Source organism: Corallococcus exercitus (genome assembly GCF_003611585.1).
Taxonomy (GTDB): domain Bacteria; phylum Myxococcota; class Myxococcia; order Myxococcales; family Myxococcaceae; genus Corallococcus; species Corallococcus exercitus.
This window is the reverse complement of record NZ_RAVW01000013.1, coordinates 1-51008: the sequence shown is the minus strand read 5'-3', so window position 1 is coordinate 51008 and position 51008 is coordinate 1. Positions and strand designations below refer to the sequence as shown.

Here is a 51008-nt window from a genome sequence, read left to right as displayed (position 1 = left end):
TCCCTGGCCCGGCCCCCCACCCGAACCCACAGGGTTTCCCATTACCCACCCGGGAAACCGCGAAAAACGTGCTGACATGGGCCCCTAATCACAGCTATCACGGAAGAATACCGTAGCGCTGTTTGGTGCGAGGGGCCCAATGGCGGAGGGAATGAGCGAGGCGGAGGCCACGCGGCGCGTGTTGGAGGCGTTGCCGGAGGGCCTTCGGGTGCGCTGGGTCCAGGAGGGCCGGGGGGCCTGGGTCCTGGGCTGTCAGGACTCGAAGCCGAACCTGCACGCGCCCCGGGGCGAGGACGTGCTCATCCAGGGCGAGCTGTGGCTCTTGGGCGCCCGCTACGTGGAGGGCGCGGTGCCGCGCGGTGCCCTGCGGGTGTGGCTGCTGGAGGGCCCCGTGCGGCACGTGCTGGCCGCGCGCGTGGCGGTGGGCTGCGGGGACCTGACGCTGGGCCTGGGGCCTCCTGGCGCGCGGGTGCCGTCGGCGCGGGTGGTGTGCCAGCGCGTGGAGTGGCGGCCGTACTCGGTCGCGAACGCGGCGCCGCTCGCGGCGGCCTTCGTGGACCTGTGGCGCGGCCTGGGCCGGGGCTCGCGGCTGGAGCGGCTGGGCCTGGAGGTGGAGGGCGCGGTGGAGGGCCGCGCGCGCGTGTCCCCCTTCGTGGAGGTGGAGGCGGACCGCAAGAGCAGCCGCCGCTCCGCGACGCGCCACCCGCTGCCCCCCTTCGAGGCGCCCTCGGCGGACGTGCTGCGTGACTGCCGCCTGTGGCTGCGCGCGACGGCGCACGCGCTGACCCGCGAGCCGCCCTTCCTGCGCGAGGTGTACCTGCCGTCCCCTGTATCCGGAGACGCCGTGCCCCTGGCGCTGGAGGCCACCGCCGCGAACGAGTCCCTGAGCGCGCTGCTGGAGCGGCGGCTGCGCTGGGCGGAAGGATGGCTGTGTCCCTCCGCGCTGCTGGAGCTGGAGGTGTCGCGCACGCTGCCCGAGGGCGTGAACGCCGGGACGTGCTGGCTCACCGCGCGCTTCGAACAGGCGCAGACGGGCGGGACGGCCACCACCGTCACGCTGCTCGACACGCCGGGCTTCTCCACGGAGGTGCTCGCGCTCCTGCGCGGCTGGGCCCAGGCCACGGCGCCGGGGCGCGGCGCGGTGGTGCGCGGCCTGTTGTCCGTGGAGTGACGCGACGTCACCCTCGCGGGCCTCGTCCGCGGGGGCGGGGCGCTCGGCCAGACGGCCCTGGCAACGGGCGTTCGCGGACCCACCTTGCTCCCGTCAATCTTTATCCGCGGAGGCGGGGGAGGCGTAAGACCATGGGCAAGACGAACTGGAAGACGCGTGCGGTGACTGCGGCGGTCATGACGGGGCTGATGGGCTTCGCGGCCCATGCCGACGACAGCAAGTCCAAGCAGGAAAAGCAGTCCATGGAGCACGGCAAGGCCGTGGGCGAGGCCGCCGGCAAGCGCGTGCAGTACGTGGGCAAGCTGGCCGTCTTCAACAACCGGCAGATCAAGCTGGCGCGGCTCGCGGAGCAGCAGGCGACGGACCCGCAGGTGAAGCAGTTCGCCACCAAGCTGCGCGAGGACCACGAGAAGAGCCAGGAGTCGCTGCGCTCCTGGGCCCAGCAGAAGAAGATGGAGATCGGCGCGCTCAGCGACAGCAACATCACCTCCGAGGACCAGACGGGCACGGGCGGCTCCGGCGTGCAGGAGGGCTACAACAAGAAGATGGAGGGCACCGGCGAGAAGCTGGGCAAGGCCATCGACCAGACGAACGAGGAGATGACCAAGCTCCAGGCGAAGCAGGGCCCCGAGTTCGACAAGGCCTTCCTGACGCGCATCACGGCGGACCAGAAGAAGGGCAAGGAGATCCTCAAGGAGGGCCGCAAGGAGTACAAGAACGACGCCAGCTTCCTGGCGCTCCTGAGCGACACCGAGCGCGTCGTCAGCGGCAACGAGACGCAGGCGAAGGAGCTCGAGAAGCAGATGAAGAAGTAGTGCCCGCGTGTGTAGGGCGGTGGGCGTCGGGCCGACGGGCCGGTTGACTCGGCCGGGTCCGGCGCCTAATCCCTCGCGGATGCGCACGGCACTGGCGGCGGTGGGGGTGGCACTGGGGGCGCTGCTGGGCGCGTGTCAGGCGTCCATGCCGGTGGTCCCCGCGGTCCCGCCCGTGGGCGCGACGCCCATGGGCCCCTTCGTCGACGACGCAAGCTCCCTCTTCGAGGGCTGCGTCCCCGTCCCGGACAGCGCCACGTCGCGCACGTACCGCTGCGGCGCGCTCTCCGTGTGGCTGCACGAACAGCCCGGCTTGAGCGAGGCGCAGGCGGTGGAGTCGGGGCGGGCCCGCGTCCATGCGCGCCTGGGCCCGGCGCTCACGGAGGTCCGGGGAGAGCTGCCGCTCGCGGGACATCCGCACCCGTCCCTGCGGTTCGAGCAGTGCTCCGGTGCGGACGGCGGCAGGACCTGTCCCGTGGGCGGCTACGTCACGGCGGTGACGCCCACCGCGGGCCACGTGCGCCAGCTGGGCTGCGTGGTGCGCGAGCCCGTCCGCGCGGGGCTGGGCCGGTGCCTGGAGCTGTTCGCTTACCTGGCCACGGAGGGCAACCCGGAAGGCGACGTGCTGGCGCCGTCGTCGCTCATCACGCCGCCGCGCCTGCCATGGCGGTTGCTGTACCTGCCGGAGGGCTGCGAACTCGCGGACTCGACGACGCGCGCGGGGAGGATCCGCTGTGCCGCGTCCACCTTCTCCTGGAGCGCCTTCTTTCCGGCACACCCGAGCGCGGCCCAGGTGGAGCGCTGGCGCGACCGGAGCGTGGAGGAGCTGCGCGACGCGCTCCCGGGAGCCAGCCCGGTGGAGGTGCGCGACTGCTACGTGGAGGGCCAGTCCACTCGCTGCCTCCACTTCACCGCGCCCGCTCCGGACGGCGACGTCCAGGTCTGGGCCGGCGGCGTGAACCGGAGCGGCTGGGGCCTGTTCGCGGCGTGCAGCCTTCCCGCGAGCGATTCCTTTCCCCTGCCGACCGCCTGCAACGGCGTGTTCGCTCCGCGCTGAAGGGACGTGGCGTCCGTGTTCCTCCTGGAAGGGGTGTCCAAGCGCTTTGGTGCCGCGCAGGCCCTGCACCCGCTGACCCTGGCCCTGCCGAAGGGCGCCACCACGGTGCTCATCGGCCCCAGTGGCTGCGGCAAGTCCACGCTGCTGCGGCTGCTCAACGGCCTGCTCCGTCCCGACACGGGGCGTGTGCTCTTCGACGGCCTGCTCCTGCCGGAGGACGCGGACGCGCTGCTCGCCGTGCGCCGCCGCGTGGGCTACGCGCTCCAGGGCGGAGGCCTGTTCCCGCACCTCACCGGAGCGGGGAACGTCACGCTGATGGCGCGGCACCTGCGCTGGCCGGAGGCGCGGATCCGCGAGCGGCTGGGTCAGTTGATGGACCTGACGCGCCTTCCGGCGGAGGCGCTGGAGCGCCTGCCTGGCGAGCTCTCCGGAGGCCAGCGGCAGCGCGTGGCGCTGATGCGCGCGCTGATGCTGGATCCGGACGTGTTGCTGTTGGACGAACCCCTGGGCGCGTTGGATCCGCTGGTGCGCCACGACCTCCAGACGGACCTGCGCGGCATCTTCGAGCGGCTGGGCAAGACGGTGGTGCTCGTCACCCACGACCTGGCGGAAGCCGCCTACCTGGGCGACGGCATCGTGCTGATGCGCGAGGGCCAGGTGGTGCAGCAGGGCACGCTGGATGATCTGGAAGCGCGGCCCGCGGAGCCGTTCGTCACGCGGTTCATCCAGGCGCAGCGCCCGCTGCCCCTGCGGAGGTCCGGATGATGCGCGCGCTGGCGCTGGCGTTGCTGCTGTTCGGCGTCGCGTGCGAGAGCACCGACGGCGCGGGGCCCGAGGTGCGCGTGGGCTCCAAGAAGTTCACCGAGTCCGTCATCCTCGGGGAGATGGTGACGCAGGTGGCGGAGGACGCCGGTGCACGGGTCTCGCACCGGCGCGAGCTGGGCGGCACCACGGTGCTGTGGGAGGCGCTGCGCCGGGGCGAGCTGGACGTGTATCCCGAGTACACCGGCACGCTGCGCCAGGAACTGCTCGTGGGGCGCGCGCTGCCGGACGACGCGGCGCTGCGCAAGGCGCTCGCGGATGAGGGCCTGCGGATGAGCGCGTCGCTGGGCTTCAACAACACCTACGCGCTGGGCATGAAGGAAGCGGAGGCCCAGCGGCTGGGCATCCGCCGCATCTCCGACCTGAAGGCCCACCCGGAGCTGCGCGTGGGCTTCAGCAACGAGTTCATGCAGCGGGGCGACGGCTGGCCCGCGCTGCGAGACGCGTACGGCCTGCCCCAGCGCGACGTGCGCGGCCTGGACCACGACCTGGCCTACCGGGGCATGGAGAGCGGGGCCATCCAGCTCACGGACCTGTACTCCACGGACGCGGAGATCGCCGCGTACGGGCTGCGCGTGCTGGAGGACGACCGCCACCACTTCCCCGCGTACGACGCCGTGCTCCTCTACCGCGCGGACCTGGAGACGCGTGCACCTCGCGTCGTCGCCGCGTTGCGCCGGCTGGAGGGCTCGCTGACGGAAGCGGAGATGGTGAAGCTCAACGCCCGCGCGCGGCTGGAGCACGTGCCGGAAGCCCGGGTGGCGTCGGACTTCCTCCAGGCGTCGCTGGGCCTGACGACGGAGGTGCGCACGGACGGGCGGGGCGTGCGCGTCTGGCAGCGCACGCGCGAACACCTGTTCCTCGTGGGCCTGTCGCTGGTGGCGGCCATCGCGCTGGCCATCCCGCTGGGCGTGGTGGCCGCGCGCCGTCCGCGCCTGGGGCAGGGGGTGCTGGGGCTCTCCAGCGTCATCCAGACGGTGCCGTCGCTGGCGCTGCTGGTGTTCATGATTCCGCTGCTGGGCATCGGCTCGAAGCCGGCCATCGCGGCGCTGTTCCTCTACAGCCTGCTGCCCATCGTGCGGAACACGGCGGCGGGGCTGCAGGGCATCCCGTGGGAGGTGCGCGAGTCCGCGGAGGCGCTGGGCCTGCCATCCGGCGCCAGGCTGTGGCGCATCGAGCTGCCCATGGCGGCGGCGTCCATCCTCGCGGGCATCCAGACGGCGGCGGTCATCAACGTGGGCACCGCGACGCTGGGAGCGCTGGTGGGGGCGGGCGGCTACGGCCAGCCCATCCTCACCGGCATCCGCCTGGACGACGTGGGGCTCATCCTGGAGGGTGCGGTGCCGGCGGCGGTGCTCGCGCTGGGCGTCAGCGGCCTCTTCGAGGCGGTGGCGCGCGTGCTGGTGCCCCGGGGCCTGCGCGGCTGAGCGCTACACCGGCTCCACGCGGGGCGCAGGCTCGGCCGCGGGCTCCAGGCGCGGCGCGTCCTCCGCGAGCCCCGCCGCGCACAGCCGCACCACGCACATCCACACGCAGTCCGCGAGCAGCAGGTGCACCAGCTGCATTGTCACGGGCGCCAGCAGCACCAGGTTGACGACGCCCGCGCACAGCTGCGCGACGTACACGCCGGTGAGCCACGCGGACGCCCGCCGCACCTCCGGCGAGGGCCGCAGCCGCGCCACCCAGCGGCCGCCGAACACCAGCAGCGCGCCCATGCCCACCGCGATGATGGGGTGGAACACGCGCAGGCGCAGCAGCACGTGCGCCGCTTCCGATAGGTCCTGCTCGAAGCCGTGCGCGAGGCTCGTCGCAGGGAACAGCGTGTCGCCCAGCGCGGCCACCGCGCCGCTGATGCCCAGCACCAGCATCCCGGCCACGCTCAAGCCCAGCACCGCGCCCACCGTGCCCTGGCCTCGCAGCGCCATGCGCGCGCGGCCCTTGGCGGCCCAGACCACCAGCGTCTGCGCGCCCACCAGGAGGAAGGTGTTGGTCAGGTGCACGCCCATCCACACCGCGCGGCCCAGGCGCGCGTCCTGCGCCACGTACTTGAGCAGCACGATGCCCGCGCCCACCAGGCCTTCGGTGAGCATGAACACCAGCGCCCAGAACGCCGCGCGGCGGCCCGGGTGGCCCTTGGGGAACTCGCGCCGGCCCCACATGTAGAGGGCGACGGCGAGCACCGTGGCCAGGCCGCTGGTGAGCCGGTGCGTGTACTCGATGAGGGTCTGGAGGGAGGGCGCGCGGGGCAGCACCTCGCCGTTGCAGACGGGCCAGTGGTCGCCGCAGCCCGCGCCGGAGCCGGTGGCGCGCACGAACGCGCCCCAGAGGATGACGCCCAGGCTGTAGAGGAGCACGCCCTGGCTGAACCACTGGAAGCGGCGGGTGGCGGCGGTGGGAAGGGTCATCGTGCCCTCCCACTACCGCATCCCTTCCCAGGGGACCACCGCGCGCCCCAGTCCGCCTGCCCGCCGCGCGCCAATGGCTCAACACCTGGGCTTATGGGGCCGCCCACGGCAGTCCCCAAGGCTGGGAGAAGTTGTTAGCGTCACCTCGTGCCCCGAGACCGCGAAGCGCCCCCTGCCTCCCTCCCTGCTCACGATGCGGCCGAGCGGCTGCGGCGACTGGAGGCGGCCATCGAGGAGGGGCGGGCGCGCAAGGACGCGGCCCTGGAGGCGTGGGTGCGCCGGATGGGCCGCCTGCCCACCGAGAAGGAGCGCGACCGCTGGGAGCGGGAGTGGGAGCGCGGCGCGGAGCGGGAGCGCCAGCGGTGGGAGAAGCAGTGGGAGCGTGAGTCGAAGGACGCCCTGCGCCGCGCGGAGCGGCAGGCCAAGCGCGACGCGTACATCGCCCAGCAGCAGGCGCACCGCGACGCGAAGCGGGCGGAGCGGGCGGCGCGGGAGGAGGCCTCGCGCAACCCGCTGGTGGGCGTGGGGCAGCTCATCGTCGCGCTGGCGTGCATCGCCACGGTGGTGCGGCTGCCGCAGCACTACTGGTGGCTCGTGTTCGTGGCGCTCGGGTTCTTCAAGGGCGCCGCGAAGCACCTGCGCCCGGCCAACAACCCATTGCTGACGCGCGTGGAGGATCCGCCCGCGCCAGTGCTGCCGCGGGAGAAGGTGCCGGAGGCGCCCGCGGATCCGCGCCTGAAGCGCGTGGATGCCGTCTGCGAGAAGCTGCTGGCGGAGCTGCGCGCGGGGAAGGGCGTGTTGCAGGAGATGGTGCGCTCGCCGGAGCGCACCGTGCAGGACCTGAAGAAGAGCTGCCATGAGCTCATCCGCCGCGAGCGCGAGCTGCGCACGGTGGCGCCGCCGGAGGACGTGCAGCGGCTGGCGGACGAGCGCAAGACGCTGGAGACGCGCTGGGCCGCGGAGGAGGACGTGGTGGTGCGCGACCGGCTGCGCGCGGCGCTCCAGGTGCTGGACGAACAGGTGCGCCAGCGCGCGGAGCTGACCAAGGCCGCGGACCGGCTGGAGGCCGAGTACACGCGGCTGGCGTACACGCTGGAGAACCTCTACGCGCAGGTGCTGCGGGTGCGCTCGGCGGACGCTGCTGACGCGGACGTGGCGGGCGCGGGCCTGCGCCACAGCGTGGAGCAGCTGGGCGCGGAGGTGGACGCCGTGACGTCCGCGCTGGAGGAGGTGCACGGCGCGCCCATGGATGGCCGGGTGCGCACGCGCTGACGGAGGCTATTCGCCCGCGTGCTTCGACGGGGGCGGTGCTCCGGACGCGCCGGTGATGCGGACGGTCTTCGCGTTGACGAACTCGCGGATGCCCAGGTCGGCCAACTCGCGGCCGTGGCCGGAGTGCTTCACGCCGCCGAAGGGCAGGCGCGCGTCGGAGGCGACGAGCGCGTTGACGAACACCATGCCGGCCTCGATGCCGTCGATGAGCCGGCGCTGCTCGTTCGCGTCCTGGGTCCACACGCTCGCGCCCAGGCCGAAGGGCGTCGCGTTGGCCAGCTCGATGGCGTGCTCCAGGTCGCGGGCGCGCAGGAGCGTGGCCACGGGGCCGAAGAGTTCGTCATGGAAGGCGGGGGCCTTGGGCGGCGGATCCGCCAGGACGGTGGGCGGGTAGAAGTTGCCGGGGCCGCCTTGGGGCTTGCCGCCCAGCAGCAGCCGGGTGCCGGCCTTCACGCTCTCCTGCACCTGGGCGTGCAGCCCTTCGAGGATGCCGGGCGTGGCGAGGGGACCCACGTCCGTCTTCGGGTCCATGGGGTCGCCGACCACCATGGACTTCATGCGCTCCACGAAGCGGCGTTCGAACTCCTGCGCGATGGGTTCGGCGACGATGAAGCGCTTGGCGGCGATGCAGGACTGGCCGTTGTTGATGAGGCGGGCGGACACGGCGGTGTGCACGGCCTTGTCCAGGTCCGCGCTGGGCATGACGATGAACGGGTCGCTGCCGCCCAGCTCCAGGACGACCTTCTTGATGGCCCGGCCCGCGGCGGCGCCGACAGCGCGGCCGGCGCCCTCGCTGCCGGTGAGGGTGACGGCCTTCACGCGAGGGTCCTCGATGACGCGGTTCACCTCCGACGTCTCGATGAACAGGGATTGGAAGGCGCCTTCGGGGAAGCCGGCGGTGCGGAAGATTTCTTCCAGCGCGATAGCGCACTGGGGCACGTTGCTGGCGTGTTTGAGGAGGCCCACGTTGCCGGCCATGAGGGCGGGGGCGGCGAAGCGCACGACCTGCCAGAAGGGGAAGTTCCACGGCATGATGGCGAGGACGGGGCCCAGGGGCTGGTAGCGCACGAAGGCGGTGTCGCCGTCCACGTCGATGGGCGTGTCGCGCAGGAGCTTCTCCGCGCGGGTGACGTAGTAGCGGCACGCGGTGGCGCTCTTGATGGACTCCGCCTTGGCGGCCTCCAGGGGCTTGCCCATCTCCTCCGTCATCATGCGGCCGAAGCGGTCGGCCTCGACTTCGAGGATTTCAGCGGCGCGGCGCATCCAGCGGGCGCGGTCGGCGAAGGACGTCTCGCGGTAGGAGCGGAACGTGTCCGCGGCCCGTTGCAGCTTGCGCTCCAGCTCCTCGGACGAGAGCACGTCGAAGGTGCGCAGCGTCTTTCCGGTGGTGGGGCTGATGGTGGCGATGGCCATGTGCGGGTGCCTCCCGGGTGCGAACGTCTCCGGGTGATAACAGGCCACGCACCCCTGACAATGCCTCCTGAGGCAGAGCGTCCAGGGGCGTACGCCGCGCGGCCGTGACTCAGGACTCCAGGACAGTGGGCGACAGCGCATCCGACCGGAGTGCCGAGATGAACGTGCCCAGGTCCTCCGCCAGCAAGTGGACGCTGCGGGCGTGCGCGTCCCAGTAGAACACCTGTCCTGTGTCAGCACCGCTCACGGCAAGGCAGAGCTTGTCGGCACCTTCCGTCGTCGCGATGGGGAGCAGTCCCGGCGGAAGGCGATCCCGGAAGACATCCAGGTTCCAGTCGAGGTTGCAGGACTCGACGGGATCGTTGAGGCCGAAGAAGAAGTGGATCCGGCCGAAGGGATTTCCCGGCACGCCCTGGAGCTTGAAGAGGTCACGCTCAGGGCGGCCACCGTTGGTGGTCAGCAGGAACTCGCGAAGCGGGAGTGGGAGCGCAAGTCTATATCGCTGCTCGAACGCGGCAAGGTCCGCCTCGCTCAGCAAGGGGCCCATCTCGGTCGTCCGCACGAACCGCGCCATCATGGGCCTCCTGAGAAACCGCCGGTGTGTCCTGTCCGGGCGTGAATGGCGGTGGGAACCAGTTGCAAGGTGGCCCGGTCCTGATGGTGATGCCAGGTCATTCCCTTGGGTGTTTCCCTCAAGCCCGCTGCCTTGTTCGCGGAGGCGAAGTCTCCGGCACGCGAACCAGTATAGGGAATCCTCACCTCGGCCTTCACGACTCCGGCCGCCTTGAAGTCAGGGTAGCCCTCCGCGTCGAAGGGGACGCCGGTCACTGGATGTGTCTTCCCGGCCAGATGCGCGTTCCGGATGGGAGTGTCGGCGGAGAAGCCTCCCGTGGACGCGCTTGAGGTTGTACGTGGCCGTTCGCGCTCGGCCTCCGCCAACATGGCCTGGGCCTTCGCCGCGTTGCCCCGGGTCTCATGCAAGGCCAGGACTCCTGCCTCTCCCCACTCGGCGGCGACGTAGGCATTCTCCCGGCGGGCCTGGAGGTACCGGAGCACGTCACGGGCCGCGTTGACTCCCAGTTGCTCCTCCAGCCGGGCCACCACTGCTTTCAATCCCTCCAGGTTGAGGACAGGACCGGAAGATTCTCGGAGGGCCCGTGCTCCCTTTCCGCCTGCATACAGCGCGACCATGAGTGCTGCCGGTGCCAGTTCACGCGATGCCTGCTCGTACCTGCCCTCAGCCAGCGACGACGCCCCCTGCGCGGTTCCCGCCAACAGGTGGAAGAAGCCCAACGGTACGCCAAAGGTCAGGTGGTCAAAGCTTCCCAGCGCCACGTTGCCCGCCGCGAAATGCTGCTCCATGAGGGCCCGCTCCACCTCGTCGAGTGCCTGGCGGTAGGGCGTAGGCAGTTGCTCGCGTTTGGAAGACAGGTCCAGGTAGCTGGCCCCCGCGCTCACCTCGCTGCTAGCGAGTGCTTCCCGTCCGGCCCGGCCCAGGCCCCGAAGAACGTCACCGCTGCGTTCAGGACGCTCGGCGTGTGTCTGAATCATCAGACCGCGCTCATGCAGTTGTTGCCGGACCGTGGTCATCGTGCCCAGCGTCTGGCCAAGCTGCTTGTCTTGGGCCAGCAGTTGGAGCATGGCGCGCAATTCGTCATCGCATGCGGAGTGGAGGATGAAGAGTGCGAACACTTCGGCTCGGGCCGAGCCGTACCGCTCCGAGGTGCTGACGAGAAAGGCCGCGCGCTTCCGGCCCAGGACTTCGGACGCCTCCGCGTCCATGGGGCCCAGGGAGCCCAACCGGACGGCATCCCAATCGTTCAGGGACTCCACCAGCCGGGCCATGTCCACTCCGCGCTGCATGGCCACGAAGGCCGCGGGAGATGAACACGTCAGGAAGGGGGCAAGCACGTCCTCGCGGGAGTTCAAGGAATCGAGCTCGAATGGCGCGGACGCACAGCCGGTGGCCAGCAAGGCCATGCAGGCCAGCGTCAACAACCCATGCCATCTCATACGGGCCTCCCGAGGATGTATTGAGGGAAGAAGACCACCCTCAAGCGTGACCGAACCATGACCGAATCACTGAGTACCCAAGGCCAACGGCTCCCTGGGCCCGTGGTCCCATGGCTTCCGATTCACATGGAGGTCGTGCATGGGAATGGCCGTGGGAGGCAGGGGCGGAGTGAAGGCGGACATCAACGTCACGCCGCTGGTGGACGTGGTGCTGGTGCTGCTGATCATCTTCATGGTCGTGACGCCGATGTCCCAGCAGGGCAAGGACGTCACCCTGCCCACCGCCGCTGAAGGAGAACATCGCGACAAGCCCGAGCCGCTCGTGTTCTCCCTCACCGCGGACAAGGCGCTGTTCGTCGACAAGGACGCCTTCCCGGACGCGGCCTCCTTCCAGGAGCGCGTCCAGCAGGAGCTGCGCGCCCAGCCCGAACGCAAGCTGCTCCTCAAGGCGGATGAGGCGCTGACCTGCGGCGACGTGCTCGGCGTCCTTCAACAGTCGCGCGACGCCGGCGCGCGGAAGGTGTCCCTGGGTGTCTCCATGAAGAAGAACTGAAGGAGGACCGCCATGCGCTCCAGACGCCCCATCGTGAAGCCCCAGTCCGGACTCCAGTCGGACATCAACGTCACGCCGCTGGTGGACGTGGTCCTCGTGCTGTTGATCATCTTCATGGTCGTGACCCCGCTCATGCGCGGCGAGTTCGCCCTCCAGCTCCCCTCCCAGGAGCCCGCGACGGCCGAAGCCCCACCGTCGAAGGAGCTGGCCCCCGGCCTGGTGCGCCTCACCGCGGACGGCACGCTCCTGCTGGAAGGCCAGCCCGTGAGCGAAGCGGAGTACGTGGCGCGCCTGCGGGCCTTCCTGGAGGCCCGTCCCCAGGGACAGCGCGGCCTGTTCTTCCAGCCGGACGCCCGCGCTCCTTACGCACGGCTCATCACGGCCCTCGACGGCGCGAAGGCCGCGGGCGCCGAAGCCCTGGGCCTGTCCGTCGAACACCCCTGAGCACCTGGAGCCTGTCCGACACTCGCCGCAGAAAGCCCGTGGCCAGCCCGCACCCGCCGACTTAAGTCACGGCCATGTCACGAGGGCCTTGGCGGTGGGTGTCGGGTTGGGACGTGATGGTGACGCGGCCCCTGGGGCTGCTGTTGCTCGTGGTCGCGTGCGTCCTGGGGTTCGTCGCCCTGTCGGACGAGGTGCACGAAGGCGACACGCAGGACATCGACGAGCGCATCGTCCGCTCCCTGCGCCGTCCGGAGGATCCCGCGATGCCCCGGGGGCCCTGGTGGCTCGCGGAGACCGCTCGCGACGTGACGTCGCTGGGCGGCTTCCCCGTGCTGTCGCTGCTCACCGTGGCCGTGTGCGGCTTCCTGCTGGTGGCGCGCCGCTACCGCACCAGCCTCTTCGTCCTGGCCGCCATCGTCGGTGGGTGGCTCCTCAACGCGCTGCTCAAGAACCTGTTCCACCGCCCGCGCCCCTCGGTGGTGCCCCACCTCACCGAGACCCTGTCCACCAGCTTCCCCAGCGGACACGCGATGCTGTCCGCCATCACCTACCTCACGCTGGGCGCGCTGCTGGCCCAGTTCGCGGAACACCGCCGCGTGAAGGTCTACCTCCTCACCGTGGCCCTGGTCCTGTCCGTGCTCGTGGGCTGCACTCGCGTGTACCTGGGCGTGCACTACCCCACGGACGTGCTCGGCGGCTGGGTGGCCGGGCTCGCGTGGGCCCTCTTCGTCACCGTCGCCGCCCGCACCGTGCGCCGCCGCAGCCCCGCCCTGCGCGAGGAGGCCCACCGCCCCGTGGAATGAGCCTTGCGCCCACGGCCCCCACGCAGGATGAAGGGGCCTCCACCCGCCCATGTCCACCGTCCCCGTGAACATCCTCCGCCCCCTGCCGCCCGCGAGGCGCGGATGATCCAGGCGTGGCTGTGGCGGCTGGGCTTGGGACGCGGCCGGGTGCACGTCTTCTACGACGAGTCCTACCGCCTGCCCCTCTCCGGCATCGAGTCCTCCGTGGGCATCGAGCCGCGCGGCACCGACTTCACCACCTGGTACCTGCTGGAGTCCGGCGTGGTGCGCGCCGCGGACGTCCGCCACCCGGTGCCCGTCTCCTACGCCCAGCTCGCGCGCGTGCACGACGCGCGCTATCTGGAGTCCCTCTCCGAGCCCGCGACGCTCGCGCGCATCTACGCCACCGACCCATCCGAAGTCCCCGTGGACGCGCTGCTGGACAGCGTGCGGCTCGTGTGTGGCGGGACGCTGGGCGCGGCCCGGCTGGCGCTCGCGCGGCAGGGGCCCGTGGTCAACATGGCCGGCGGCTTCCACCACGCGCGCCCGGACAAGGGCGGCGGCTTCTGCACCGTCAACGACATCGCCGTGGCCGTGGCGGACCTGCGCGCCTCCGGCTTCGACGGCTCCGTGGCCGTGCTGGACCTGGACGCGCACCCGCCGGACGGCACCGCCGCGTGCCTCGCCGGCCAGCCGAAGACGTGGATCGGCTCTGTGTCCGGCAGCGACTGGGGCCTGCTGCCTCCCGGCGTGGACGAGACGCGCGTGCCCGACGGCTGCGACGACGTCACCTACGTGCAGAAGGTGAAGGACCTGCTCTCGCGCATGCCCGCCTCGGACATCACCTTCATCATCGCGGGCGGGGACGTGCTGTCCGGGGACCGCTTCGGGCGCGTGGGCATCACGCTTCAGGGCGCACGCAGACGCGACGTGGCCATCGCCGCCGCGCTGCGGGGACGGGCCAGCGTGTGGCTGCCCGGCGGCGGCTACCACCCGGAGTCCTGGAAGCTGTTCGCGGGCACCGTGCTGGTGCTCGCCGGCCTGGGCCACCAGCGCATCACCGCGCGCTACGACCCGTTGAGCGCGCGCTTCCAGCGCATCGCGCACCTGTTGGATCCGGAGAAGAAGGCGGACACCGCCGGGAACGCGCCGGACTGGGAGCCCTTCTCGCTGGAGGACCTGGAGGGCCCGCTGCGGCTGGGGCCGGAGGTGCAGCCGCGCGTGCTGGGGCACTACACCGCGCAGGGCATCGAGTACGCCCTCTTCCGCTACGGCATGCTGTCGTACGTGGAGCGCCTGGGCTACAGCCGCCTGCGTGTGCAGGTGGCCTCCACCGGCGGCACCGGCGACCGCATCATGGTGCTGGGCCACGCGGGCGGCCGCGAGCACCTGCTGTCGGACTCCGTGCTGGAGAAGAAGGTCCTCCAGGGGGAGGCCTTCCTCTTCGCCAACTGGCTGTCCCTGCGCCACCCGCGTGCGCGCTTCAGTGACACGCGCCCGCAGCTGCCCGGCCAGCAGGTGCCCGGCCTGGGCCTGTCGCGCGAGACGACGGAGCTGCTGCTCACCATGGCCCAGCGCCTGGGCCTGGCCGGCGTGGCCTTCCGGCCCATGTGGTACCACCTGGCCGTCGTCGCGCGCGGCCGCTTCCACTTCTCCACCCCGGAGCGCCAGGGCCGCTTCGAGGCGCTGATGCGCGACCTGTCCGCGCTGTCGCTCGTGGAGGCCACGCACGCCGTCGCCGAAGGGCGCGTGCGCCTGGACGGCCAGCCGTACCCGTGGGAGCCGGACGACATGCTCTGCCGCCTGACGCCCGTGCCCCTGGACGCGGAGGCGGTGGCGACGGAGCGCGAGCGCTGCCACTTCACGGTGCAGCCCGCCGCGGCGCTGGAGCCCGCCGCGGCGGCGTCCGTGAAGCCAGTGCCCCTGTGACGCCGGCGTGGCCCGCCTCCGGCTGAAGCCGCGCCCGTGGTAGTCATCGCGGCGTGGACCTGGAAGCGCAACGCCGTGAACAGCACAAGCTGCGGCTGTCGTGGATGCCGTGGCTCTACTTCAGCCTCAAGCCGCGCCACCGCGAGTGGGCGGAGGCCTGGCAGCGCGAGGTGCAGGACCGCCTGCGCGCGCTGGAGACGGTTGAAATCGCCGAAGGATGTTTCATTGCCCCGGAGGCGCGCATCTTCGCGGAGCCCGGCCGCACGGTGCGCATCGGGCCGGGGTGCAGCATCGGCGCGGACGCGTTCGTACACGGGCCGGTGGTGCTGGGGCCGCGCGTCAGCCTCAACGCGCGCGTCAGCCTGGACGGCGGCGCGTGCGGCATCCGCATCGGCGAGGGCAGCCGCATCGCCACCGGCGCCACGCTCTACGCCTTCGACCACGGGCTCGCGCCGGACCGCCCCGTGCGCGAACAGCCCGTCACGTCGAGGGGAATCGTGATCGGCCAGGACGTCTGGGTGGGCGCCAACGCGGGCATCACCGACGGCGTCACCGTGGGCGACCACGCGGTGGTGGGCATGGGCGCCGTCGTCACCCGCGACGTGCCCCCGTGGGCCATCGTCGGTGGGGTGCCTGCCCGCTTGCTCGGGGACCGCCGTCAACGCCCGCGTTCCGGAATCCCCGGGGGTTGGGAGCCTCCAGACTCCGAGGGAAACCCCTGAGTCCCGGGCGGGTCCATTGACTTTGAAACATTCGAGCGCCTTATGCTTCGGGGCGCGGTGAAACGCAGAGAGGGCTCGGGCCGTACGCACCGGGTGGGTCGTCCCTTGTGTTCATGGCTGAGTCCGTTTCATTCGCGATGAAGGAGGCCGCGGTGTCGCAGGAGCAACGCGAGACGGGGAGCGCCGCTCTTCCGGGGCAGTCATCCGTGGCGAGCGACCTCGTGGACCCCCGACGCTTCCAGCGGGCCGGCTCCCTCCTTCGCGAGGTGCTCTTCGAGTTGGACATCGCGGGCCGGCTCATCCTGGCGAGCCCCGCCTGGGAGCGCCTGGTCGGCGCGCCCGTGCACGCATGGACGGGCCGCGCGCTCGTGGAGCTGTTCCACCCGGAGGACCGCGACCATGCGCGCGCGCTCCTGCGCACGGCGAGCTCGCGCACGGACGTGCCCACGCGGCTGGAGCTGCGGATGTCCTCCGGTGGCGTCCAGCCGCGCTGGGTGGAGCTGTCCGCGACGGGAGACCCGGAGCACCTGGGCGGCGTGCTGGGCACGCTGGTGGACGTCACCCCGCGAAGGCTGGCGGAGGAGGCCGCCGCCACGCGCGAGCGCTACCTGGGCGCGATGGTGGAGGTGCAGCGGCGGCTGCTCGCGCCGGAGGCCGCTTCGGACCTTTACAACTCCATCCTGGAGCCGCTGGGCCGCGTCGCGGGCGCCAGCCGCGCCTACGTCTTCGAGTTCCACCGCGACGCCTCCGGGCGGATGCTCCAGTCCCAGCGCGCGGAGTGGTGCGCGCCCGGCATCTCGCGCGAATTGGACAACCCGGACACGCAGGCGTGGCCGGTGGATCAGGCCTTCGAGCTGCACCAGCTGGAGCAGCTGCACCGGGGCGAGGCCGTGCAGGGCAAGCCGGAGGACTTCGGCGCGGACAACGCGCGGGTACTGCTGGCGCAGGGCATCCGCTCGCTGCTGGTGCTGCCCCTGGTGGTGCACGGCGAGCCGTTCGGCTTCATCGGCTTCGACAACTGCGATGACGCGCGGCCCTGGTCGCACGTGGAGGTGAAGCTGCTCTCCGGTGCCGCCGGCGCGCTGTCGCTGGCGCTGGAGCAGCACACCACGGACGCGCTGCGCATGCGCACGGAGACCGCGCTGCGCCGCACGGAGGCGGGCTTCCACCTGCTCATCGAAGGGTTCCCGGACCCGGTGGTGGTGCACACGACGGACGGCATGCTCCTGTCGGTGAACCCGGCCATGGCCAACTACCTGGGCTACCAGGATCCGGCGGAGCTGTTGGGCCGGCACCTGCTGGGCCTGGTGCGGCGCGAGGACCAGGAGGTGGCGCGCCGCCACCTGGAGGAGGCGCAGGACGGGGCGCTGGCGGCCCGCTCGCACGAGGTGCCGCTGGTGCGCCGCGACGGGCGGGTGGTGAGCGCGGACCTGGTGACGCTGGGCGTGCTCTTCGACGGGGTGCCCGCGCGCGTGACGGTGGCGCGCGACTTCACCGAGCGCAAGCACATGCAGGCGCAGCTCATGCTGGGGGACCGGCTGGCCTCCATGGGCATGCTGGCCGCGGGCATCGCGCACGAATTGAACAACCCGCTGTCCTACGTGCTCTCCAACCTGGAGTTCCTGCACCGCGCGCTGGGCCCCATGCCCCGGCCCCTGGGCGCCGAGGAGCTGCTGGAGTACCAGCAGGTGCTGGAGGACGCGCGCGAGGGCTCCGAGCGGATGCGGCAGATCGTCCGCCAGCTCAAGGTCTTCTCCCGCGTGGACGACGCGCACGAGGAGGCGGTGGACGTGCACCGCGTGCTGGACTCCGTCGCGCAGATGGCGGCCAGTGAGATCCGCCCGCGCGCCCGGCTGGTGAAGCAGTACGGCTCCGTGCCGACGGTGCGCGCCAACGAGGGCAAGCTGTTCCAGGTGTTCCTCAACCTGGTCATCAACGCCGCGCACGCGATTCCGGAGGGCTTCACGGACGCGCATGAGATCCGCCTCATCACCCGCGTGGACGACGACGGCCGGGTGGTGGTGGACGTGCGCGACACGGGCCGGGGCATCGCGCCGGAGCTCCTGCGCCGCATCTTCGACCCCTTCTTCACCACCAAGGCGCCGGGCCAGGGCACCGGCCTGGGCCTGTCCATCTGCGACACCATCGTGCGCGCGCTGGGCGGCAGCATCGCCGCGGAGTCCACGCCGGGCCACGGCGCCACCTTCCGCGTCACCCTGCACGCCGCCGCGCGGGCCGCACGCGTGGCCTGAGCCACCCCGTCTTCCACGTCCGTGCGGGGAAGCGCGCCGCCCGTCCGCTGCCGCGAAATGGACTGAATCCGCCGCGCCCCCGTGTTCGAGTGTGGAGCGCCGGACGGCCTGCCCCGGGATGTGCTGCCCTCGCGCAAGCGATGGCGCCACGCTGGGGTTGCCCTGCCGCCGGGCCCCTTTCTTCCGGAGGCCATGGAGGACGCCATGCGAAAGCTGACCGCTCGCCTCGCCCCCGTGCTCGGGCTGCTGCTGGGCAGCGCGCTGGCGCTGGGGCCGGGCGCTTCCCCGGGTGTGTCCACGGCGGGCGCGACCGAAGCTCCAGCCGAAGCTCCGGCCGAGACCGCGGGCAACGCGTGCGCGGGCTCCGCGAACTTCCTCATCGGCGCGGCGCGCTCGGACATCACCGGCCCCGCGGCGGAGGTGGGGATGATGGGCTACGGGCAGGTGGGCCAGAAGACGGAGGGCATCCACCTGCGCCTGTACTCGCGGGCGTTCGTCATCGCCTCGCCGTGCAACGGCCGGCGCGTGGCCTTCGTCAGCGCGGACCTGGGCATGGTGTTCCAGGCGGTGAAGCAGCAGGTGGTGGAGCGGCTGCGCGCGAAGCTGGGGGACACGTTCTCCGACGACAACGTGCTGCTCAGCGCCACGCACACGCACTCCGGGCCGGGCGGCTTCAGCCACTACACGCTCTACAACCTGACCACCTTCGGCTTCGTGCCCCAGAACTTCGAGGCCATCGTCTCCGGCATCACGGACTCCATCGTGCGCGCGAACGCACGGCTGGCCGAGGGCTCGCTGCGGCTCGCCTCGGGGGACCTGCGCGGCGCCAGCGCCAACCGCTCACCGGAGGCCTACCTGCGCAACCCGGAGGCCGAGCGCGCCCGCTACCCGGACAACGTGGACACCCGCATGACGCTGCTGCGGATGACGGGCGCGGACGGGCGAGAGCTGGGGCTCGTCAACTGGTTCGCGGTGCACGCCACGTCCTTCGGCAACACGAACCACTACATCAGCGGCGACAACAAGGGGCTCGCGGCGCACGCGTTCGAGGTGGGGCAGGGCGGGCTGACGCCCGGAGGCCCGGACACCTTCGTCGCGGCGTTCGCCAACTCGAACGAAGGGGACGTCACGCCCAACATCCTGGGCGGCACGAACGGCGGCGGCGCGAACGACTTCGAGGACGCGGCCCTGTCCGCGAAGAAGCAGTACGACTTCGCCGCGCACCTGTGGGCCACCGCCGCGATGCCCGTGATGGGCGGCGTGGACTACCGGCACGCCTATGTGAAGATGGACGCGGTGGACGTCGCGCCCGCGTACGCGGACGGCAGCGCGCACCGCACCTGCCCCGCGGCCATCGGCCTGTCCATGATCGCGGGCGCGGAGGACGGGCCCGGCTTCGGCTCGGAAGGGGCCACCTGCGAGTCCGTGCACGACGTGTGGAGCCAGTTCACCTGCGCCGCCGTCACCACGCCCTGCCAGGGGGAGAAGCCCATCGTCCTGGAGATGGGCACCATGAAGCCCTACCCGTGGTCCCCGGAGGTGCTGCCCCTGCAGGTGGTGACCGTGGGGCCGCTGGCGCTGGTGGCGGTGCCCTTCGAGGTGACCACCATGGCGGGCCGGCGGCTGCGCGACACGGTGCGCGCGCAGCTGCAGGGCACGGGCGTGACGGACGTGGTCATCGCGGGGCTGGCCAATGACTACTCGGGCTACGTGGCCACGCGCGAGGAGTACGCGCGCCAGGACTACGAGGGCGCGTCCACGCACTTCGGTCCGTGGACGCTGGCGGCGCTGCAGCAGTCCTTCGCGGGGCTCGCGGCCAGCTTGCGCGACGGGACGTCCGTGCCGCCCGGGCCCACGCCGCGCGACCTGCGCAAGGCGGTGGTGGGCTTGCAGCCCGGCGTGGTGTTCGACGACAAGCTGCTCTGGGTGGACTTCGGTGCCGTCGCGGAGGAGGCGAAGGCGTCGTACGCGCGGGGCGAAACGGCGAGCGTCACCTTCTGGGGAGGCCATCCGCGCAACGACCTGAAGCTGGGGGGCACCTACCTGCGCGTCCAGCGGCGGCAGGCGGACGGCGTGTGGCGGGACGTGGCGCACGACGGTGAGGGCGGCCCGCTGTACCACTGGCAGCGCGAGTACTGCGTGCCCACGCTCGCGTGCTCGCACGTGCGCATCGACTGGCCCATCCCGCTGGACACGCCGCCGGGCACCTACCGGCTGGTGCACGAGGGCAACTGGAAGTCCGGCTGGGACGGACGCGTGCACCCGTACTCGGGAAGCTCGCGCCCGTTCACCGTGCGGTAGCGCGCGCCCTCAGTCGCAGGTGCCGTCCGGGTTGCACTTCTTGTCGCACTTCTTGCAAGCCACGCCGCCCTTGCCGCACTGGTTCTTGTCGGGGGCCTGGATGCAGCTGTTGCCCGCGCAGCAGCCGCCGCACGTGCTGGGGTCGCAGCGGCAGAGGCCATTGATGCAAGCCAGGCCCGGGCCGCACGCGTTGCCGCTGCCGCAGACGCACTTGCCCCCGAGGCAGCGGTCCGCGTTGTTGCCGCTACAGGCCGGTCCGATGCCGCAGCCGCAGGTGCCCCGGGCGGTGCAGGTGTCGGTGCGCTGCACGTCGCAGCTCTCGCAGGCGATGCCGCCCACGCCGCAGGTGCGGAACGTGCGCGCCGTGCAGATGCCCTCGCGGCAGCAGCCGTCCGCGCAGTCCAGGCAGAAGGTGTTCGTGCCGCCATCCGTGCCGCCGTCCGGGGCGGGGCCGGAGGTCAGCCGCACGGTGACCTCCACCTCGTAGCCGTCGCGCACGCTGGCGGTGGCCTCTCCTGATGCGACCACGGTGGCGTCGTCGCGCAGGCCCTCCACATGGACGGTGGCCTGGGTGCCGTCGGCGGCGCCATCCAGGAGGACGCGGAAGGTCTCGCCGCTCTGGAGCTCGCGGCTGGAGTCCTCCGGCAGCAGCGTGGTGGGCACGGCGTGGCCGTCCGCCACGGCGCCGGAGACGCGCAGCCGGGTGAGGTTCAGCGAGGGCTCGAACTCGGTGGTGACGAAGAGGGCGGTGCCGGAGGCGGCGGCGGGGTCGCGGCAGGCGGCCAGGGTCACCAGGGTCAGCAGGCCACTGCACAGGAGGAGCCTGACGAGCGCGCGGCGGGGGGATGCTCCCACGGAAGTCATGATGGGAACGAAGGTAGCGGTTCCTCCGTCGCGACGTGGACGGCATGGTGGGCACGGGCGCGAGGGCGTTGGACAGCGGACGCTCACCCTCCGGTATCCCGGGATGTTCGGTGTGTCACCGGACATGCTGCTCGCGTGGCGCCGGGCGCGGGAAGGCCTCAGCATGAGGGGACGCGCGAGTCCCTGGGAGGCGGCAACGGCATGGTGGTCATCGTCATGGGCGTTTCAGGCACCGGGAAGTCCACGGTGGGCCGGGCGCTCGCGGACCGGCTGGGGTGGACGTTCGTGGACGCGGACGACCTGCACTCGGTGGAGAACCGCCGGAAGATGGCCGCGGGCACGGCGCTGACGGACGTGGACCGACAGCCCTGGTTGGAGCTCTTGCGCGCGCGGATGGAGAAGGCGCTGGATCAGCGCGAGGACCTGGTGCTGGCGTTCTCCGGCCTCAAGCAGCTCTACCGCGCCAGGCTCACCGTGGACCCCGAGCGCGAGCGCTGGGTGTACCTGCACGCGCCCGCGTCCGTCATCCGCGAGCGGCTCCAGAAGCGCCTGGGGCACTTCATGCCGGCGTCGCTGTTGCAGAGCCAGCTGGAGACCCTGGAGTTGCCCGAGGACGCGTTCACCGTGGACGTGACGGAACCGCCGGACGCCGTGGTGGAGCGCATCCTGGACGGGCTGGACCTGCGGCCCCGGTAGGGGCCTTCAGCGAACGGGCTCGACGGTGGCGCCCAGGCGCTCCAGCAGCTCTCGGTACCAGGTGAAGGCGCGCTCGGCGTGGCCCTTCAATTCCTTCGTGCCCCACAGCAGCGTGAGGGTGCGGCGCGTGGTGGCGTCCGTCTTGGTGCGCTGGGCGTCCTTCACCGCGTTGGCGCACGGGCCCTGCGCGTCGAAGAGGCACAGCAGGCCCTCCAGGTCGATGGTCTGCCCGGAGGCGTTGAAGACGTAGCGGTCGCCCTGGATGGCGGTGGAGACGCGGAACGGCGCCTGGGCGCGGTCCAGGTCCACGACGCTGATGGGCAGGCCGCTGTGCAGCGACACGGCATTGCACGCGTCCACCGCGGCGTTGATGGTGCCCAGGGTGCCGTCGCCGGAGGCCCGCACCAGGTACTCGGACGCGGGCTTGCCCCGGCCCGTGGGCTTGTAGCCGCCGTGGCGGAGCAGGTCGCGCACGGCGCCCCGCACGGCGTCGTCGCTCTGGACGGGCGCGGTGGCGCCGGGCTTCAGCAGGGCCTGCAGCCAGTCGGGCGCGGGCAGGTCCCCCAGGGGAGCAGGGAAGGAGGAGGTGAAGGCGACGAGGTCGAGGAGGGGATGGTTGTCGACGGTCAGCACGGCGGCACTCTACGCCACGCGCTGGTAGGGTAGGGATGGCCGCTGCTTCCCCTTCGTGGTCCCTGCACCTGGAGCCTTCCGCATGCCCACGCTCATCCCGAAGCCCAACCGTGTGACGGCGGTGGGCAACAAGCCGAAGCTCATCGACGAGTACGTCGGCCGGGTGACCTCCAAGACGTCCAACATCAGCGTGGCGCACATGCGCAGCCCGGGCGGGTGGGAGGAGCCGGGCCAGACGCCCGAGTTCCGTGAAATCACCCTGGTGCTCGCGGGGACGCTGCGCGTGGAGCACAAGGGCGGGGTGATGGACGTGCACGCCGGCCAGACGGTGGTGTGCGAGCCCGGCGAGTGGGTCCGCTACAGCACCCCCGAGGAGGAGGGCGCGGAGTACGTGGCCATCTGCACCCCGGCGTTCTCCCCGGGCACGGTGCACCGGGACGCCTGAGGGGGCCCGAGCCTCGGGTTCCACGCTGGGCGGAATCCCGGGCGGGGGCCTGCCTGCCTGCGTGCGTGGATGGACCTGGGGCTGTCGGGGGTTCGGAAGCATCCCTCCGGCGGGCGGCTCGTGGCATAAGGGCCGCCGCCTGATTCCCCGGGCCTTTTCGGTACGCACATGATCCGTCTCGACAACATCGGCAAGCAACACGGTCAGCAGATCCTCTTCATCGAGGCGTCGGCCGCGCTCCACAAGGGCGAAAAGGTGGGCCTGGTGGGCCCGAACGGCGCGGGCAAGACGACGCTGTTCCGGATGATGACCGGCCAGGAGTACCCGGACGAGGGACAGGTCTCCATCGACCGCGGCGTCACCATTGGCTACTTCAGCCAGGACGTCGGTGAGATGGACGGCCGCAGCGCGGTGTCCGAAGTGATGGACGGCGCGGGCCCGGTGAGCACCGTCGCGGCGGAGATGAAGGAGCTGGAGGCCGCCATGGGGGACCCGGACCAGGCGGACAACATGGAGAAGCTCGTCGAGCGCTACGGCGTCGCGCAGGGCCGCTTCGAGGAGCTGGGCGGGTACGCGCTGGAGGGCCGCGCGCGGGAGATCCTCGCGGGCCTGGGCTTCAGCGAGGAGATGATGGACGGCGACGTGGGCAAGCTGTCCGGCGGCTGGAAGATGCGCGTGGCCCTGGCCCGCATCCTCCTGATGCGGCCGGACGCGATGTTCCTGGACGAGCCTTCCAACCACCTGGACCTGGAGTCGCTCATCTGGCTGGAGGGCTTCCTCAAGGGGTACGAGGGCGCGCTGCTGATGACGTCGCACGATCGCGAGTTCATGAACCGCATCGTGACGAAGGTGGTGGAGATCGACGGCGGTTCGCTGACGACGTACTCGGGCAACTACGACTTCTACGAGGGCCAGCGCGCGCAGAACGAGGCGCAGCAGCAGGCGCAGTACGAGCGTCAGCAGGCGATGCTCGCCAAGGAGATCAAGTTCATCGAGCGGTTCAAGGCCCGCGCGTCGCATGCCGCGCAGGTGCAGAGCCGGGTGAAGAAGCTGGAGAAGATTGAAAAGGTGGAGCCGCCCAAGCGCCGCTCCACGGTGCTCTTCGAGTTCCAGCCGCCGCCGCGTTCCGGTGACGACGTGGTGAACCTGAAGAACGTGTGCAAGGGCTACGGCAAGCGGACCATCTACGACGGCCTGGACTTCCTGGTGCGCCGTTCGGAGCGCTGGTGCGTGATGGGCGTGAACGGCGCGGGCAAGTCCACGTTGCTGAAGCTGGTGACGGGCACGACGCAGCCGGATGAGGGCACGGTGGCCCTGGGTGGCAGCGTGAAGATGGGCTACTTCGCGCAGCACGCGATGGACCTGTTGGACGGAGAGAAGACGGTCTTCGAGCAGCTGTCGGACGCGTTCCCCCGCGCGGGGCAGGGCTCGTTGAGGGCGCTGGCGGGCTGCTTCGGGTTCAGCGGCGACGAGGTGGAGAAGAAGTGCCGGGTGCTGTCGGGTGGAGAGAAGGCGCGTCTGGTGATGGCGCAGATGCTCTACGACCCGCCGAACTTCCTGGTGCTGGACGAGCCCACGAACCACCTGGACATGGGCACGAAGGAGATGCTGATCAAGGCGCTGTCGCGCTACGAGGGCACGATGCTGTTCGTGTCCCACGACCGGCACTTCCTGGGAGCGCTGTCCAACCGCGTGCTGGAGCTGACGCCGGACGGCATCCACAAGTACGGCGGCGGCTACACGGAGTATGTCGCGCGCACGGGCCACGAAGCCCCGGGTCTGCGCAGTTGACGTGGCTGGCGCCACCGGGATGGTGAAGGTGGCGTTCTGGGACGAGGACACCCAGAGCGTTGAGACGCTCTGGGCGACGCCGCTGGGACAGGAGCGGTACCGCCTGGAGAACAGCCCGTTCTTCACGTACCGCGTGTCCTGGCTGGACGTGGTGGAAGCCCGGCCGGACGCGCAGGGACAGCTGACGTTCCAGCGCGTTGTGGAGAAGTCAGGGCACAGGACGGTGCGGGTCATCCTGCAAGACGTCACGTCTCCGGCAGCGACCCCCTTCCTGGATGGGTTGAAGCAGCGCGGGTGCAGCTACGAAGGCTTCCAGCCCAAGCTGCTGTCCATCGACGTGCCCCCGGAGGTCCGGCTCGACGAGGTGACGCGCTATCTCAATGAGCAGCGTGTCCAGTGGGAGGCCGCGGATCCGACCTACGAGGACCTGCATCCGGACGCGAAGTAGGCTGGCAGCGACAGATTCCCCGAGTCTTGTCCGCGTACGCGGGCGTGATGTAGCGCATCCGCTCCGTGATGCTGAGCGCGAGCAGTACGCGCTCCCGGGGAGTCATCGCGGCCAGTCGCTCGAACATGGTTGGCTTCAATGGAACCCGTTTCGGATGTCGAACTTCTCATGGGGAGAGAAGGTCTTGACCGCCATCAGGACCATCCAGCCGGTTCCTCCATTCACCGGGCTGGCTTGTCTGCAGCAGATGCGAATCGCTGAGTCACTGAGGGTCCAGTCTTCGCACTGCTTTCCTTCCACCAGACGGTTGGTGGAGGTGGGGGCGCCAAGAACGGAAACGGCCTCATCGTGGAGGGCCTTGAACGCCGTTGCGCAGTGCGCTTCCCGGCGAAAGACCGAGATCCCGAAGTTCTCAAGCTGTTCATCGGAGGAAAACCCGTAGGTCACCTTCCCAGGGTATCCGCCCAGTGTGGCGCCTTGTCCGAGCGCTTCCGCTTCAGCGCGTGTCATGCCATGGCGGAGTCGAGTAATCAGAGAAATAGATTGCGTAGGCGGCGCCTGTGGGGGAGTGCTGAGTGATGCATCGGGTAGCGATGCTCCCAGCGCGACTTGACTCATCGAGTTCATCCGATGCGCAGTCAAAAAACCTCCTGTGGCTCCAACCAGGAGAAGCCAGGACGTCCTATGGGTCAGCATTGAAACCTCGTCCGGGAAGGCCACTGTCATGGCCTGGGCATCCTGCTCATGCTCAAGGAAGTCGAGCTCCATCAGAGCTTGGTGGTCGTCGAACGCGCAGGTCAACGAGGGGTGGGGGATGGCTTGTTTGTCCGTATGGAATTGTTCGAACAGGTGCCCGCCAGTCGCAGATGCTGTCGCCCTACGAGGGCACGATGCTGTCCGTGTTCCACGACCGGCACTTCCTGGGAGCGCTGTCCAACCGCGTGCTGGAGCTGACGCTGGACGGCATCCACAAGTACGGCGGCTACACGGAGTACGTCGCGCGCACGGGCCACGAAGCCCCGGGTCTGCGCAGTTGACGTGGCTGGCGGCCAGAGCGTGGAGACGCTCTGGGCGACGCCACCGTTAGGCTCACGGTTCGACTTGCGTCCAGTCGTCGGGACCTACTGAAAACTCAGTCTTCGCCTGACGCATGGCCTCATCGAGGCTTTGGTGCCATGTGTCACCGAGTGGTTGTTCATTGGCGCCCAGACGGAATAGGTAGAACGCGCCGTCTGCGCTCGTAATTTCAAGCGAAACTGCGATTTGACCCATTGATTTCATTGCCAGTGACTTGATGGTTGCAGTGAGCCTCATGAGGCAGCCCCTGGGCCAGGACGGGTGGAGGGTGAGCCAGCCTCGAACTGTCGGAGTGCCTCGAGTTCTGCCGCCTTGGCCGCAAGAAGAGCGTCGAAGTCGTTCGGCTTCGGCAGGTTCCTCTGTAGCAACTCCACGAACGCCTTCGCTCGCCAGTCCTCGAGCCCCGCGATCACCGCCGCGAAGCTGACGGCAAACCGCCGGTAGAATGTCTGGTCACGCACGGCTTCGATCAGATACGCGAAGTCCTCCGCGGCGATGACGTACTCGGCGGAGGCGAGAGCCGCCTTCAAGCGGACTCGGAGCACACCGAATCGCTGCGTGGGGCTCAGGGATGCGTCCGCGAGCAACTCGTCACAGAATCCCAGTGCTCGACGAGCCCTACGTGCCTTCACGAGGGGGTGGGCGAGGTTGAGCTTGATGGAGTAGGAGCCGGGATACAGCTGGCCCAGCTCAAGCCGGAACTGGAGCGCCTCGCACTCCTCCGCGATGCCAAGGTTCGCAAGAGCCGCGCCAGACGGCTCCTGCTGCCGCATGGCCACGCGGTAGTCCTCCCGAGCGCCGGCGCACTCGTTGTCGGTCAGCTTTCGATCTGCCTCGTCTAGGACGCTCATGGCTTGCCGCTGAAGCCTGGATGTTGTGGGTGTGGTGTATCAGGTGCATGGCTACTTCAGGACTTCCCTCTGGATCCTGTCCACAAGGGAGAGATGCTCCTTCTCCGGGTACTCGATTCCGGCACGCTCGAATCTGGGGCCGGCAAGTCGAACGGCTTCTCGTATCGCGTCCAGTAGCCAATGCACATCAGGTGAATGGACTTGTTCTTCCGGAACGGCGATCTGAAGCATGAGCTTTCGCTCTTTGCGGGAGAACTTCGCCGTGCGGACTCCTGTGAACTCCGGCTTGAGAAGAGAGCCTGGCACATGGAAGACAATATCCAATGCGCCGGATTCACCCTTTTGCACCGGGCCTCGTGCCTTGCCGAACATGCGGATGGCCTTGTCAATGGGAGCGCCGGCAAGCTCAGGGCCGCCATAGACGGCGCCAATGCCCATCACGGTATTCCCTTTCCTGCCCAGGGCTCATGGTTGAGAGGTCCAGGATCGAGTTCCACCATGTCACGTTCGATGTCGAGCATCAGCCGGCGCGGTCCCTGGTCTTCAATTAAGAGAATTTTGTCGTCCATGAACTTTGATGGATAGCGCCCTCCAGGATTCTGGCTGACGCCCCACTTCAAGTGTTCTCCCGTGTCTCTATCCTCAAGTCGATAGAGAAACGTCGTGCGCGGGCTGCTGGCAGAGTTGCCATGTGGCTTGATTGCTACATGGCACATGCCTCCATCCAGCCCTCCGTCCCCGAAATGCTTCCAGAGGAACGCCTGGATGGGAGCCTCCAGGAAGTTCTCATTGAGCCAGGTGCCAGCGAGCCATCCGCCTGAAAAGGCCAGTCCCGCTCCCGTGACCCAGTTGAGGGAGGCCCCCGCCGCGACCGTCACGACGGGCGTGGGACCCGCGAAACGACCGCTCGGGTCGATCAGGTTGACCGGGTCATTGCCCACGTAGGCATAGAGGTTCGAGTCTCCGCCCGCGAATCGGATGGGGTCCTTGGCCGTCCACCGCCCCGTTTCGGCGTCGTAGTCCCGCGCCCCGAAGCGGGTCAGCTTCGTGTCCCGGTCATAGAGGCCTCCCGCGAAGCCGAAGGGCTGGAAGCCCGGGTTCGAGTCCGCGACGACGTTGCCCCAGACGTCGTACTCCATGCGCTGCGCCACCGTCCCGTTCCGGGTGTCGACGACGAGACGCGGGCTGCCCAGCGGATCCGTGAGGATGCGGTAGGTGATGCCTCCCTTGACCATGAAGTCGGGCGCATGCCCCCGCGTGGCATGGACGAAGCGGCTGACGATGCTCCCCGCGCCATCGAGCTCCGCGATGACCCGCCGTCCCTCGTAGAGAAAGCCCTGGAGGAGCGTGCCATCCACCTTCTTGCCGACGCGCCTCGACGCCGCGTCGAGCACGTATTCGAGTTGCCGGCCATCGGGGAGTGCGACGTGCACCAGGGCGCCAAGCGCGTCATACGCATACTGCGTGGTGCGAACTCCCTCCGTGCGCGTCTGGAGGTCCCCGCCAGGGCCGTAGCCATAGGTCTTGTTCCCGAAGGACAGGAGCCGGTCCTGGGCGTCATGGGTGGCCGTGCGCAGCTCGCCCCGGAGGACGGAGGTGCGGTTGCCATTGGCGTCGTAGGTGTTCTCCTCCAGCAGGACTCCGTCGCGGACGACGGACGCCAGCCGCCCGGCCTCGTCATGGGTGAAGACGTCCGTATGGACGGTGGTCCCCTCTGCTTCGGTCCGCCGCACGATGCGGCCCAGCACGTCGCGCTCCAGTTCGTAGGACAGCAGCGGGACGCTGCCGGCCATGGCGGACCAGGTCTTCAGCTCGCCGTAGGCGTTGGGCGTTTCGACGGTGGAGACCGAGCCGAGCCGTGTCCCCGCCAGCAGGCCGTTGTCCGCGCGCCGGGACAGCGTCAGCGCCCCCGCCGAGACGAGCAATCCATCCGGGTCGTAGGCATACGCCACGGGCAGCTCACCATTGACGGCGGACGTCGCGACCCGGAAGTCCGCGTCGTGGCTGTATTGGATTGAACCCTGCACGGCTCCCGTCCAGGAGACGCCGGTCACCAACGGGCCGTCGTGGCGGAACTCGAGCCCCACCCCGGAGGTGCTCGCGAGCGAGTCCAGACGTCCCGCTCCGTCATAGCCAGCCGTCACCCGCGTGCCAGGAATGTCGAGGGTGGAGAGCCTCCCCGCGGCGTCGTAGGCGAAGGACACGGTGCTGACCGGCTGCCGGAACTCGATGAGGGCGTCGTCCAGGTCGTAGGTGTAGCCCGACGCGAAGGCGCTCCCTCCTGGAGGCGCATAGGACGACAGTGCCTTCGTGGCCGTGTACTGGAGTTGGTGTGTGGGCCGCCCTGGGGGCGTCAGCGAGGAGGGTAGCCCCCCGGCTTCGTAGGTGAAGCCCGTGACGCGGTTGCCCGGGAGCGTGGTGGAGGTGATGTGGCCTGCTTCATCCCGCGCGAGGGTGGTGACGCGGTCCATGGCATCCGTCACCGTGCGCAGGGCGCCATCCGCTCCGTACGCGAAGGTCCTGCGCCGGCTCCCCTGGATGACCGAACCCGGGCGGCCTTCCGCGTCGTAGGAGAACTCCACCGGAAGCAGGCCCGGCGCTTCGGCCTTGTGGATGCGGCCCTGTCCGTCCAGCGTGAGGACCGACACCCTGCCCGTGGGGCTGGTGGAGAGGAGCCGCCGGCCGGAGGCTTCATAGCGGAGGGTGGTGGCCCGGCCATTCACCGTCACCGTGTCCGTCTGCGTCCCCACGTCCAGCAGCGTGCCCTGGGGCAGGAGGGTCACCTCCCGCTGGTGGGTGGACGAGGAGGTCAACCCGCTCGGCAACTTCACGGTGCGAGACGCCACGAGCGGCGACTGCATGCCCAGGCGAGGCTCCGGCACCTCCACCACCGTGGTCACCGTGCCATCCGGCGCGGTGTGGACCGTGGTGCCATTGGGCGAGCGCAAGGTCGTCCAGGCCGTCCCATCCGTCGCGGTGGTGACGCGCCGCTGGACGCCTGACTCCAGGTCCTCCACCTGGTACTTCCGGGTGCGCCCCAACGCGGTGGTGAGCACCACGGAGTAGCCCGTGTCCGCCCGAGCCCGCTCGAGTGCCTTGAATCCTCCCGCGGGGTTGGAGTCCTTCGTCAGCCAGCCCTCCGGGCTGTATTCGAACCCATGCATCCCGCCGCGTTCGTCCCGCAGGGATGAGAGCAGTCCGCCTTCCTGGTACGTGAAGGCGACGCTCTCCCCGCCAGGTTCGATGAGGGAGGCGAGCCATCCGTCCGCGCCTGTCTTCAAGCCGGTGCGCTGGCCGTGGGGCGCGAGGATGGCGGTGGGGGCCCCTGTCGCGTCCCGTTCAATCCGGGTGATGAGGCCGGACCCATCCGTGATGGACACCAGCCGTGCGGACTCGTCGTAGGAGAAGCGATGGCGGACCGCGAGCGTCCAGGCCTCCAGGGTGCAGAGATGACGCCCCTGCCAGCCAAAGCCATACAGCTCACTGCCGTCGGGAGAGGGCACGAGGTCATCGACCCGGCCACACGGAGTCTCCAGCGTGCCAACCGGGTACTGGGGCGGCGCCGGAGCGGTGACCGCCGGTGCTTTCGGTCCCCCTCCGGCGAAGACAAAGAGACTTCCGTCCATCGCGACCCGGCGGACGACGGACTGGGACGCGTCCGCCACGAGGAGGCTGCCATCGGATGCCACGGCGAGCCCCCGGGGCGCGGTGAAGCTCGCGGAGGGGCCTTCTTCCGAAGAATCGCCTCCGCATCCGCCCAGGTTGATGGCCCCCTGGCTTCCGTCCGGGAAGAGGCGGTGGAGGAGGCACCGGTGCCAGGATGACGTGTAGAGGCTCCCGTCAGGACCGAGGGCAAGCCCCCAGAGCGCTCCTCGCGGAGCCTCCTCGTACAGCTTCTGCCCATGAATCCTGCTGCCGACGCGCAGCTCCTCCTCGTCGGGTGAGGAGAGCAGCGTGAAGAGTCTGCCCTCCGTGTCCACCCGCCTCAGACGGCGGTTGCCTGAGTCCACGAAGGAGAGGGAGCCTTCGGGCCCCACGACCAGTGCACGAGGCCTGTCCAGGCTCGCCGCGACCGCGAGCCCGCCCTCTCCCGCATCGCCACGGACACCCGTGCCCGCCACCGTGGAGATGAGTCCGTCCGGCGTGACGCGGCGGATGCGGTGGTTGTCCGTGTCCGCGAGGTAGACGCTGCCGTCCGGCCCCACCGCGACGCCCGCGGGAGCATTCAGGTTCGCGAGGGTCGCGGGCCCCCCGTCTCCGCCGTCCGCGGCGAGCCCCGTGCCCGCCACCGTGGAGATGAGCCCATCCGGCGTGACGCGGCGGACGCGGTGGCTGCCCGTGTCGGCGATGTACAGGGTTCCCTCCGGGCCCACGGCCACCGCCTCGGGAGAGTCCAGGCTGGCGACGAGCGCCCTGCCGCCATCTCCCGCCGCGCCCTTCACTCCGTTGCCCGCCACTGTGGAGATGACGCCGTTGGGCTTCACCTGCCGGATGCGATGGTTGCCCGTGTCCGCGATGTAGACCGTTCCGTCCGCCGCCACGGCGACGCCTCGGGGCGCGGCGAGACGCGCCTGCTTCGCCGGACCGTGGTCTCCGCTGAAGGTCGGCGTCGCGGTGGTCAGCACCCTGGGCGTCCGGCCCAGGGACTCCCGCCCGGGAAGGGTTCCTCCGTGGCCCAGGTAGAGGGTGCTCCGCCACGGGTCGTAGGCATGATGCGCGTCCAGGCTCCAGCCTCCCAGTTGGCTGAAGTCCGGCAGGGACACCACGGTGGCGGTGTGGAGCTGCCACAGCGTCAGGTCCCGGCCGTCAGGGCCCTCGAACCGCGTGCTTCGGTCGCCGTACCGGGCCCAGGCCTGGGATTGATCATCCGGGCTCGCGTAGTAGCTCAAGCCGTAGACGTAGCCGATGCGGATGCGGGCAGTCTGTTCCCCCCACACCTGCCGGCCAAAAGCATCCAGGCCATCCCATACGAAGCGGTGGCTCTGATTCGGGCGTGCAGGGAAGGTCCGCGCGAAGGTCTGTCCCGCGACGTTCACGATGAGGACGATGTTCTTCAAGCTCGCGGGGACGTGGCTTCCGCTCAGCGGAATGCGGAGGGCCCGGTTGGCGGTGCGTGCGGCGGCCCGGTCGCTGCGGTAGTTCAGGTGGAAGGGCGTCCCGACGAGGGGCAGGACCTCTCCCAGCGTCTGGTTCTGGCACTCGATGATGCTTCCGCTTTCGCACTCGGGCCGTGCCTCGGGTGTTTCAGCCCGTGGCTCGGGTTGCTCGGGCTCTTTCGCATCCGGTGGAGGCCCGAAGGGCCAGTTGTAGTCATACGGCGTGAAGTGCGTGATGGGCACCCGCCACAGGCTCTTGCCCACGGCATACAAGGCGGCCAGGTGCGCGCGCTCTGCATCGGTGAAGCCCAGCGCGGTCAGTTGCGCGCGGTCGTCCGGCGCTCCGTCTCCGTCCGCATCCACCTCTGCGAATCCCTCGCGTGCGCCCACGAGCGTGATGACCCGCCCGTTGTCCGAGGCGCGCCAGATGCCCCGTTGCCGGTCGTAGTAGCCAGACGGCACGACGAGCCCCGCGGGAAGGGCCAGGAAGTTGTCCACGTAGCCATGGACAGGCGGGCTGAAGCGCACCTCGGTGGCACCTGCTTGCAGGGCCTCGTCCACACTCAGCTCCACCGCGTAGGTGTAGCCGCTGGTGGACGGCAGCGTGCCCGGCATGGCCGCGGGGCCCTCGGTGCCCACGGTGTACTCGGTCGCGCGCACATGGAGCGGGCCCGTCAGCGGCACACGGGTGCCGTCGCGCAGGAACATCTCCGCCTGGGTTCCAGGTGCGAACAGCAGGGTGGCCTGGCGGCTGCCGGCGCTGTCCTCCACGACGCTGCCGCGAGCGACCTGAACCTCCGCTGCGCCCGGCGTGATGGCCGTGACGTTGGAATCCAAGGCGGTCAACACCACATCCGGAAGCGGGACGAATTCGCGCCAGGGGACATGCACCTGGCGCTGTACGGGCAGGAACCCTGGCTTCTCCACTTCGAGCGTGAGTACCCCACCGCCATTCACGGCGAGCGCGTACTCACCTTGAGCATTGGTGAGCGTGTGGCCCTGTTCGGAGTGACCCAGAACACCGATGCGGGCCTCCGCGATGGGCTGTCCATTCCTTCCCAATACCTTGCCGCGAACGACGGAGACCCGGCGTGCGTCCAGGGCACCCTCCGCCACGCCGATCTGCGATGGGTTCGGGCCCTTGTAGAGAAACTCGATGGAGGCTCCGAAATCCGTTGGGACGGTGGGATCGACGGCCGAGGAGGTCTGTTCCCTGCCTCCGTCCGTGCCGGCATCCCATGGCTGCCCGCCATCCGCTCCGCTGCATGGGGTGGGAAGGCAGACATCGTCAGGGTGAGAGGGGTTGTCCTGGCTGGGGCAGCCCCAGAGCAGTCCTCCCAGCAGCAGCAGGAGGCAATGCCACGCCAATAGGCCTTGCCTGGATTGAGTCTGCTTCTGCATTCATCCCCCCGGAAAGACAAAGTCGGTCCACAGCCTGTCGGGCGTCAGGCTGGCGGGTCAACGGGGAGGGACGAACAGGCTGTTGTCTGTATTGAGCTGATCGAACAGCTTGCTCTCAAGCCGCACCAGACGCTGGGGCTCGCCGCGATGCGGCGGGAAGAAGGGGTTCGCGAGCGGCTCTGAAGTCGCTTCTGTTACCTGTTTGAATGGCGTACCCGCGAGTTGTGCGAGCTTCGCGGTGGACCAGAATGGGGAACTGGTCATTCATATCGTGAGGAATTGGAACGCGTGGGTGGATTCCGAGAATCCTTCCCGAGCGCTGTCTGTCCAACCGCGTGCTGAGGCTGACGCCGGACGGCATCCACAAGTACGGCGGCGGCTACACGGAGTACGTCGCGCGCACGGGCCACGGCCCCTCAGAAGTCGCGCGGGTCACTCCACTCGAAGTCGTCCGGGGTCAGGCGCTCAGCAGTGCCCAGGGCCTCACCCATGCGCCCGATGGCGTCCTCGAGCGCCTCCAGCTCTGTTCGCCCGAGCCCCGCGGTCCAGTCCGGTTCCCCGGTCCGCGTCTTCACGCACAGGTTCGGCACCGCGAGAAAGTCGCCGATGTCCCGCTCCAGGACCTTGATCTTGTACCGGGTGCTTGGGACGCGGCGGTCCTGCACTTCGTAGATGTTGGCGACCCTTGAGATTCTTGCGGCACCGCGCAGGTTGATGGCGCTCCAGCTCATGTTCGAGGCGGCTACTCGAACAACTTGCTCGCGAGCCACGCCAGGAATCCGGCCACGCGCTCAGCAACCTGGAGTGTGCGCTCCTGGCGGTTGGCACTCGGTATCTCGCTCACTTGGATGTACCGGGCTCGTGCGCACGCGCAGGCGTGATGTAGCGCATCCGCTCCTTGAGGCTGAGCGCGAGCAACACGCGCTCCCGGGGCGTCATCGCGGCCAATCGCTCGAACTGGAGTCTCCGCGCCGCATCCGCGCTCTTGCTAGGGCGCTGCCCATAGAGGCCACGGGGCGGCGGTGCGTTGTCGGAGTTCATCGTGCCTCCCAGCCTACTCGAACAGCTTGCTCGCGAGCCGCGCCAGGCGCTGGGCCTTGCCCCGGTAGGGCGGGAAGAAGAGGTTCGTGAAGGCCGTGCGGCCCTGCCTCACCACCGCGCGCTCGTGGCTGAAGGCCTTGAAGCCCGCCTCGCCGTGATACGCGCCCAGGCCGCTCTGGCCCACGCCTCCGAACGGCAGGTGCGGGTTCACGTTGTGCAACACCACGTTGTTCACCACCGTCCCGCCCGCGCTCGTCTGCTTCAGCAGGCGCTCCACCGTGGCCTCTTCGTGGCTGAAGACATACATGGCCAGCGGCTTGCCGCCCGCGCGCACGTGCGTCACCACTTCATCCAGTGACTCGAAGCGCAGCACCGGCAACAGTGGCCCGAAGATCTCCTCGTCCATCACCGCCGACTCCGGCGTCACGTCCGCCAGCACCGTGGGCGCGATGTAGCGCGTTTCCGCGTGCACGCCGCCTCCCGCCACCACTCGCGCGCCCTGGGCCACGGACTCGTCCAGCAGACCGCATACGCGCTTGAACGCGCCGTCATCCACCATCCGGCAGAAGTCCAGCGACGCCCGCCGCGCCTCCTCCGTCTTTCCGTAGAAGCGCTCCAGCGCGGCCTTCATCCCCGCAAGCAGCGCCTCCTCCTTCGACGCGTGCACCCAGACGTGGTCCGGCGCGATGCACGTCTGCCCTGCGTTGAGGAACTTCCCCCAGACGATCCGCTCCGCCGCCGCGTCCACGTCCGCGGACGCATCCACGATGACCGGCGACTTCCCACCCAGCTCCAGCGTCACCCCCGCCAGGTGCCGCGCCGCCGCCTCCATCACTCGCCGACCCACGCGCGGTCCGCCCGTGAAGAAGAAGTGGTCGAAAGGCAGCCGCAACAGCGCCTCGCCCACCTCCGGCCCGCCCTCCACCAGCGCCACCTCGTCCTGCGGAAACACATCCCGCAGCAGCTGCGCCAGGAAGCGCGCCGTGCCCGGCGTCTTCTCACTCGGCTTGCACAGGACCGCGTTGCCCGCCGCCACCGCCGCCACCAGCGGCGACACCAGCAGGTGGAACGGGTAGTTCCATGGGGCCAGGATGAGCACCACGCCCCGGGGCTCCGGGTGCACCTCGCTCTTCGTGCCCGCGAGCAGCAGCGGCGCCCCCACCTTGCGCGGCTTCATCCACGCCTTCAGGTGCTTCTGCACGTGCGCCAATTCCAGCAGCACGGGGAGGATCTCCGTCGCCTCCACCTCCGCCGCCGGCTTGTGGAAGTCCTCGTGCAGGGCGTCCGCCAGCTCCTCGCGCCGCTCCAAGAGCAGCGACTTGAGCTTCTCCAGCCGCGCGAGGCGCTCCTTCGGCCCCGTCTTCGCCAGCTCCCAGCGGCGCGCCTGGAGGCGGTCGAACACCGCCTGCAGGTCTCCGGGGACCAGGGCCTCCTCCACTGACACCACGCGCATGCCGGCTCCTCTTTCCCTCGCCCGTGCCTACTCCAGCATCCGGGTCGCGCGGGAGGCCCATTCCTGGGCCTTTCCCCGATACGGCGGGAAGAACACGGCAGCCAGCGACTTCATCCACTGGACCATCACCGCCCGCTCGTGGCTGAACGTCTTGAAGCCGTAGTGCCCGTGGTAGTTCCCCAACCCGCTCATCCCCACCCCGCCGAACGGCAGGTTCGGGTTCGCCACGTGGATGAGCACGTTGTTCACCACCACCCCGCCCGACGTCGTGTGCTGGAGCACCTCCTCCACCACCTTCGAGTCCTGGGAGAACACGTACAGCGCCAGCGGCTTCCCGCCTTCGTTGATGTGCGCGTACACCTCCTCGAGCCGCTCGTACGTCAGCACCGGCAACACCGGCCCGAAGATTTCACCCTCCATGATGGGCATCTTCGTCGTCACTCCGGACAACACCGTGGGCGACACGTATCGCGACGGCCCGTCCGCCGTGCCCCCCGCCTCCACCTTCGCCCCCGCGGCGACCGTGCGGTCGAGCACCTCCTTGAGCCGCCTCCACGCCGCCGGGTCCACCACGCGCGCGAAGTCCGGGCTCGCCTGACGCTCGGCCTCCGTCTCACCGTAGAAGCGCGTCAGCACCGCCTTGAAGGCCTCCAGGAAGGCCTGCTGCTTCGACGCGGGCACGTAGATGTAGTCCGGCGCCACGCACGTCTGGCCCGCGTTGACGAACTTGCCCCACGCCAGCGCCTCCGCCGCCGCCTTCAGGTTCGCGGACGCGTCGATGATGACCGGCGACTTGCCGCCCAATTCCAGCGTCACGCTGGAGAGGAACTTCGTCGCCGCCGCCATCACCTTGCGGCCGATGTTCGGGTTGCCCGTGAAGAAGAAGTGGTCGAACGGGTGCTGGAGCAGCGCCTCCGCCACCTCCGCGCCGCCCTCGAACACCGCCACCTCGTTCTCCGGGAACACGTCCCGCACCAGCTTCGCCAGGAAGCGCGACGTGTGCGGCGTCTTCTCACTGGGCTTGAGCATCACCGCGTTGCCCGCGGCGATGGCCGCGATGAGCGGCGCCACCAGCAGCTGGAACGGGTAGTTCCACGGCGACAGGATGAGCACCACCCCCTTCGCCTCGTAGCGCACGTGGCTGGACGCGCCCTTGAGCGTCAGCGGCGTCGCCACCCGCTTGGGCTTCATCCACGACTTCAGGTGCTTCACCGTGTGGTTCAGCTCCTCCAGCGTGGGGTGCACCTCCGTCAGCTCCACCTCCACCGCCGGCTTGCGGAAGTCCTGGTGGATGGCCTCCGCCAGCGCTTCGCGCCGCGCGATGATGGCCTCGCGCAGCTTGCGCAGCCGCGCGATGCGCTCCGCGGGAGTGCTGCGAGACAGGTTCCAGCGGTTCGCGCGCTGCGCTTCGAACACCGCGCGGATGCGGTCCACTTCGGCCGAGGCCTGGGGGAGGAGGGACGCGACGGCTTCCAGCATGACAAAGCTCCGTTTCTAGAAACTGTGAAAGGTGTTTCAGCGGGCCTCGAGCCCGCGAAGAAGGGTGGTGATGGCCGCCGTCAGCTCGGCGGTGAAGTCCACGCGCAGGGGCGCCATGTGCGGCAGCGTCAGCACCTCGCGCGCCACGGGCGCGATGTCCGCCATCTGCCGCAGGCCCGTCATCAGCGCGTGCACGTGGCGGATGACCTGGCCCGCTGTCTCCGGCGTGAGGAAGGGCAGCCGCTCCTGGAGCAGCGCCGCCGTCGTCCCCATGGCCCCGAGCACCCGCTCCTTGAACGCCTGCGTCTGCGCCACGGTCACGTTCTGCTCCAGCACCGTCTGCATCAGCGCCAGGAGCCGCGTGAAGGTCTCCTCGCCCTCCAGCGACACGGCCACCGCGCGCGCCAGCTGGTGGCCCGTCCACGTGCCGCCCTGGGCCAGGCGCTCGTTCAGCTTCGCGAACCACGCGGTGAGCAGGTCGTCCAGGAGCGCCAGGAACAGCGCCTCCTTCGTCGGGAAGTAGAGGAACACCGTCCCCTTCGCCAGGCCCGTGCGCGCCGCGACGTCCGCCATCTTCACCTGGGCGAACGACGTGGCCTCGAACAGCGCGCGCGCCGCGTCCAGCAGCTCCCGCCGCCGCGCTTCCTTGTCCTCGTCCCGCCGCGCCCGGAGCGGGACGACCCGCTTCGCGGCCAGTGCTCCCGCCATGACTCGCAGTTAAATGACCCCGGGTCATTGGTCAAGCCGCGCGCCGGCCTCCTTCCACCGGCGGACAGCCAGGAGGGGAGGGGATGGCGCCGTGTAATCCCATGTGCGACGCTGGGTCACATGATGAGGCCCATCGACGCGGAGCTGCTGTCGGGGAGCGCGCTGTACCGGGAGGTCGTGCTGCGCAAGCTGGCCCACGCGCGCGAGTCGGTGTGGATGGCCACGGCCAACGTGAAGGCCATGTACGTGGAGCGCTCGAAGGGGGCGTTCGTGCCGCTCCTGGAGGTGCTGGACGGGCTGGCCGCCCGGGGCGTGGCGCTGCGGCTGTTGCACGCGGAACTGCCCAGCCGGCCGTTCCGGGCCGCGTTCGACGCCCGCTCCCGGCTGGTGAAGGGCGGGCTGGAACTGAAGGTGTGCCCGCGCGTGCACTTCAAGGCGGTGGTGGTGGATGGCGCCTGGGTCTACCTGGGAAGCGCCAACCTCACCGGCGCGGGACTGGGCGCCAAGGGCGATGACGTCCGCAACTTCGAGATGGGTTTCGTGACCGAGGACTTCGACACCATCGACCGGACGACCGCCCTCTTTGACGCGGTGTGGAGCGGCGCCGAGTGCCGCGGATGTCGGCTCCGCGCGGTGTGTCCGGACCCCATCTTGCCCTCCGGCGTCGGACAGGCGAAGAAACGGGGACGGGACGCGGTGCGGTTGGGGAAGTCCCGGCGATTGAGCCGTCCACGGGAGGAGTCGCCATGAAGCTGTACTTCGCGCCTCGCACGCGTTCCACGCGTCCGCGCTGGCTGCTGGAGGAGCTGGGGGTGCCGTACGAGCTGGTCCGCGTGGACCTGGCGAATGGCGCTCACAAGCACCCGGACTACCTCCAGCACGTCCACCCGCTCGGCGTCGTGCCCGCGCTGGAGGACGGCGGACAGCCCGTCATGGAGTCCACCGCGCACCTGCTTCACCTGGCGGACCGCTTCCCGGAGAAGGGGTTGGCCCCGGCGCCCGGCTCGCCCGAGCGCGCCGAGTACTACCAGTGGATCTCCTTCGCCGTCACGACGCTGGAGCCGCGGGTGGAGGCCTACTTCGAGCACACCCAGGGCCTGCCGGAAGGCCAGCGCGTCCCCGCCCTGGCGGACCGCGCGGTGCAGCGCTTCACGGACGCCGCGCGCGTGCTGGAAGCGCGGCTGGGAGGGCGTGAGTTCCTGGTGGGCTCGCGCTTCAGCGCCGCGGACGTGCTCATGGCGTCGCTGCTGGCGTGGGCCGGCATGCTGGGCCTGACGAAGGACTTCGCCGGACTCCAGGCGTACACGAAGCACCACCTCGCCCGTCCCGCCGCGAAGCGCGCGCGGGCGGACTCGCCGGAGTGACGCTCCCGGCCGCCAGAGCGTGGGACTCCGCGGACGCGGATGTCCGGGCCCGTCAGCGGGTCCGGCGGCGCACGTATTGGCTGTGCGCGCTGCTCATCACGCTGGGCTCGCTGGCGCACCCGCTGATGCTGGGCGGCTTCCGCGCCGACTTCCTGGCGGTGCACCTGGTGTGGGCCGGGACGTTCTTCGTGCTGGGCGCGGTCGTGGGCGCCGGGTGGCTGCGCCCGCCCTTCAGCGGCATCGCGTCCGGCATCGTCAGCCTGACCGCGCTCACCGTGTGCATCCTGCTCACCGGTGGCCTGGCGAGCCCGCTGTTCCCCGCCTTCTACACGGTGCCCCTCTTCGTCACCGTCTTCGTCCCGGGCCAGCGGCTGCCGGTGTGGACCGCCATCGGCGGCACGCTGGTGGCGGTGGTGCTGATGACGTGGCTGTCGCACGTGCCCTGGACGGTGTTCGGCAGCCAGTGCATCAGCCTCGTCTTCGTGTTCGCGGTGTCCGCGCACGGCGCGGAGACCTTCCGCAAGCTGCGCACCGCGGAGCGCACCGCGCACCTGGAGCGCGTGGAGGCCCTGCGGCGGCTGGCGGAGAGCGAGTCGCGCCGCGCGCGCGTGGAGCGCCAGCGCGCGGAGGTGGAGCGGCTGGTGGTGGTGGGGCAATTGGCCGCGGGCGTGGCTCACGAGGTGAACAACCCGCTGGCGTACGTGAAGTCGAACCTGCACTACCTCCAGGAGGAATGGGCGCACGGCGTGCCCGAGGACCTGGAGGACGTGCGGCGCGTGCTGGATGAAACGCAGCAGGGCGTGATGCGCATCCAGCAGATTGTCACCGACCTGCGCCTGTTCTCCCGCGAGGCCCCCGACGGCGCGGAGTCCTGCGACGTCGCGGAGACGCTGGCCGAGGCGCAGCGGCTGGCCTCGGTGCGGCTGCGAAGCCTGGGCGTGGTGGAGCGCGACGTGGCGCCGGGGCTGGCCCCCGCGCGCGTCACGGCCCGCCACCTGGTGCAGGTGCTGGTGAACCTGCTGCTCAACGCCGCGGACGCGCTGGAGGCCGCCCGCTCCAGCAAGCCCGCGCACGTGATGCTGCGCGCGCGCATGGACGACGGCCGCGTGCGGGTGGAGGTGGAGGACAACGGGCCGGGCATCCCGGAGGCCGCGCTGCCGCGCCTCTTCGAGCCCTTCTTCACCACCAAGCCGCCCGGCAAGGGCACCGGCCTGGGCCTGGCGCTCTGCCGCGACTACGTGGCGCGCGCGGGCGGCACCCTGGAGGCGGAGAACCGCGCGGAAGGCGGTGCGCGCTTCATCCTCCGGCTGCCCGTCGCCGGGACTTCATCCCCCCCTGTCCACCGCGAAACCTCCGCTCCCGTGGATGCGAACGCGGAGCCCGCGGCGGAGTAGCGCTCCAGCGCTCCCCCTGTCGCGAGCGCGGCCCCCTGCTGCTCTCAGCGCCTTCCGCGCTTCATCGCTCCAGTGCGTGCGCGACCTGTCCCAGGAGGCGCAGGCGCGGGGAGTCCAGCTTGCGCACGGTGCGCATGAGGCGGCGCACCTCGGGACGCTCGCGGTACTCCGGCGGGTCTTCCGCCAGCTGCGGCGCGCCGTCCTCCGTCACCGCCGCCGTCGCGCTCAGCCCGAGCAGCACATCCGACGAGCAGCTGAGCACCAGGCACAGCTTCCGCAACGTCCGCACGCTGGGCAGCATGTGCCCGCGCTCCAGCCGCCCGTACACCTCGGTGGCGATGCCAACGCGCTCGGCGACATCGGCCTGCGTCAGCTCCAGCCGCTGCCGGGCCACTCGCACCGCGTTTCCAATGAGGGTTGCCAGTCGTTGTTCCATGGCGTGGAAAACCTGTCGAAAGAGGAGCTTCTCCCCCCGCTTTTCAGACGGAGAGGTACCGGGGAGAAGTCGCTGCTGTGCGTGACCTCGTGAGACACAGATTACGAGTGGGGTCTGACATCTCCGGGCGTTCGGACAGGGCCCGCAAACCCGCGACAATCCGCCGTTTCCGCCGTTCTCGCGCACGCGTTTCGCAAGGCTTCCCGGGTGATTTTTTCGCGGGTGCCGCGCGCGTCGAACCGGGGTGGTAGGCGGGCGCGCCTCCGCCCCTCCCATGACGTCACGGGAAGGCCGTGCGAGGTCGCCCGACGTGCCAGGTTGCTTCGTGGGCTGGGAGACGATTTCGAGGGTCCGGGGAGACCACTCGCTTCCGGCGGGACGCGGCCGGAAGCGGGGCCTTCAAACCCGGAGCCGCTTCAGCGCTGCTTCAGGATTCGGACGGCAGCGCGGCGCGCGCTTCGGAGTACTCGCGCACCATGCGCTCGACGACGGTAGCGGCGGGCAGCACGTCCTTCACGAAGGCCACGCCCTGGCCCGCGCTCCAGGTGTCCTTCCACGCCTTGCCCTGGCCCGCGCGGAAGCGCTCCAGCGCGCTCTTGATGAAGTTGCCGTGCACGCCCGTCACTTCCTTCGTGTACTCGAGGTCCTCCGGGTTCGAGTCCACCAGCGCCTGCTTGTAGTCGGGCGCGGCGCCGGCTTCTTCCGTGGCGAGGAAGCGCGTGCCCACGTACGCGCCATCCATTCCCAGCGCGAGCGTCGCGGCCAGGTGGCGCCCGGTGGACAGCGCGCCCGCGAGCACCACCGGCACGCCCAGCTCCGCCTTGAGCCACGGGCCCAGCACCATGGGGCTCAGGTTGCCCGCGTGGCCGCCCGCGCCGCTGCCCACCGCGACCAACGCGTCCACGCCCGCCTTCGCGGCCTTCTCCGCGTGGCGCAGCGAAATCACGTCGCTCCACACCTTGCCGCCGTACGCGTGCACGCGCTCCACGATGGGCGTGGGGTCGCCCAGGCTGGTGATGACCAGCGGCACCTTGCGCTCCACCGTCGCGGCCACGTCCTCCTCCAGGCGCTCGGCCCACTTGAGGATGAGGTTCACGCCGAAGGGCACGTCCTTCGGGAACGTGGCGAGGAAGTCCCGGTACGCCTGCGCGGTGCGGTAGTTGAGCGACGGCACCGCGCCGATGGCGCCCGCGCGTCCGGCGGCCTCCAGCAGCGCGGCGTTGGACACCAGGAACATGGGCGCGGCGATGATGGGATAGCGGATGCCCAACATCCGGGTGACGGCGGTGTCGATGCGCGAAGGGGCCATGACGCGCATTGGACCATGCGTGCACGCGGGCGCGAGGCCGAAAAATCGGCCTGGGCGGCGTTGTCAATCATGGCGTGTCCCGGCGGGGGAAAACCCCTGGTGTTTCCGTGGTTTACGTAGCACGTAGGGCTGACATAAGGTGCCCGCCCCGGCGATGAGCCGGGAAGCCGGGGAGTCCCTTCGGTGTCGCGAACCGGGGAGCGCCGCCGAGCGCCTTCGCGGGGAGGCCAGAGCCAGTCGTGAGTGACGAGCGTCCGGACGCGCTGCTCAAGAGCGCACTCGAAAAGATCGTCTACTTCGAGGCCCGTGCGCAGCAGTTGCATGGCGAGCTGGCGTCCGCGCGCGACGAGCTTTCGCACCTCAAGGAAGACCTGGCGCAGGCGCACCAGCGCGAGCTGGACCTGCGCCGCGAGCTGGCCGAGCTGGAGGTCAAGAGCGGCCGTGCGCAGGCGGAGCGCGAGGAGCTGAACCGGGTCAACCACGCGCTGCGGCTGGAGCGCGACCAGCTGATGGCGAAGCTGCTGGACGCGAGCCGGATCCACTCCTCGGGGCAGGCGCGCGCGGTGGCGGACGACGATGCCGACGAGCTGGGGTTCGACCTGGCGTCGTTCATCTCGCAGCTGCGCAGCGAGGTGATCCTCCGCGGGGACGTGCCCGCGGTGCGCACGCCGTACAGCGGGCCCGCGGTGCCGCTGAAGTCCCCGGAGCCGATCGTCCCGTGGACGGAGCGTCCCGCGCAGCCCATCCCGCCCCGGGCGCCGTCGGCTTCGTCGAGCGCGGCGGACTCGGGGCTGTCGCCGGTGGCGCGCGAGGCGCAGCGGCTGCAGAGCGAGGGCCGCCTGCGGGTGAGCCCGGAGCAGATGGCGGAGCTGTCGGGGCACACGGGCAGCACCACGGACGAGACGCTGTTCGGGTTCTCCGTGCGGGAGCTGTCGGCGGCGGACGCGGCGGCGCGGGTGCGGGCGGCGGAGCGGCTGAAGGCGCTGGCGCATCCGGCGGCGGCGCCCGCGCTGGCGGCGGCGCTGCACGCGGAGACGGACGCGACGGCGCAGGTGGCGCTGGTGCAGGCGTTCGCGGGGCTGTGCCGGGAGGAGGGCGCGTCGGTGGTGTCGCCGCTCCTGTCTTCGCCGGTGCCGGAGGTGCGCATCGCGGCGTTGAAGGCGCTGCTGGTGCTGGCGCCGAAGGACGCGGCGCCGCACCTGGCGCAGGCGATGAAGGACTCGGACCGGTCGGTGCGCCGGCGCGCGTCGCTGCTGGCCCTGGGGTTGGAGGGGGAGACGGCGCGGCGGCTGGGCGAGGACGCGATCCACGACACGGATCCGGAGGTCCGCGCGCTGGCGGCGTTGGCGCTGGGCGCGGGCCGGGGTGAGAACGCAAGGACGCTGCTCTTGAGCGCGCTGGATGACGGCGAGGCGCGCGTACGCAAGGCGGCGGCGCAGAGCCTGTCGCGCATCCTGGGGCACGACGTGTCCGCGGTGGTCGCGCTGGATGATGCGCATCGGCGCCGGGAGATCCGCCGGCTGGCGACGCTGCCCGTGAAGCCCGTGCGCGCGACGCTGGATGTGAAGCCCGTGGAGCCCGTGCGCGCGGCGCTCGTGGATGTGGCGCAGGCGGTGGGGCAGGGCGCGCAACCCGTGGCGGTGAATGCCGTGCAGCCGATGGCTCAGGCTGCCCAGCCCGTGGCGGTGCAGAGCGCTCCGCAGGTCGTGCAGCAGGCGGCGGCGGTGAATGGCGCGCAGCCGGTGTTCGCGCAGGCGCCGCAGGTGGCCGCGCATGAGGTTCAGCCGCAGCAGGTGAGCGCTCCGGTCACGGCGCAGCAGCAGCCCATCCCCTCGATTCCCGCGCACGCCGTGCCGATGTCGCTCGCGGACGAGGCCGCGAACACCTCTCAGTGGACCGCCGCCCCCGCGCTCGCGGTCGCCACCGTGGGCGTGGCGCGCTCCGCGCCGGCCATGATGCACGGTGCGGCTCCCGCTCCCGCCCGGGTCGCGAACGGTGGGCCCGTGTCGTTCGCATCCGGCCCTTCCGCGCCTCCGCCGTCGCGTCCGGTGGCCTCCGTTCCTCCCGTGCCCGCGGCGCCGTCGTCGCGCCCGATGGCCTCCGTTCCTCCCTCCGCGCCCGCGCAGCCCGCCGCGCGGCGGACGCCCGTGCAGGCCGCGCTGGTCGCCATGGGCGCGCCTCCTCCGGCCCGGGCTCCCGCGCCTTCCGCCACGCCGCCGGTTCCTCCCAAGCGCGGCCCCTCTCCCGTGGAAGCGCTGTGTGGGGCGATGTTGCAGGAGGTGCGGGTCGCCGTCCGGGGACGCTCGCTCGCCGAGCTGACGTCCGGGCTGTCCGCTCCGGCGGAGCTGGCCCAGGAGGCTGTTGCCCTGCTGGTGGCCCGAGGGGCCATCGTGCGAAGGGGGCACAAATACTTCGCCGCTTGAGGCAAGGTGCAGCGAGCCGGGCCTCACACGTCATCCGAAGGGTCGTTCATGGAAGCGCCGACGTACAGCTCGAAGCAGGTGGCCGAGATGCTCGGCGTGACTCCGAAGTCCATTCCCTCGGAGCTGCGCAAGGACGCCTACGGCCCGGAAGACGTGTGGGAGCTGCGCACGACGCTCAACCGCTTCCCGCCCACCGCGGGCCTCCGCCGCCAGCTCTTCCTCAACTTCAAGGGCGGCACCGGCAAGACGTCCCTGTCCACGTCCTACGCGTGGCGCCTGGCGGAGCTGGGCTACGCGGTGCTCCTCATCGACCTGGACAGCCAGGGCCACGCCACCAAGTGCCTGGGCTACGAGGGCGAGGACTTCGAGAAGACGCTGCTGGACGTGCTGGTGCGCAAGACGCCGCTCGCGCAGGTGGTGCAGAAGTCCACGCTGCCCAACCTGGACTTCATCCCGTCCAACCTGAGCATGTCCACGGTGGACCTGGCGCTGATGCCCATGGCGGGCCGTGAGTTCAAGCTGCGCAACGCGCTCAAGGACGTGGAGGCGCAGTACGACTTCATCGTCTTCGACGCGCCCCCGTCCTTCGGCCTGCTCAACCTGAACGCGCTGATGGCCGCGAACGACCTGTTCGTGCCGGTGCTCGCGGACTTCCTGTCCTTCCACGGCCTCAAGCTGCTGTTCGAAACGGTGCAGAGCCTGGAGGAGGACCTGAACCACGTGCTGGACCACGTGTTCATCGTGGTGAACTCCTTCAACGCCACCTTCAAGCTGGCGAAGGAGGCGCTGGAGGCGCTCCAGACGCACTACCCCGAGTACCTGCTGCCCACCATCATCCGGCAGTGCACCAAGTTCGCGCAGGCCTCCAGCGAGGGCCGCCCGGTGTTCGTGGCGGACCCCACGTCCAAGGGGGCCAGCGACATCCAGGCCATGCTGGACAACGTGCTGCCGCGCCTGGTGGCCGCGCACGCCGCGGCGGTGAAGGCCGGCACCGCGACGAAAGCCGGCTGAGATTTCCCCATGAAGAAAGCCTTCGAACAGAACGTGTCTCGCGCGAAGCCGCGCCTCCGTCTGGGGGCGCTGACGGGGGCCCTCGACCCGTCCGACCCCACGGGGACCGCCGCCGCCCACCCGGAGCCCGCCGCGCCGGAAGCGCCGCCGCCCGTCGCGGAGTCGCCGGACCTGTCCTCCGAGGTGCGCGCTCGCATCGAGCGCCGCGCCGGCCCGCGTCCCACCGCCGCCGAGGCGATGGAGGCCGCGCTGAACGCACCGCCTGCCCGCACCGCGCCGCCGCCCCCGGCCGCGCAGAACCTGCCCGCGGTGACGGCGCCGTCGTTCTCTCCCGTGTCCCACGCGCTGTCCGCGCTGGTGTCCCCGGAGGCTCGGCGCGAGGAAGAGGCCGCGCCGCCCTCGCCGTGGATGGAGGCGGACTCGCAGGAGACCGCGCCGGGCTGGAACGTGGCGCAGGAGACCGCGCCCGAGGAGTCCGTCTGGGACGCGGACGCCGTGCCGCCCGTTTCGCACCGTGAGGTGGCGGAGGCGGTGGCCGCGTCCGCGTGGAGCCTGTCCGCCGCGCACGTCGCGCAGCAGCGGGAGGCCGCGGTCGAGGCCTTCGGCCAGGAGCCCCAGGGCGCCGAGCCGACGCCCACGCACGTGGAGCCGCCCGCGCCGGTCGCCGCGCGCTGGGATGCGCTGACGGCACGCCCGGAGGCCGCCACGCACGTGGATCCGACGCGCGTGGCGCCCCTGGCCCACTCCGTGACGCACACCGAAGCGCTGCGCGCCGAAGTGGCTCGCATGGACAGCCCGGCTCCGGCCGCGCCGCGTGCGGAAGCCGCCGCGCCGGTGGAACCCCCCCGGGCCGCGCCGGTCACGTTCGCCTCGCCTCCTCCGGCGATGGCCCAGGCTGAGGCGCCCCGTGCGGCCCCGGCCACCTTCGCGGGCCCTCCGCCCGGAGTACAGTTCGATGGACGGATGGGCGTTCAGGCCCTCCGCATGCCTTCCGAGGCCGAGCCCATGACGACGTACGCTGCCGTCCAGGCCTCCACCGTCACCACCACCGAGACGGTGGCCCGACAGGAAGCCGCGCCCGCCCCCGTCGAGGTGCAGACGCCCGCGCCTCCCCGCGAGGAGCTGGACTCCGAATCCCGCCGCGAGCGCCTCAAGGCCCGCCTCAAGGCCGTGCGCGAGAACCCGCGCCCGGAGCCGCTGCCCGCCACCGTCGCCGAGGCCGGCCAGCGCGCCGTGGAGCGCATCACCCACCTCCAGGCGGAGCTCACCAAGGTCAAGGCGCTCAACCTCACGCTCACCCAGGACCTCGAGGTCGCCCGCCGTCAGGCGGAGAAGGCCACCGAGGAGGCCCGCCTGCGCATGGACGAGGCCCGCCGCCTCTCCGCGGAGATGGAGGGCCGCGTGAAGCTGCTCGCCGACCTGGAGCGGGAACTGGCCGCCCTGGAAGGCGAACGCGACGAAGCGCTCCTGTCCCTCCAGGAGTCCCGCCAGGCCCTCCAGGCCGCCGCCAAGGAGCACGACGCGCTGGAGCAGGTCGTGACCAAGGGCAAGCTGGCCCTGGCCGACAGCCTCGCGGAGGAGGAGCGCCTCGCCGTGGAGCTGGAAGGCGCCAAGGACGAGTCCGCCTCCCTGCGCCGCGCCGTGGAGACGCTCCAGGGCGAACGCGACGTGCTGGCCCAGCAGGTCGCGTCCCTCACCGCCGAGCGCGCCGAGCTGCTGGAGGCGCGCAAGGCCCTGGAGTCCGTGCACCGCGCCCTGAGCCAGGCCACGGTGCGCTGAGGTCCCGCCTACTTCGCGTCCTTCGCCACGCCCGTGGACTTCTTCCCGGGCCCCACGATGGCGAAGGCCGCGGGCAGGGCAGGGCGCTGGAGCGACGCCACGTCCACCCGCGCGAGCGGATCCGTCGCCTCCCGCCGCTCCTGGACGAGCCTGTCGATTTGAGCCTGGCGGTCCTTCTTGCTGGGGTGGTTCGCCCAGAGCCCGCCGTCCCCCGTCGTCTTGCCAAGCAACAGCGAGTACGCCCCCGGGTCGTAGCCCGCGGACAGCAGCAGCTCCACCGCGAGCGCGTCCGCCGCCAGCTCCTCGTCCCTGCGGTTGCCCTTGCCGAAGGCCTCCACGGTGCCTTCCACCATCTCCCCCATCAGCCCCGTGTTCGCGTCCAGGTCCAGCCGGCCGTCCAGCTGGCTCGCGTCCAGCAGCATCGAGGCGCCAATCGACGCGATGGCGGTCGCCCCCGTGGCGAGCTTGCACTTGCTCACCTTCACGGAGACGTACTGGTTCAGCGCGTGCTTGAGCACGACGTGGGCAATCTCATGCGCCAGCACGCCCGCGAGCTGCGCCTCGTTGTCCACGCCCTGCAGCAGCCCGCGCGTGACGAACACGTAGCCGGCGGGCGCGGACAGGGCGTTGAAGTGCTCCGCGTCCTTGAGCACGCCGAACGTCCAGCGCAGCTCCGGCCGGGGGGACTGCATTGCCAGGTTGCGGCCCACCGTGTTGACGTAGGTGTTCAGCCCCTGCTCCGCGGGGCCCGCCAGCATCAGCCCGCCGCCGCGTTGCGCCCAGTGGATGGCCAGCGCGCTGCCCAGCGCGTACTCCTCCTGGATGGCCGGCTCCACCTTCAGCTTGTCGCAGGACTGCACCTTCTCCGTCGCAGCCACCACCTTGTCCACGTCACTGCCCAGGTTCGCGGCCTTCAGGGTCTTCGTCACCTGGGCGCAGGACGTGAGGCACAGCCCCAGGCCCGCCGCCACCAGCACTCCCATGCGCGAGCGCATCACTTGCCCCCCTTCGCCTGGGTACCCAGCTTCGTGTTGGGCGCCACCACGGGGAACAGCCCGGCCTGCTTCACGTGCTTGTCGATCTCCACGGGCGTGACCTTGAGGGCCAGGCCCTCCAGCGTCTTGATTTGAGCCACCGCGACCTTGTAGTCGCCGCCCTTCTCGTTGCCGTACTTCTCCGCGCCCGGGCTCAGCGCCTTCACCGCCGCGCCGCTGGACACGAAGGCCGCCGGGTCGATGGCGCGCGTCTTGCCGTCCTTGGCCACCAGCTCCATGTTGGGCGGCTTCGTGGACAGGTTCGTCTGGAACACGTAGCCGGGCTTGCCGCCGGGCTCCGTCACCTGGTGCCACTGGGCGTTCTTCGGATCCGCGCCCTTCCACGTCACCTGCTGCCCGGGCTGGAGCACCGCCACCACGTCCGCCGTGGGCACCGCGCTCTTGAGCACGCGCGTGTTGCGCGCCTTCACGTAGAGCTTCTCGTCCTTCTTCACCGCCCACGCGGCCGTCACCGGCACGCCCAGCGCCAGCAGCAGGATGCCCCAGGTCCATCGTCTCATCGTCGTGCTCCCCACCCTGATACGCCGTCACTTCTCCAGATTCGCGACACCATCGAATTTCTCCGGAGGCGACTCCAGGTACTCGCGGCAGCGCTCCAGCAGCTTCCCCGTGGGCCCGTCCTCCGGCGACCGCGCGGCCTCCGCCTCCAGCACCGCCGCGGCCTCCGCGAAGCGCGCCTCGCGGTACAGCCCCAGGGCCTCGTGGTAGCGCGCCACCGTGTGCCGGGTGGACGCGTCCAGCTGCCCCTTGAGCGCCAGCAGCTCATACACCGTGACGGCCTCCGTCTTGCCCGCCACCCGCACCCGGTCCAGCTCGCGCACCTCGATGTGCTCGCGCGCCAGCTCATACGTGCGCGGGCCAATCATGATGACCGACCCGTAGGCCTTGTTCGCGCCCTCCAGGCGCGCGGCCAGGTTCATGCCGTCGCCAATGGCCGTGTAGCTGAAGAGCTGGTCGCTGCCGAAGTTGCCCACGAAGTTCACCGCGCTGTTCACGCCGATGCGCGTGTACACGTCCGGGAAGCCCTTCTCGCGGAAGTCCACGCGCAGCGCCTCCACCGCCGCCTTCGCCGCCAGCGCCCCCCGGCACGCGCGCACGGCGTGGTCCTCCTGGGCCATGGGCGCGCCGAAGAGGCACACCACCGCGTCGCCGATGTACTTGTCCAGGCACCCGCCCTCGCGCAGCAGCGCCCCGCTCACCGCCGTGAGGTACGTGTTGAGGATGCGCACCAGCTGGCGCGGGTCCTCCTTGAAGCGCTCGCTGAAGGTGGAGAAGCCGCGGATGTCGCTGAAGAACGCGGTGATCTCCTTGTTCTCCCCATCCAGGCGCGGCAGCTGCCGCGAGCGGATCATCTGCTCCACCAGCTTCGGCTCCATGAAGCGGTGGAACGCCTGCCGGATGAACTGCGTCTCGCGGTTGGCCACCAGGTGGTTGAACGCCAGCGCCGCGACGCTCGCGCCCACGCCCGCCAGCGCTGGCATCGCCACGGGCACGTGCGTGTGCGCCGTCTTCAGGAGCATGCCCGTGAGCACGAACAGCCCCGCCACCAGCGCCACCGGCCAGGCCACCTCCAGCGGCGTCCAGCGCGCCGTCATCAGCAGCACCGCGGACACCAGCGCCACCAGGAACGTCAGGCCCAGGTCCACGCCCGCCGGCGCGCGGGTGATGAACGCGCCCGACAGCAGCGTGTCCACCACCGTGGCCTGCTTCACCAGCCCGGGCTGCGTGGAGGAGAACGGCGTGGCCTTGATGTCGTTGACGCCCACCGCCGTGCCGCCGATGACGACGACCTTTCCCTTGAAGACGGCCTCGCCCAGGTCCACGGGCTTGCCGTGGCCGCGGAGGACCCAGTCGTTCAGCACCTGGTAGAGGGACACCATCGGGAAGCGCTCTTCCAGCGAACCGCCGTAGTCCAGCGCGGCCTTGCCGTCCGGGTTGACGTGCCACGTGCGCTCGCCGATGCGGAGCGTGCGGCCGGAGAACGAGACCTCCTTCGCGCCCAGCAGGTCCGCCATCATGCGCACCGGCAGCGTCACGTAGGTGTTGATGCCGTCCGTGTGCGCGAAGTGCGTGCCGCGCATGAAGCCGTCCTCGTCCGCCTCCGTGTCCACCAGCCCGAACCCGCTCACCGCCCCCACCAGCGCGGGCGTGGGCGGCACCGGGTAGTGCCTAGCCGCGAGCAGGGGCAGGGGGACTCCATCCGTCCGGCTCACGGGGAAGGCGAGCGCCCGCGCCAGGGCCTCGGGCGTCAGCACGGGCGTGGCCGGGGCCGGGGCGTCCTCGAACTCCTCGGGGAAGGTGTCGCC

The 51008-nt window shown here is 70.5% G+C and carries 45 protein-coding genes and 1 pseudogene; 24 read left to right on the top strand and 22 right to left on the bottom strand.

Going from position 1 to position 51008, the window contains the following annotated elements; translation table 11 throughout:
• Nucleotides 1-139: 139 nt before the first annotated feature.
• From D7W79_RS43495 to D7W79_RS03150, 5 genes are all read left to right on the top strand, one after another.
• Nucleotides 140-1171 (top strand): hypothetical protein, encoded by a 1032-nt coding sequence (locus tag D7W79_RS43495; protein WP_208729624.1) that lies wholly within the window; start codon nucleotides 140-142, stop codon nucleotides 1169-1171.
• A 131-nt stretch (nucleotides 1172-1302) separates the two neighbouring features.
• Complete coding sequence (locus D7W79_RS43490; protein ID WP_158616874.1) at nucleotides 1303-1986, top strand: DUF4142 domain-containing protein; 684 nt, start codon at nucleotides 1303-1305, stop codon at nucleotides 1984-1986.
• Between the two features lie 79 nt (nucleotides 1987-2065).
• The gene (locus D7W79_RS03160) at nucleotides 2066-3040 is read left to right on the top strand and encodes a hypothetical protein (protein WP_244221564.1); all 975 of its coding nucleotides are present in this window, start codon (nucleotides 2066-2068) and stop codon (nucleotides 3038-3040) included.
• A 15-nt stretch (nucleotides 3041-3055) separates the two neighbouring features.
• Nucleotides 3056-3805, top strand: a complete 750-nt coding sequence (locus D7W79_RS03155; RefSeq protein WP_120523841.1) for an ATP-binding cassette domain-containing protein — start codon at nucleotides 3056-3058, stop codon at nucleotides 3803-3805.
• Nucleotides 3805-5289 (top strand): ABC transporter permease/substrate-binding protein, encoded by a 1485-nt coding sequence (locus D7W79_RS03150; protein WP_120523834.1) that lies wholly within the window; start codon nucleotides 3805-3807, stop codon nucleotides 5287-5289. Before D7W79_RS03155 ends, D7W79_RS03150 begins: the two co-directional genes overlap by 1 nt.
• 3 nt (nucleotides 5290-5292) lie before the next feature.
• Here D7W79_RS03150 and D7W79_RS03145 read toward each other — a convergent pair whose 3' ends face one another.
• Nucleotides 5293-6267 carry a COX15/CtaA family protein gene (locus tag D7W79_RS03145; protein ID WP_120523833.1) on the bottom strand — a complete coding sequence of 325 codons (975 nt, stop codon included), beginning with the start codon at nucleotides 6265-6267 and terminating at the stop codon, nucleotides 5293-5295.
• A gap of 147 nt (nucleotides 6268-6414) precedes the next feature.
• Here D7W79_RS03145 and D7W79_RS03140 point away from each other — a divergent pair, with 147 nt between their 5' ends.
• Complete coding sequence (locus D7W79_RS03140; RefSeq protein ID WP_120523832.1) at nucleotides 6415-7539, top strand: AAA family ATPase; 1125 nt, start codon at nucleotides 6415-6417, stop codon at nucleotides 7537-7539.
• Nucleotides 7540-7545: 6 nt separating this feature from the next.
• On the opposite strand, the gene D7W79_RS03135 is transcribed toward D7W79_RS03140, so the two are convergent.
• From D7W79_RS03135 to D7W79_RS03125, 3 genes are all read right to left on the bottom strand, one after another.
• On the bottom strand, nucleotides 7546-8952 hold the full coding sequence (locus D7W79_RS03135; protein ID WP_120523831.1) for an NAD-dependent succinate-semialdehyde dehydrogenase: 1407 nt from the start codon (nucleotides 8950-8952) through the stop codon (nucleotides 7546-7548).
• Nucleotides 8953-9061: 109 nt separating this feature from the next.
• On the bottom strand, nucleotides 9062-9526 hold the full coding sequence (locus tag D7W79_RS03130; protein WP_120523830.1) for an SMI1/KNR4 family protein: 465 nt from the start codon (nucleotides 9524-9526) through the stop codon (nucleotides 9062-9064).
• Nucleotides 9526-10950, bottom strand: a complete 1425-nt coding sequence (locus tag D7W79_RS03125) for an HNH endonuclease (RefSeq protein WP_338078764.1) — start codon at nucleotides 10948-10950, stop codon at nucleotides 9526-9528. Before D7W79_RS03125 ends, D7W79_RS03130 begins: the two co-directional genes overlap by 1 nt.
• Nucleotides 10951-11104: 154 nt before the next feature.
• On the opposite strand from D7W79_RS03125, the gene D7W79_RS03120 reads away from it, so the two are divergent.
• The 7 genes from D7W79_RS03120 (at nucleotide 11105) to D7W79_RS03090 (ending at nucleotide 19948) form a co-directional block, all read left to right on the top strand.
• On the top strand, nucleotides 11105-11518 hold the full coding sequence (locus tag D7W79_RS03120) for an ExbD/TolR family protein (protein WP_120523828.1): 414 nt from the start codon (nucleotides 11105-11107) through the stop codon (nucleotides 11516-11518).
• A 12-nt stretch (nucleotides 11519-11530) separates the two neighbouring features.
• Nucleotides 11531-11962 (top strand): ExbD/TolR family protein, encoded by a 432-nt coding sequence (locus tag D7W79_RS03115; protein WP_120523827.1) that lies wholly within the window; start codon nucleotides 11531-11533, stop codon nucleotides 11960-11962.
• Between the two features lie 74 nt (nucleotides 11963-12036).
• Nucleotides 12037-12765 carry a phosphatase PAP2 family protein gene (locus D7W79_RS03110; RefSeq protein ID WP_167497659.1) on the top strand — a complete coding sequence of 243 codons (729 nt, stop codon included), beginning with the start codon at nucleotides 12037-12039 and terminating at the stop codon, nucleotides 12763-12765.
• Between the two features lie 102 nt (nucleotides 12766-12867).
• Entirely contained in the window at nucleotides 12868-14673 is a 1806-nt protein-coding gene (locus D7W79_RS03105) for a histone deacetylase family protein (protein ID WP_120523825.1), read from the top strand.
• 53 nt (nucleotides 14674-14726) lie between these two features.
• On the top strand, nucleotides 14727-15395 hold the full coding sequence (locus D7W79_RS03100) for an acyltransferase (protein WP_120523824.1): 669 nt from the start codon (nucleotides 14727-14729) through the stop codon (nucleotides 15393-15395).
• Nucleotides 15396-15508: 113 nt separating this feature from the next.
• Complete coding sequence (locus D7W79_RS03095) at nucleotides 15509-17647, top strand: ATP-binding protein (protein ID WP_244221563.1); 2139 nt, start codon at nucleotides 15509-15511, stop codon at nucleotides 17645-17647.
• Between the two features lie 204 nt (nucleotides 17648-17851).
• A complete protein-coding gene (locus D7W79_RS03090) occupies nucleotides 17852-19948 on the top strand; it encodes a neutral/alkaline ceramidase (protein WP_120523839.1) in 2097 nt (698 codons plus the stop codon).
• Nucleotides 19949-19957: 9 nt separating this feature from the next.
• Here the strand turns inward: D7W79_RS03090 and D7W79_RS03085 are convergent, their stop codons facing one another.
• Nucleotides 19958-20812, bottom strand: coding sequence for a hypothetical protein (locus D7W79_RS03085; RefSeq protein ID WP_120523823.1), 855 nt, complete (start codon nucleotides 20810-20812; stop codon nucleotides 19958-19960).
• A gap of 201 nt (nucleotides 20813-21013) precedes the next feature.
• Between D7W79_RS03085 and D7W79_RS03080 the strand changes: the two genes are divergently transcribed.
• A complete protein-coding gene (locus D7W79_RS03080; RefSeq protein WP_120523822.1) occupies nucleotides 21014-21508 on the top strand; it encodes a gluconokinase in 495 nt (164 codons plus the stop codon).
• Nucleotides 21509-21514: 6 nt separating this feature from the next.
• Here D7W79_RS03080 and D7W79_RS03075 read toward each other — a convergent pair whose 3' ends face one another.
• Nucleotides 21515-22141, bottom strand: coding sequence for a phenylalanine--tRNA ligase beta subunit-related protein (locus tag D7W79_RS03075; protein ID WP_120523821.1), 627 nt, complete (start codon nucleotides 22139-22141; stop codon nucleotides 21515-21517).
• 82 nt (nucleotides 22142-22223) lie between these two features.
• Here D7W79_RS03075 and D7W79_RS03070 point away from each other — a divergent pair, with 82 nt between their 5' ends.
• The 3 genes from D7W79_RS03070 to D7W79_RS03060 all read left to right on the top strand — a co-directional run bounded on the left by D7W79_RS03070 (nucleotide 22224) and on the right by D7W79_RS03060 (nucleotide 24825).
• Entirely contained in the window at nucleotides 22224-22586 is a 363-nt protein-coding gene (locus tag D7W79_RS03070; RefSeq protein ID WP_120523820.1) for a cupin domain-containing protein, read from the top strand.
• Between the two features lie 168 nt (nucleotides 22587-22754).
• Nucleotides 22755-24377, top strand: coding sequence for an ABC-F family ATP-binding cassette domain-containing protein (locus D7W79_RS03065; protein ID WP_120523819.1), 1623 nt, complete (start codon nucleotides 22755-22757; stop codon nucleotides 24375-24377).
• 1 nt (nucleotide 24378) lies between these two features.
• A complete protein-coding gene (locus D7W79_RS03060; protein WP_120523818.1) occupies nucleotides 24379-24825 on the top strand; it encodes a DUF4265 domain-containing protein in 447 nt (148 codons plus the stop codon).
• A gap of 135 nt (nucleotides 24826-24960) precedes the next feature.
• Here D7W79_RS03060 and D7W79_RS43125 read toward each other — a convergent pair whose 3' ends face one another.
• Complete coding sequence (locus tag D7W79_RS43125) at nucleotides 24961-25593, bottom strand: hypothetical protein (protein WP_147441782.1); 633 nt, start codon at nucleotides 25591-25593, stop codon at nucleotides 24961-24963.
• A 101-nt stretch (nucleotides 25594-25694) separates the two neighbouring features.
• Here D7W79_RS43125 and D7W79_RS03055 point away from each other — a divergent pair.
• Nucleotides 25695-25862: pseudogene (locus tag D7W79_RS03055) on the top strand (ABC transporter ATP-binding protein); the annotation flags it as partial.
• Between the two features lie 52 nt (nucleotides 25863-25914).
• Here the strand turns inward: D7W79_RS03055 and D7W79_RS43120 are convergent.
• From D7W79_RS43120 to D7W79_RS03020, 10 genes are all read right to left on the bottom strand, one after another.
• Nucleotides 25915-26139 carry a hypothetical protein gene (locus D7W79_RS43120; RefSeq protein ID WP_147441781.1) on the bottom strand — a complete coding sequence of 75 codons (225 nt, stop codon included), beginning with the start codon at nucleotides 26137-26139 and terminating at the stop codon, nucleotides 25915-25917.
• The gene (locus D7W79_RS03050; RefSeq protein WP_120523817.1) at nucleotides 26136-26753 is read right to left on the bottom strand and encodes a hypothetical protein; all 618 of its coding nucleotides are present in this window, start codon (nucleotides 26751-26753) and stop codon (nucleotides 26136-26138) included. The genes D7W79_RS43120 and D7W79_RS03050 overlap by 4 nt, the downstream gene beginning before the upstream one ends.
• 51 nt (nucleotides 26754-26804) lie before the next feature.
• A complete protein-coding gene (locus tag D7W79_RS03045) occupies nucleotides 26805-27194 on the bottom strand; it encodes a hypothetical protein (RefSeq protein ID WP_120523816.1) in 390 nt (129 codons plus the stop codon).
• Nucleotides 27191-32965, bottom strand: a complete 5775-nt coding sequence (locus tag D7W79_RS03040; RefSeq protein ID WP_158616873.1) for an NHL domain-containing protein — start codon at nucleotides 32963-32965, stop codon at nucleotides 27191-27193. The genes D7W79_RS03045 and D7W79_RS03040 overlap by 4 nt, the downstream gene beginning before the upstream one ends.
• Before the next feature lie 342 nt (nucleotides 32966-33307).
• Nucleotides 33308-33514 (bottom strand): hypothetical protein, encoded by a 207-nt coding sequence (locus D7W79_RS44450; protein WP_208729623.1) that lies wholly within the window; start codon nucleotides 33512-33514, stop codon nucleotides 33308-33310.
• A 152-nt stretch (nucleotides 33515-33666) separates the two neighbouring features.
• Nucleotides 33667-33981 (bottom strand): hypothetical protein, encoded by a 315-nt coding sequence (locus tag D7W79_RS43115; protein WP_147441780.1) that lies wholly within the window; start codon nucleotides 33979-33981, stop codon nucleotides 33667-33669.
• Nucleotides 33982-34090: 109 nt separating this feature from the next.
• Nucleotides 34091-34291, bottom strand: a complete 201-nt coding sequence (locus D7W79_RS43110; protein ID WP_147441779.1) for a hypothetical protein — start codon at nucleotides 34289-34291, stop codon at nucleotides 34091-34093.
• A 13-nt stretch (nucleotides 34292-34304) separates the two neighbouring features.
• Nucleotides 34305-35744 carry an aldehyde dehydrogenase family protein gene (locus D7W79_RS03030; protein WP_120523813.1) on the bottom strand — a complete coding sequence of 480 codons (1440 nt, stop codon included), beginning with the start codon at nucleotides 35742-35744 and terminating at the stop codon, nucleotides 34305-34307.
• A gap of 27 nt (nucleotides 35745-35771) precedes the next feature.
• Complete coding sequence (locus D7W79_RS03025; RefSeq protein ID WP_120523812.1) at nucleotides 35772-37223, bottom strand: aldehyde dehydrogenase family protein; 1452 nt, start codon at nucleotides 37221-37223, stop codon at nucleotides 35772-35774.
• 36 nt (nucleotides 37224-37259) lie between these two features.
• Complete coding sequence (locus D7W79_RS03020) at nucleotides 37260-37931, bottom strand: TetR/AcrR family transcriptional regulator (protein WP_120523811.1); 672 nt, start codon at nucleotides 37929-37931, stop codon at nucleotides 37260-37262.
• Nucleotides 37932-38054: 123 nt separating this feature from the next.
• On the opposite strand from D7W79_RS03020, the gene D7W79_RS03015 reads away from it, so the two are divergent.
• From D7W79_RS03015 to D7W79_RS03005, 3 genes are read left to right on the top strand one after another with little or no spacing between them, the layout of a single operon-like run.
• Nucleotides 38055-38681 carry a phospholipase D-like domain-containing protein gene (locus D7W79_RS03015; RefSeq protein ID WP_120523838.1) on the top strand — a complete coding sequence of 209 codons (627 nt, stop codon included), beginning with the start codon at nucleotides 38055-38057 and terminating at the stop codon, nucleotides 38679-38681.
• The gene (locus tag D7W79_RS03010) at nucleotides 38678-39295 is read left to right on the top strand and encodes a glutathione S-transferase family protein (protein ID WP_120523810.1); all 618 of its coding nucleotides are present in this window, start codon (nucleotides 38678-38680) and stop codon (nucleotides 39293-39295) included. The genes D7W79_RS03015 and D7W79_RS03010 overlap by 4 nt, the downstream gene beginning before the upstream one ends.
• Nucleotides 39292-40689, top strand: a complete 1398-nt coding sequence (locus tag D7W79_RS03005) for a sensor histidine kinase (RefSeq protein WP_244221562.1) — start codon at nucleotides 39292-39294, stop codon at nucleotides 40687-40689. Before D7W79_RS03010 ends, D7W79_RS03005 begins: the two co-directional genes overlap by 4 nt.
• Nucleotides 40690-40750: 61 nt before the next feature.
• Here D7W79_RS03005 and D7W79_RS03000 read toward each other — a convergent pair whose 3' ends face one another.
• The gene (locus D7W79_RS03000) at nucleotides 40751-41125 is read right to left on the bottom strand and encodes a helix-turn-helix transcriptional regulator (protein ID WP_014393392.1); all 375 of its coding nucleotides are present in this window, start codon (nucleotides 41123-41125) and stop codon (nucleotides 40751-40753) included.
• A gap of 427 nt (nucleotides 41126-41552) precedes the next feature.
• Nucleotides 41553-42434: an NAD(P)H-dependent flavin oxidoreductase gene (locus D7W79_RS02995; protein WP_244221561.1), complete on the bottom strand. Its 882-nt coding sequence runs from the start codon at nucleotides 42432-42434 to the stop codon at nucleotides 41553-41555.
• Nucleotides 42435-42673: 239 nt separating this feature from the next.
• Here D7W79_RS02995 and D7W79_RS02990 point away from each other — a divergent pair, with 239 nt between their 5' ends.
• From D7W79_RS02990 to D7W79_RS44740, 3 genes are read left to right on the top strand one after another with little or no spacing between them, the layout of a single operon-like run.
• Nucleotides 42674-44857, top strand: a complete 2184-nt coding sequence (locus tag D7W79_RS02990) for a HEAT repeat domain-containing protein (RefSeq protein ID WP_120523808.1) — start codon at nucleotides 42674-42676, stop codon at nucleotides 44855-44857.
• A gap of 48 nt (nucleotides 44858-44905) precedes the next feature.
• Complete coding sequence (locus D7W79_RS02985) at nucleotides 44906-45868, top strand: AAA family ATPase (protein ID WP_120523807.1); 963 nt, start codon at nucleotides 44906-44908, stop codon at nucleotides 45866-45868.
• 9 nt (nucleotides 45869-45877) lie between these two features.
• The gene (locus D7W79_RS44740; protein WP_244221560.1) at nucleotides 45878-47647 is read left to right on the top strand and encodes a hypothetical protein; all 1770 of its coding nucleotides are present in this window, start codon (nucleotides 45878-45880) and stop codon (nucleotides 47645-47647) included.
• 8 nt (nucleotides 47648-47655) lie between these two features.
• Here the strand turns inward: D7W79_RS44740 and D7W79_RS02975 are convergent, their stop codons facing one another.
• The 3 genes from D7W79_RS02975 to D7W79_RS02965 form a co-directional block, all read right to left on the bottom strand.
• Nucleotides 47656-48642, bottom strand: a complete 987-nt coding sequence (locus tag D7W79_RS02975) for a M48 family metalloprotease (RefSeq protein ID WP_244221559.1) — start codon at nucleotides 48640-48642, stop codon at nucleotides 47656-47658.
• A complete protein-coding gene (locus D7W79_RS02970; protein WP_120523806.1) occupies nucleotides 48642-49202 on the bottom strand; it encodes an SH3 domain-containing protein in 561 nt (186 codons plus the stop codon). Before D7W79_RS02970 ends, D7W79_RS02975 begins: the two co-directional genes overlap by 1 nt.
• A 27-nt stretch (nucleotides 49203-49229) precedes the next feature.
• A partial coding sequence (locus tag D7W79_RS02965; RefSeq protein WP_147441778.1) for an adenylate/guanylate cyclase domain-containing protein occupies nucleotides 49230-51008 on the bottom strand: 1779 nt, incomplete at its 5' end.

Excerpts from the sequence above, each read along its gene's own strand:
- D7W79_RS43495 (WP_208729624.1), top strand. The coding sequence starts at position 140 with ATGGCGGAGGGAATGAGCGAGGCGGAGGCCACGCGGCGCGTGTTGGAG.
- D7W79_RS43490 (WP_158616874.1), top strand. The coding sequence starts at position 1,303 with ATGGGCAAGACGAACTGGAAGACGCGTGCGGTGACTGCGGCGGTCATG.
- D7W79_RS03160 (WP_244221564.1), top strand. The coding sequence starts at position 2,066 with ATGCGCACGGCACTGGCGGCGGTGGGGGTGGCACTGGGGGCGCTGCTG.
- D7W79_RS03150 (WP_120523834.1), top strand. The coding sequence starts at position 3,805 with ATGCGCGCGCTGGCGCTGGCGTTGCTGCTGTTCGGCGTCGCGTGCGAG.
- D7W79_RS03145 (WP_120523833.1), bottom strand. The coding sequence starts at position 6,267 with ATGACCCTTCCCACCGCCGCCACCCGCCGCTTCCAGTGGTTCAGCCAG.
- D7W79_RS03135 (WP_120523831.1), bottom strand. The coding sequence starts at position 8,952 with ATGGCCATCGCCACCATCAGCCCCACCACCGGAAAGACGCTGCGCACC.
- D7W79_RS03130 (WP_120523830.1), bottom strand. The coding sequence starts at position 9,526 with ATGGCGCGGTTCGTGCGGACGACCGAGATGGGCCCCTTGCTGAGCGAG.
- D7W79_RS03120 (WP_120523828.1), top strand. The coding sequence starts at position 11,105 with ATGGGAATGGCCGTGGGAGGCAGGGGCGGAGTGAAGGCGGACATCAAC.
- D7W79_RS03115 (WP_120523827.1), top strand. The coding sequence starts at position 11,531 with ATGCGCTCCAGACGCCCCATCGTGAAGCCCCAGTCCGGACTCCAGTCG.
- D7W79_RS03110 (WP_167497659.1), top strand. The coding sequence starts at position 12,037 with ATGTCACGAGGGCCTTGGCGGTGGGTGTCGGGTTGGGACGTGATGGTG.
- D7W79_RS03105 (WP_120523825.1), top strand. The coding sequence starts at position 12,868 with ATGATCCAGGCGTGGCTGTGGCGGCTGGGCTTGGGACGCGGCCGGGTG.
- D7W79_RS03095 (WP_244221563.1), top strand. The coding sequence starts at position 15,509 with ATGGCTGAGTCCGTTTCATTCGCGATGAAGGAGGCCGCGGTGTCGCAG.
- D7W79_RS03090 (WP_120523839.1), top strand. The coding sequence starts at position 17,852 with ATGCGAAAGCTGACCGCTCGCCTCGCCCCCGTGCTCGGGCTGCTGCTG.
- D7W79_RS03085 (WP_120523823.1), bottom strand. The coding sequence starts at position 20,812 with ATGACTTCCGTGGGAGCATCCCCCCGCCGCGCGCTCGTCAGGCTCCTC.
- D7W79_RS03080 (WP_120523822.1), top strand. The coding sequence starts at position 21,014 with ATGGTGGTCATCGTCATGGGCGTTTCAGGCACCGGGAAGTCCACGGTG.
- D7W79_RS03070 (WP_120523820.1), top strand. The coding sequence starts at position 22,224 with ATGCCCACGCTCATCCCGAAGCCCAACCGTGTGACGGCGGTGGGCAAC.
- D7W79_RS03065 (WP_120523819.1), top strand. The coding sequence starts at position 22,755 with ATGATCCGTCTCGACAACATCGGCAAGCAACACGGTCAGCAGATCCTC.
- D7W79_RS43125 (WP_147441782.1), bottom strand. The coding sequence starts at position 25,593 with ATGGAGCTCGACTTCCTTGAGCATGAGCAGGATGCCCAGGCCATGACA.
- D7W79_RS43120 (WP_147441781.1), bottom strand. The coding sequence starts at position 26,139 with ATGAGGCTCACTGCAACCATCAAGTCACTGGCAATGAAATCAATGGGT.
- D7W79_RS03050 (WP_120523817.1), bottom strand. The coding sequence starts at position 26,753 with ATGAGCGTCCTAGACGAGGCAGATCGAAAGCTGACCGACAACGAGTGC.
- D7W79_RS44450 (WP_208729623.1), bottom strand. The coding sequence starts at position 33,514 with ATGACCAGTTCCCCATTCTGGTCCACCGCGAAGCTCGCACAACTCGCG.
- D7W79_RS43115 (WP_147441780.1), bottom strand. The coding sequence starts at position 33,981 with ATGAGCTGGAGCGCCATCAACCTGCGCGGTGCCGCAAGAATCTCAAGG.
- D7W79_RS43110 (WP_147441779.1), bottom strand. The coding sequence starts at position 34,291 with ATGAACTCCGACAACGCACCGCCGCCCCGTGGCCTCTATGGGCAGCGC.
- D7W79_RS03030 (WP_120523813.1), bottom strand. The coding sequence starts at position 35,744 with ATGCGCGTGGTGTCAGTGGAGGAGGCCCTGGTCCCCGGAGACCTGCAG.
- D7W79_RS03025 (WP_120523812.1), bottom strand. The coding sequence starts at position 37,223 with ATGCTGGAAGCCGTCGCGTCCCTCCTCCCCCAGGCCTCGGCCGAAGTG.
- D7W79_RS03020 (WP_120523811.1), bottom strand. The coding sequence starts at position 37,931 with ATGGCGGGAGCACTGGCCGCGAAGCGGGTCGTCCCGCTCCGGGCGCGG.
- D7W79_RS03015 (WP_120523838.1), top strand. The coding sequence starts at position 38,055 with ATGAGGCCCATCGACGCGGAGCTGCTGTCGGGGAGCGCGCTGTACCGG.
- D7W79_RS03010 (WP_120523810.1), top strand. The coding sequence starts at position 38,678 with ATGAAGCTGTACTTCGCGCCTCGCACGCGTTCCACGCGTCCGCGCTGG.
- D7W79_RS03000 (WP_014393392.1), bottom strand. The coding sequence starts at position 41,125 with ATGGAACAACGACTGGCAACCCTCATTGGAAACGCGGTGCGAGTGGCC.
- D7W79_RS02995 (WP_244221561.1), bottom strand. The coding sequence starts at position 42,434 with ATGGCCCCTTCGCGCATCGACACCGCCGTCACCCGGATGTTGGGCATC.
- D7W79_RS02985 (WP_120523807.1), top strand. The coding sequence starts at position 44,906 with ATGGAAGCGCCGACGTACAGCTCGAAGCAGGTGGCCGAGATGCTCGGC.
- D7W79_RS44740 (WP_244221560.1), top strand. The coding sequence starts at position 45,878 with ATGAAGAAAGCCTTCGAACAGAACGTGTCTCGCGCGAAGCCGCGCCTC.
- D7W79_RS02975 (WP_244221559.1), bottom strand. The coding sequence starts at position 48,642 with ATGCGCTCGCGCATGGGAGTGCTGGTGGCGGCGGGCCTGGGGCTGTGC.
- D7W79_RS02970 (WP_120523806.1), bottom strand. The coding sequence starts at position 49,202 with ATGAGACGATGGACCTGGGGCATCCTGCTGCTGGCGCTGGGCGTGCCG.